47 protein-coding genes and 2 pseudogenes are annotated in these 56,852 nt (G+C 66.4%); 17 read left to right on the top strand and 32 right to left on the bottom strand.

What is annotated here, in order from left to right:
* Window positions 1-61 precede the first annotated feature (61 nt).
* A complete protein-coding gene (locus tag J0J10_RS24085; RefSeq protein ID WP_291649835.1) occupies window positions 62-1,018 on the top strand; it encodes an IS481 family transposase in 957 nt (318 codons plus the stop codon).
* A 192-nt stretch (window positions 1,019-1,210) separates the two neighbouring features.
* Here J0J10_RS24085 and J0J10_RS24080 read toward each other — a convergent pair whose 3' ends face one another.
* From J0J10_RS24080 to J0J10_RS24065, 4 genes are all read right to left on the bottom strand, one after another.
* Complete coding sequence (locus J0J10_RS24080; RefSeq protein ID WP_291649833.1) at window positions 1,211-3,031, bottom strand: TniQ family protein; 1,821 nt, start codon at window positions 3,029-3,031, stop codon at window positions 1,211-1,213.
* Between the two features lie 2 nt (window positions 3,032-3,033).
* The gene (locus J0J10_RS24075) at window positions 3,034-4,107 is read right to left on the bottom strand and encodes an AAA family ATPase (protein ID WP_291649832.1); all 1,074 of its coding nucleotides are present in this window, start codon (window positions 4,105-4,107) and stop codon (window positions 3,034-3,036) included.
* A 2-nt stretch (window positions 4,108-4,109) separates the two neighbouring features.
* Window positions 4,110-5,690: a Mu transposase C-terminal domain-containing protein gene (locus J0J10_RS24070; RefSeq protein ID WP_291649830.1), complete on the bottom strand. Its 1,581-nt coding sequence runs from the start codon at window positions 5,688-5,690 to the stop codon at window positions 4,110-4,112.
* Between the two features lie 441 nt (window positions 5,691-6,131).
* A complete protein-coding gene (locus J0J10_RS24065; RefSeq protein ID WP_291649828.1) occupies window positions 6,132-9,860 on the bottom strand; it encodes a vitamin B12-dependent ribonucleotide reductase in 3,729 nt (1,242 codons plus the stop codon).
* Between the two features lie 841 nt (window positions 9,861-10,701).
* Here J0J10_RS24065 and J0J10_RS24060 point away from each other — a divergent pair.
* The gene (locus J0J10_RS24060) at window positions 10,702-11,112 is read left to right on the top strand and encodes an NADH:ubiquinone oxidoreductase subunit NDUFA12 (RefSeq protein ID WP_291649827.1); all 411 of its coding nucleotides are present in this window, start codon (window positions 10,702-10,704) and stop codon (window positions 11,110-11,112) included.
* An 86-nt stretch (window positions 11,113-11,198) separates the two neighbouring features.
* Here the strand turns inward: J0J10_RS24060 and J0J10_RS24055 are convergent, their stop codons facing one another.
* On the bottom strand, window positions 11,199-12,545 hold the full coding sequence (locus J0J10_RS24055) for an Nramp family divalent metal transporter (protein ID WP_291649825.1): 1,347 nt from the start codon (window positions 12,543-12,545) through the stop codon (window positions 11,199-11,201).
* Between the two features lie 183 nt (window positions 12,546-12,728).
* Here J0J10_RS24055 and J0J10_RS24050 point away from each other — a divergent pair, with 183 nt between their 5' ends.
* The gene (locus J0J10_RS24050) at window positions 12,729-13,352 is read left to right on the top strand and encodes a DUF2155 domain-containing protein (protein WP_291649823.1); all 624 of its coding nucleotides are present in this window, start codon (window positions 12,729-12,731) and stop codon (window positions 13,350-13,352) included.
* 3 nt (window positions 13,353-13,355) lie between these two features.
* Entirely contained in the window at window positions 13,356-13,742 is a 387-nt protein-coding gene (locus J0J10_RS24045; protein WP_291637921.1) for a VOC family protein, read from the top strand.
* On the opposite strand, the gene J0J10_RS24040 is transcribed toward J0J10_RS24045, so the two are convergent.
* The 7 genes from J0J10_RS24040 to J0J10_RS24010 form a co-directional block, all read right to left on the bottom strand.
* Entirely contained in the window at window positions 13,733-14,416 is a 684-nt protein-coding gene (locus J0J10_RS24040; protein ID WP_291649821.1) for a class I SAM-dependent methyltransferase, read from the bottom strand. The genes J0J10_RS24045 and J0J10_RS24040 overlap by 10 nt on opposite strands.
* An 81-nt stretch (window positions 14,417-14,497) precedes the next feature.
* Entirely contained in the window at window positions 14,498-14,959 is a 462-nt protein-coding gene (locus J0J10_RS24035) for an Rrf2 family transcriptional regulator (protein WP_291649819.1), read from the bottom strand.
* Between the two features lie 85 nt (window positions 14,960-15,044).
* On the bottom strand, window positions 15,045-15,737 hold the full coding sequence (gene aat, locus J0J10_RS24030; protein ID WP_291649817.1) for a leucyl/phenylalanyl-tRNA--protein transferase: 693 nt from the start codon (window positions 15,735-15,737) through the stop codon (window positions 15,045-15,047).
* Between the two features lie 195 nt (window positions 15,738-15,932).
* Window positions 15,933-17,297: an acetyl-CoA carboxylase biotin carboxylase subunit gene (gene accC / locus J0J10_RS24025; RefSeq protein WP_291637913.1), complete on the bottom strand. Its 1,365-nt coding sequence runs from the start codon at window positions 17,295-17,297 to the stop codon at window positions 15,933-15,935.
* A gap of 29 nt (window positions 17,298-17,326) precedes the next feature.
* Window positions 17,327-17,788, bottom strand: coding sequence for an acetyl-CoA carboxylase biotin carboxyl carrier protein (gene accB / locus J0J10_RS24020; protein WP_291649814.1), 462 nt, complete (start codon window positions 17,786-17,788; stop codon window positions 17,327-17,329).
* Between the two features lie 249 nt (window positions 17,789-18,037).
* Window positions 18,038-18,826, bottom strand: coding sequence for a DsbA family protein (locus J0J10_RS24015; RefSeq protein ID WP_291637910.1), 789 nt, complete (start codon window positions 18,824-18,826; stop codon window positions 18,038-18,040).
* Window positions 18,827-18,862: 36 nt separating this feature from the next.
* Window positions 18,863-20,296 carry a M48 family metalloprotease gene (locus tag J0J10_RS24010; RefSeq protein WP_291649812.1) on the bottom strand — a complete coding sequence of 478 codons (1,434 nt, stop codon included), beginning with the start codon at window positions 20,294-20,296 and terminating at the stop codon, window positions 18,863-18,865.
* A 134-nt stretch (window positions 20,297-20,430) separates the two neighbouring features.
* Between J0J10_RS24010 and J0J10_RS24005 the strand changes: the two genes are divergently transcribed.
* Together J0J10_RS24005 and J0J10_RS24000 are read left to right on the top strand one after the other, a co-directional pair.
* Window positions 20,431-20,739: a YARHG domain-containing protein gene (locus tag J0J10_RS24005; protein WP_291649810.1), complete on the top strand. Its 309-nt coding sequence runs from the start codon at window positions 20,431-20,433 to the stop codon at window positions 20,737-20,739.
* Between the two features lie 127 nt (window positions 20,740-20,866).
* Window positions 20,867-22,375 (top strand): helicase HerA domain-containing protein, encoded by a 1,509-nt coding sequence (locus tag J0J10_RS24000; RefSeq protein WP_291649808.1) that lies wholly within the window; start codon window positions 20,867-20,869, stop codon window positions 22,373-22,375.
* Window positions 22,376-22,495: 120 nt separating this feature from the next.
* Here J0J10_RS24000 and J0J10_RS23995 read toward each other — a convergent pair whose 3' ends face one another.
* Complete coding sequence (locus J0J10_RS23995) at window positions 22,496-23,068, bottom strand: TIGR00645 family protein (RefSeq protein ID WP_291649806.1); 573 nt, start codon at window positions 23,066-23,068, stop codon at window positions 22,496-22,498.
* 232 nt (window positions 23,069-23,300) lie between these two features.
* Between J0J10_RS23995 and J0J10_RS23990 the strand changes: the two genes are divergently transcribed.
* The 3 genes from J0J10_RS23990 (at window position 23,301) to J0J10_RS23980 (ending at window position 25,646) form a co-directional block, all read left to right on the top strand.
* A complete protein-coding gene (locus tag J0J10_RS23990) occupies window positions 23,301-23,741 on the top strand; it encodes a BA14K family protein (RefSeq protein ID WP_291649805.1) in 441 nt (146 codons plus the stop codon).
* A 794-nt stretch (window positions 23,742-24,535) separates the two neighbouring features.
* Entirely contained in the window at window positions 24,536-25,315 is a 780-nt protein-coding gene (gene xth, locus J0J10_RS23985; RefSeq protein ID WP_291649803.1) for an exodeoxyribonuclease III, read from the top strand.
* 40 nt (window positions 25,316-25,355) lie between these two features.
* The gene (locus J0J10_RS23980) at window positions 25,356-25,646 is read left to right on the top strand and encodes a putative quinol monooxygenase (protein ID WP_291637893.1); all 291 of its coding nucleotides are present in this window, start codon (window positions 25,356-25,358) and stop codon (window positions 25,644-25,646) included.
* Between the two features lie 239 nt (window positions 25,647-25,885).
* Here J0J10_RS23980 and J0J10_RS23975 read toward each other — a convergent pair whose 3' ends face one another.
* The 3 genes from J0J10_RS23975 to J0J10_RS23965 all read right to left on the bottom strand — a co-directional run bounded on the left by J0J10_RS23975 (window position 25,886) and on the right by J0J10_RS23965 (window position 28,868).
* Window positions 25,886-26,842 (bottom strand): tetratricopeptide repeat protein, encoded by a 957-nt coding sequence (locus J0J10_RS23975; RefSeq protein ID WP_291637891.1) that lies wholly within the window; start codon window positions 26,840-26,842, stop codon window positions 25,886-25,888.
* Window positions 26,829-28,559 (bottom strand): dihydroxy-acid dehydratase, encoded by a 1,731-nt coding sequence (gene ilvD / locus J0J10_RS23970; RefSeq protein WP_291649801.1) that lies wholly within the window; start codon window positions 28,557-28,559, stop codon window positions 26,829-26,831. Before ilvD ends, J0J10_RS23975 begins: the two co-directional genes overlap by 14 nt.
* A gap of 168 nt (window positions 28,560-28,727) precedes the next feature.
* Complete coding sequence (locus J0J10_RS23965; protein ID WP_291649800.1) at window positions 28,728-28,868, bottom strand: hypothetical protein; 141 nt, start codon at window positions 28,866-28,868, stop codon at window positions 28,728-28,730.
* A 217-nt stretch (window positions 28,869-29,085) separates the two neighbouring features.
* Between J0J10_RS23965 and J0J10_RS23960 the strand changes: the two genes are divergently transcribed.
* The 3 genes from J0J10_RS23960 to J0J10_RS23950 all read left to right on the top strand — a co-directional run bounded on the left by J0J10_RS23960 (window position 29,086) and on the right by J0J10_RS23950 (window position 33,687).
* Window positions 29,086-30,099: an extracellular solute-binding protein gene (locus J0J10_RS23960; protein ID WP_291649799.1), complete on the top strand. Its 1,014-nt coding sequence runs from the start codon at window positions 29,086-29,088 to the stop codon at window positions 30,097-30,099.
* On the top strand, window positions 30,096-31,790 hold the full coding sequence (locus J0J10_RS23955; RefSeq protein WP_291649797.1) for an ABC transporter permease: 1,695 nt from the start codon (window positions 30,096-30,098) through the stop codon (window positions 31,788-31,790). The genes J0J10_RS23960 and J0J10_RS23955 overlap by 4 nt, the downstream gene beginning before the upstream one ends.
* A 148-nt stretch (window positions 31,791-31,938) precedes the next feature.
* Window positions 31,939-33,687 (top strand): AsmA family protein, encoded by a 1,749-nt coding sequence (locus tag J0J10_RS23950; RefSeq protein WP_291649795.1) that lies wholly within the window; start codon window positions 31,939-31,941, stop codon window positions 33,685-33,687.
* Window positions 33,688-33,897: 210 nt separating this feature from the next.
* Here the strand turns inward: J0J10_RS23950 and gyrA are convergent, their stop codons facing one another.
* Window positions 33,898-36,699 (bottom strand): DNA gyrase subunit A, encoded by a 2,802-nt coding sequence (gene gyrA / locus J0J10_RS23945; RefSeq protein ID WP_291649793.1) that lies wholly within the window; start codon window positions 36,697-36,699, stop codon window positions 33,898-33,900.
* 211 nt (window positions 36,700-36,910) lie between these two features.
* Between gyrA and J0J10_RS23940 the strand changes: the two genes are divergently transcribed.
* Window positions 36,911-37,543, top strand: coding sequence for a MarC family protein (locus J0J10_RS23940; RefSeq protein ID WP_291637878.1), 633 nt, complete (start codon window positions 36,911-36,913; stop codon window positions 37,541-37,543).
* A gap of 97 nt (window positions 37,544-37,640) precedes the next feature.
* Here J0J10_RS23940 and J0J10_RS23935 read toward each other — a convergent pair whose 3' ends face one another.
* From J0J10_RS23935 to ssb, 4 genes are all read right to left on the bottom strand, one after another.
* Window positions 37,641-38,855, bottom strand: coding sequence for an E22 family MetX-like putative esterase (locus tag J0J10_RS23935; RefSeq protein WP_291649791.1), 1,215 nt, complete (start codon window positions 38,853-38,855; stop codon window positions 37,641-37,643).
* A 149-nt stretch (window positions 38,856-39,004) separates the two neighbouring features.
* Window positions 39,005-40,120, bottom strand: a complete 1,116-nt coding sequence (locus J0J10_RS23930; RefSeq protein ID WP_291649790.1) for a M20 family metallopeptidase — start codon at window positions 40,118-40,120, stop codon at window positions 39,005-39,007.
* Between the two features lie 112 nt (window positions 40,121-40,232).
* On the bottom strand, window positions 40,233-40,871 hold the full coding sequence (locus tag J0J10_RS23925; protein WP_291649788.1) for a VOC family protein: 639 nt from the start codon (window positions 40,869-40,871) through the stop codon (window positions 40,233-40,235).
* A 115-nt stretch (window positions 40,872-40,986) separates the two neighbouring features.
* Entirely contained in the window at window positions 40,987-41,538 is a 552-nt protein-coding gene (gene ssb / locus J0J10_RS23920; RefSeq protein ID WP_291649786.1) for a single-stranded DNA-binding protein, read from the bottom strand.
* 386 nt (window positions 41,539-41,924) lie between these two features.
* Here ssb and J0J10_RS23915 point away from each other — a divergent pair, with 386 nt between their 5' ends.
* The gene (locus tag J0J10_RS23915) at window positions 41,925-42,227 is read left to right on the top strand and encodes a hypothetical protein (protein WP_291649784.1); all 303 of its coding nucleotides are present in this window, start codon (window positions 41,925-41,927) and stop codon (window positions 42,225-42,227) included.
* 25 nt (window positions 42,228-42,252) lie between these two features.
* On the opposite strand, the gene J0J10_RS23910 is transcribed toward J0J10_RS23915, so the two are convergent.
* The 8 genes from J0J10_RS23910 to J0J10_RS23875 all read right to left on the bottom strand — a co-directional run bounded on the left by J0J10_RS23910 (window position 42,253) and on the right by J0J10_RS23875 (window position 49,770).
* Complete coding sequence (locus J0J10_RS23910; protein ID WP_291649782.1) at window positions 42,253-42,462, bottom strand: hypothetical protein; 210 nt, start codon at window positions 42,460-42,462, stop codon at window positions 42,253-42,255.
* Window positions 42,463-42,477: 15 nt separating this feature from the next.
* A complete protein-coding gene (locus J0J10_RS23905) occupies window positions 42,478-43,623 on the bottom strand; it encodes a glycosyltransferase family 47 protein (protein ID WP_291649781.1) in 1,146 nt (381 codons plus the stop codon).
* A gap of 251 nt (window positions 43,624-43,874) precedes the next feature.
* Window positions 43,875-44,585 (bottom strand): L,D-transpeptidase, encoded by a 711-nt coding sequence (locus tag J0J10_RS23900; RefSeq protein ID WP_291649780.1) that lies wholly within the window; start codon window positions 44,583-44,585, stop codon window positions 43,875-43,877.
* Window positions 44,586-44,816: 231 nt separating this feature from the next.
* Window positions 44,817-46,100: a 3-phosphoshikimate 1-carboxyvinyltransferase gene (locus J0J10_RS23895; RefSeq protein WP_291649778.1), complete on the bottom strand. Its 1,284-nt coding sequence runs from the start codon at window positions 46,098-46,100 to the stop codon at window positions 44,817-44,819.
* 167 nt (window positions 46,101-46,267) lie between these two features.
* On the bottom strand, window positions 46,268-46,501 hold the full coding sequence (locus J0J10_RS23890) for a putative quinol monooxygenase (protein ID WP_465247250.1): 234 nt from the start codon (window positions 46,499-46,501) through the stop codon (window positions 46,268-46,270).
* Window positions 46,502-46,672: 171 nt separating this feature from the next.
* Entirely contained in the window at window positions 46,673-47,545 is an 873-nt protein-coding gene (locus J0J10_RS23885; protein ID WP_291649776.1) for an ABC transporter permease, read from the bottom strand.
* Entirely contained in the window at window positions 47,542-48,537 is a 996-nt protein-coding gene (locus J0J10_RS23880; protein WP_291649774.1) for an ABC transporter substrate-binding protein, read from the bottom strand. The genes J0J10_RS23885 and J0J10_RS23880 overlap by 4 nt, the downstream gene beginning before the upstream one ends.
* Window positions 48,538-48,885: 348 nt before the next feature.
* Window positions 48,886-49,770, bottom strand: coding sequence for a LysR family transcriptional regulator (locus J0J10_RS23875; RefSeq protein WP_291649772.1), 885 nt, complete (start codon window positions 49,768-49,770; stop codon window positions 48,886-48,888).
* A gap of 242 nt (window positions 49,771-50,012) precedes the next feature.
* Between J0J10_RS23875 and J0J10_RS23865 the strand changes: the two genes are divergently transcribed.
* The 3 genes from J0J10_RS23865 to uvrA all read left to right on the top strand — a co-directional run bounded on the left by J0J10_RS23865 (window position 50,013) and on the right by uvrA (window position 55,114).
* Window positions 50,013-50,807 carry a GNAT family N-acetyltransferase gene (locus tag J0J10_RS23865; RefSeq protein WP_465247249.1) on the top strand — a complete coding sequence of 265 codons (795 nt, stop codon included), beginning with the start codon at window positions 50,013-50,015 and terminating at the stop codon, window positions 50,805-50,807.
* Window positions 50,804-51,982, top strand: a complete 1,179-nt coding sequence (locus J0J10_RS23860; protein ID WP_291649770.1) for an MFS transporter — start codon at window positions 50,804-50,806, stop codon at window positions 51,980-51,982. The genes J0J10_RS23865 and J0J10_RS23860 overlap by 4 nt, the downstream gene beginning before the upstream one ends.
* Before the next feature lie 141 nt (window positions 51,983-52,123).
* Window positions 52,124-55,114 carry an excinuclease ABC subunit UvrA gene (uvrA, locus tag J0J10_RS23855; RefSeq protein WP_465247248.1) on the top strand — a complete coding sequence of 997 codons (2,991 nt, stop codon included), beginning with the start codon at window positions 52,124-52,126 and terminating at the stop codon, window positions 55,112-55,114.
* A gap of 153 nt (window positions 55,115-55,267) precedes the next feature.
* On the opposite strand, the gene J0J10_RS23850 is transcribed toward uvrA, so the two are convergent.
* From J0J10_RS23850 to J0J10_RS23840, 3 genes and pseudogenes are all read right to left on the bottom strand, one after another.
* Window positions 55,268-55,744: a toll/interleukin-1 receptor domain-containing protein gene (locus J0J10_RS23850; protein ID WP_291649768.1), complete on the bottom strand. Its 477-nt coding sequence runs from the start codon at window positions 55,742-55,744 to the stop codon at window positions 55,268-55,270.
* A gap of 17 nt (window positions 55,745-55,761) precedes the next feature.
* Window positions 55,762-56,694, bottom strand: a pseudogene (locus J0J10_RS23845) (caspase family protein); the annotation flags it as partial.
* A gap of 21 nt (window positions 56,695-56,715) precedes the next feature.
* Window positions 56,716-56,852 (bottom strand): annotated as a pseudogene (locus J0J10_RS23840) (IS5/IS1182 family transposase); the annotation flags it as partial.

Below are 56,852 nucleotides of genomic sequence, written 5' to 3'. Positions count from 1 at the left end.
CTAGTTGTTTGATCCCAGGCTTTGATGGTGCAGTCTTTTCGCGCGAGTGGAAGGAAGCGCTATGGGACAGGTTCTGCACGGGAGCGCCCGCACGACAGAGGCGGTCCGTCGAGCGATACAGCATAGTCAAGAGAGCCTGAGGCAACTCGCCAAGCGCCATGGCATCAATCAGAAGACCGTCGCGAAGTGGAAAAAGCGAAGTTCGACGGCCGACCGCAAGACAGGACCGGCCGAACCGAAATCGACGGTTCTGTCGGTCGCGGATGAGGCCGTCATCGTCGCCTTCCGACGCCACACGCTCCTACCGCTGGATGATTGCCTCTATGCGCTTCAGGCCACGGTCCCGCATCTGACGCGCTCGTCGCTGCATCGCTGCCTCCAGCGGCATGGCATCTCGCGACTGCCCGACGTCGAAGGCGACAAGCCGGTCAGGCGCAAGTTCAAGGCCTACCCCATCGGCTACTTCCACATCGACCTCGCCGAGGTGCAGACGGCCGAAGGTAAGCTCTACCTCTATGTCGCGATTGATCGCGCGAGCAAGTTCGCCTTCGTCCAGGTCGTTCGCAAGACCGGCCGAGCATCCGCCTCCGCCTTCCTCATGGCCCTGATCGAGGCGGTGCCTTACCGGATCCATACCGTCCTGACCGACAACGGTATCCAGTTCACGTTCCCGCCGCGCTACGCCGACGGTCCGACCGCTCAGTACGCCACGCATATGTTCGCCATGCGCTGCCGCGAGAACGGCATCGAGCACCGCCTGACAAAGGTGAGGCATCCCTGGACGAACGGCCAGGTCGAGCGGATGAACCGGACCATCAAGGACGCCACCGTCAAGCGCTTCCACTACGACGACCACCAGCAGTTCGAAACGCACCTCGCCGACTTCGTCTCAGCCTACAACTTCGGCCGCCGCCTCAAGACGCTGCGAGGCCTCACCCCCTACGAGTTCATCTGCAAATGTTGGACTTCGGAGCCAGAACGATTCAGGCTCAATCCAATCCACCAAATGCCGGTGTGAATGGAACCGAGGTTTGCCGCAAAATTTCTCTAAGCCATTGTATTTGCTTGGGTCGATTTCTGTTGGGACAGCTGGGATCGCCGCAAGTGACGCAACAGCTTGCCGCAGTTCTCCGGTCCGTCGTGAGGCTTCGGCCATGAAAAAAGCCCTTGGGCGAACCCAAGGGCTGATCGTTCGAACGTGTCGCCGTGACTAAAAGGGCAGATCGGCCCGGCGATAGAAATAGCCCTGCACGGTTTCGGGGTCGAAGGCCGGATGGATGCCGACCTCGTCGAGTGACCGCTTGAGGCGGCGGGAAGTGACGTCCCGATCGGACGACAATTCAGCGAGGCTCGCGTAGTCCGCCTGGAATGCTGCGAGATCCTCCGGCATGACGATGGTCTGCGGGCTGCGGTTTGTCGGGTTCCTGGCAATACGAGACGAAAGGACCTGGCGCCCGGTCAACGCCTCGACGGCTTTGGTGCTGGTCCGCAACCGACGCTCGACCTCCCTCAGCGACAGCCCGCCATGATCTTCGAGCCGCACGTGCTCTCGAATCTCGGCGACATCGACGGCGACGGAGAGATAGCCGCGCCGCCCATCAAGCCTTCCGACCCAGCCAAGGCGACCGTCGAGGACCAGCCTGACGATCTCCATCGCCGAGCAGCAGGCCTGTTTCGCGGCATCGGGGATGATCGCCTGGTCGTCGCCGAGTTTCGCGATGGGCATCGCCTGCCCGAGGAGGCGGTCCCTGAAGCTGTCCAGCTCGCCGCGGGCGAATGCGTGGCTGCCGACCTTTCCTTCGACGAGCGGCCTGATGAAGCCGTGCTCGAACAACATCCTGGCGTGCAGGCGCGGGGCATTCAGATAGGTGCCCGCCGCGTTCAGGGACATCGAGCCCGGCGCCTCTTCGAGCAAGGCGGCTGCGCGATCCGCCGAGAACAGGACGTGGTTGTCCGGCGACTTCATGTGGGCGTCGCGAATGATCCCGGCCTCGAGCAAAAGCTTGCGCAGCCGCTTCGGATGGCGGCCCGTCTGGAGATGCGCCGACCGGATGGAATGCACCCGCCGAACGCTCACGGGTTTCCCGAAGACCTCGTCGTCGGGGCCGAGCGGCATCGTCTCGATGGCGCAGGTCCTGATGGCGTCGCGAAGCGGATCATAGACCGGATCGCTGTTCTCGTAGGCGAGCCACTCGTATAGCCGGCCAAAGGTGGTGCGCAGGCCCCAGTCGCGAGGCGTCGACGAGGCCCGGAGGTTGGCCATCAGGTCCGCGATTGCTACCGGACCGCCCTGAGCGATGCGGAACCCCTCTGCGCCAGCTCGCGACCAATCGGCCTGAGACATCCGGGCCAGGCGAACCTGCGCGCCGAAGAGGGATACGGCGCCAGTCATCTCGCAGGAACGGGCCGCCGCATACCAGGGCAGCGTGTCAAGCAGCGCTACGTTGACCGCGGGGCCCCACAGGCGCCCCAGCAGATAACGTTCCAGCGTCGAATGCGGAGCGGGATCCACCTGCTCGACGAGGGTGCCGATAGTGTCGATCACCGGCTCGATGACCCTGACGAAGTCGTAGGCGTGGATGCCGGCACGATGTTCGTGCAGGGGGACCAGGGGAATGCCATGGCGGTGGCAGGACCGGATGGAGGCAAGCGACCACGACGCCCGTGCGAACGGGCGAGTTGCGACGGGGCCGGGCTGGACGGCCAAGTCATCGATGATGCAGGAGGGGCAGATGTGAACCCGCTTGCACCGCGAGGACTGCTGCCGCAGCACCTCGCCATTGAGCAGGATGCCGTCCTTCGAGTGCCGGAGACTATACGGACGCAGCGTGCCTTCGGGCACGCCTCCGACGTGCTGCAATCGCGCAAGAGCCGCGTCGTGGCCCCGAATGAGCTCGGAGGCTGAGAAGCCCATGTCGAGGCAGAACGTGTTGAAGGTCGGGCAGCCGTGCAGCGCACTGAGGCGAGAGGCAAAGCTGGTCGGCGTCTCTTCCGCGCCGGGCGGAAGGGACATGGCGAGCGAAGCATGCATGGTCAGCCCCTCCCCTTGCGGCGCTTGGGTTCGGTCGATCCGCCCTCCTCGCCATCAAGCGGCGCAGCGATGCCAGAGACGCCCGTAGGCACGAATTCCCAGTCGCGCACGGCAAAGACGTTGGCATCCGGCGAACAGCCGGTTGCGGCGGCGTAGACGTCGACGAAATGCCTGACGGTGAGTGTGTGAGCGCCTGCGAAAATGGCCTCCTCCGCCGCCGACCGGCAGATCTGGATGACACGCCCGAACTGGCCCTCCGCCGCGCGGCAGAGGCGGGCAAGAAACTCGTCGCTCTCCAGGCCCTCGGACGGGAGGGCAGCGCATTTGGTCGAGATCGCCTCGACGATGTAGCGCAGTCGCTTGATGTCCCTCGGAAACGAGATGCCGTCGAAGCTCAAGAAGCGGCAGCGGCGGCCGAACTGGACGTCCCGCTGTGCGAACTGGACGAGGGAAGGCAACCCCGAAAGCACGAGGCAGACGGGCCAGTCAGGCTGCTGCATCACGTTCTTGAAGGTGTCGGAGAGCTTCTGGATCTCATGGTCGTTCATGAGGCGCACGGCGTGCTGCGCCTCGTCGATGTGCACGATCTGGACCTTCCGGAGCCGAAGCTGCTCGCGGACCCGGTTCCAGGCGACGTTTTCGCGAACGTCGCGATCGATCGGGTACCCCAGCAAGCGCAACAGCTCGATGCCGAGCTGCTTGAGAGTACAAGGCGACGGCGCCGTGATCGATACGATTGGCAACGACATCCCGAGCGTAAGGTTCTCGGGAAGCAGTTCGCGGCGCCCCTCGATCAGCCGCCTGATCGCGTGGGTCTTGCCTGCGCCGCTCTGACCAACCACGACGAGGGCGCGCCCCTCAGCACGGCGACCGTTGAACACGAGCGATGAGGTGTCGATCAAGCGATCGAATTCTGCCTCGAGCACGCTATCACGGTCGGTCTTCAGGTAGCTGCGGTGAACTTTCTCTAGGGCGGCGACACGACGGGCACGGACCGCGTCGGACGCATGGCGTGTACGGAAATCGGTGGCGTCGTCCGCAGGCGCCTCGAGGATGTGCTGAAACTGCATGCTCATCATCAGTCCTCCAGGCTCATGTCGCCGTCTTCGGCGATGTCGTCGTGTTCCTCGTCGCCTTCCTCGAGAAGGTCGTTGCCGTCGGACGAGAGGTCATCTGCCTCCGCGAGGCCGAGGATGTCGTTGTCGGTTGCCGGGCTCGCGGCCTCTTCCCGAATCCGGAACGTCCGAAGCAGGTTCTGTTCGGCCGTCTTGAAATCGCCTTCCGTGATGACAGTCGGCTTCAGCCCGGCGGTACGATGAGCGTTACGGGCGATCTCGCGGATCGCCTCGATTGCCTCCATCAGCGCCGGGCGCGCGACGGCCGCCTGAGCGGCAAAACGCTGACGCAGCCGGGCGTTGGCCGCGATCCATTCTGCCGCGCTAACTCCCTTCGCGAAGTCCTCGACGCACTTGACCGAAACCCAGCCCTTCTCGGTCTGGATCGAGATTTCACCGAGATCGTACGGGTCGACGCGGATCTGAGCTTCACGCTGGTTGATCGTTCGGCGCAGTTCCTGGACGTCCTCGGACTGGTAGTGCAGGCCCAGGAAGCGGACGCCGCGGCCGCTGATGCGGCGGGCGGTGCGGATGCCGAAGATATTGCGCGCCTCGCTCGGGCTAGGAGCGGGGCGGACCGAGCATTCGCGCGCCAGGCGCTTCCAGGCGTCGAGAGGCGTTTCCCGGCCGAGACCTTCATTCGGCGTGTTGTGGTACCGGTTCACGATCATCGGGAGGACTTCGCGGAGCTGGTCGACGGTGAGGCTGGCCTGGTCTCCGGCCTCGTACTCGCCACGCTCCCCGACATTGCGGAACGTCCGGCCACTGAATTCGGCCGAGAGGTATTCCTCGAGCGTCTCGAAGAAGCGCTCGATCGTCCCGCGGTCCTGGGGATGCTTCGGCCGCGCGAACTGATGAGCGACCCTCAGATCTGCAACGACGCCGCGAAAGCGGTGATCCTTGAACTCAGGACCGCCGTCCGTCACCAACAGCTCGGGCCGCCCGCGCATGAACCAGACGGTCGACAGACCGGTCGACTCCGACAGGCGCGCCTTGTTCTCCGTGATCATCTGGAGTGCGGCGATCGAAGAGGCGCCGGACGGTGCATCGACGTGAAGGTAGAGCGCCAGCAGGCAGCGCGAAGCGCAATCGATGGCCGCCGTAATGTAGCAGCGAACCCGGGTGACCTGCTTGCGTTCGACGGGAGTCACCCGTTCCCAGGTCTCGGTATCGACCAAGAGGGCCGTGATCGTCACCTTCCAAACGTCCATCTCCACGCGCTCGAGCAGGCGCTGCGGGCGAATGCCCTCGTGGACGATCGCGAACTTCCGCTGCGCAACTTCCGACCCTTCACGGCCGGCCATGACGCGGAAGGGATCGAGCTTCTTGATGGCGCGGTAGATCGCCTTCTCGCTGGGAACCGGCAGAGCCGGCATGTTCATGCCCGCCCTGGCGACGTTGAGCTTCGCGATCTCCTCCTCGACCTTCTTCCAGATACTCCTGCCCGTGACCTTGCGATCGTCGCAGTAGCTGGGAGCGTGTTCCGCGATCAGGTGACGGACCTGCTCGGGGAGCTTGAACTCGCGGTTGACCAGCCTCGACAAAGCCGGCAACACGCACGCGAAGATCGTCCGAATAGCTGCGACCCATGATCCACCTCCCCAAACGGTGAATCACAAAGCCGCTCTCAGGGGAATCCCACAGATTCCGATTTCAGGTCCGACGCTCTAGGGGCGTGGAGATGCACGGCCGCTATCTCACTGGGCTGAACCGCCCCCGGACTGCGGGGCGCGCCGCAGGGCGACGTCGTCAACCGCGTACGCGCCATTCTCTGACGCCTGCGATGCAGTAGGAGGGCCCGAGAAAGCCTGCCGCGAGGTGCGGCAGGCTGATGTGTCAATTGCGGTGCGCTGATGCGTCAAAAAGGCAAATTATGGTTCCACTCACACTCACAGCCGGGACTGAACACCTAGCAGCCAGAGCTAGAACAAAACTTTGGCTGCTAGGTGCGGATCTTTGGGTCGGCCTTCAGCCGCTCGGACCAATCAGCTGCAGCCCGTCGTCGAGCCGCAGGTGTTGCACTTCAGGCAGGTGCCGTTGCGGACCAGGGTGAAGTTGCCGCATTCGCCGCAGCTGTCGCCGACATAGCCCTTCATGATCGCCTCGGCCCGGCGCTCTGAGGCGCTTGGCTGGGCGGCGGACGCGGCGAAGCCGAGCTTGGCCATCTCCGCCTCGCCATAGGCCTCCGGCTCCTCCTTCAGCGCGGTCGCGCCGGCAGTGGCGAGCGCCGTGACGCTACCGCCCGAGCGGGCGACCGCATCGTTCGCCGCGGAGCCGCCCTGGATGGCGAGCAGGTTGATCGGCTTGCCACGGCGGAAGCCCGAGGAGGCCAGCGGCGTCGTGGTGATCGGCGCGACGGCGTCCGGTGCCACCCTGCCCTGCTCGACGCCGCCGCCCATCACGTCATGGCCGATCTCGCTGGGATCGACATGAGCGAGGTCGTGCCGGCCGAGATAGGAGATCGCCAGTTCGCGGAAGACATAGTCGAGGATCGAGGTTGCGTTCTTGATCGACTGGTTGCCCTGGACGAAGCCCGAGGGCTCGAACCGGGTGAAGGTGAAGGCTTCGACATATTCCTCGAGCGGCACGCCGTATTGCAGGCCGAGCGAGACCGCGATGGCGAAATTGTTCATCATCGCCCGGAAGGCCGCGCCCTCCTTGTGCATATCGATGAAGATCTCGCCGAGGCGGCCATCGGCATATTCGCCGGTATGAACATAGACCTTGTGGCCGCCGACCACCGCCTTCTGGATGTAGCCGGTGCGGCGCGCCGGCATCTTCTCGCGGTCGCGCACCCGCTCGACCCGCTCGACGATGCGCTCGACGATCTTCTCGGCGACCTGCGTGGCGCGCGCCGCCATGGGCTGCTGGTGCAGCGCCTCGACCGCGTCCTCGGCATCATCGTCCTCATCGGCGATCAGGGCCGAGTTCAGCGGCTGCGACAGCTTCGAGCCGTCGCGATAGAGCGCGTTGGCCTTCAGCGCCAGCTTCCAGGAGAGCAGATAGGCGCTCTTGCAGTCCTCGACGGTCGCGTCGTTCGGCATGTTGATGGTCTTGGAGATCGCGCCCGAGATGAAGGGCTGCGCCGCCGCCATCATGCGGATATGGCTGTCGACCGAAAGATAGCGCTTGCCGATGCGCCCGCAGGGGTTGGCGCAGTCGAAGACGTTGTAGTGCTCCTTCTTCAGGTGCGGCGCGCCTTCCAGCGTCATCGCCCCGCAGACATGCACATTGGCGGCCTCGATCTCGGCCTTGGTGAAGCCGAGGAAGGGCAGCAGCTCGAAGGACATGTCGGCGAGCTTCTCGGCCGGGACCTTCAGCGTGCCGGTGAGGAAATCCTCGCCCAGCGTCCACTTGTTGAAGACGAACTTGATGTCGAAGGCGGCCTTAAGGTCCTTCTCGATCGCGTCGATCTTGTCCTGCGGGAAGCCCTTGGCCCTGAGCGAGCCATGGTTGACGCCCGGCGCCTGCGCCAGCGAACCGTGGCCGACGGCATAGGCCTCGATCTCAGCGATGTCCGCCTCGCGATAGCCGAGCGCCCGCAGCGCGTCCGGAACGGCGCGGTTGATGATCTTGAAATAGCCGCCACCGGCGAGCTTCTTGAACTTCACCAGGGCGAAGTCGGGCTCGATGCCGGTGGTGTCGCAGTCCATGACGAGGCCGATCGTGCCGGTCGGCGCGATCACGGTCGCCTGGGCATTGCGGTAGCCATACATCTTGCCGAGCGACAGCGCCTCGTCCCAGACGATGCGGGCGCGCTCGGAGAGCTTGATGCTGGAGCCGCCGAGGCGCGCCAGCGTGCCATGGTCGAGCGGCACCGGCGTGACCTGCAGCCCCTCATAGCCGTCGCCTTGGCCATGGGCGGCGGTACGGTGGTTGCGGATGACGCGCAGCATGTGGCTGGCGTTCTTCTTGTAGCCCGGGAACGGGCCGAGCTCGCCCGCCATCTCCGCCGAGGTGGCATAGGAGACGCCGGTCATCACAGCGGTCAGCGCGCCGGCGAGCGCCCTGCCCTCGTCGCTGTCATAGCCGAGGCCCATGGTCATCAGGAGGCCGCCGATATTGGCATAGCCGAGGCCGAGCGTGCGGTATTCATAGGAGAGCTCGGCGATCTCGCGGCTCGGGAACTGCGCCATCGCGACCGAGATCTCGAGCACGATCGTCCAGAGCCGGCAGAGATGCTCGTAGCCATCGACGTCGAAGGCCTTGGTCTGGCGGTCATAGAACTGCAGCAGGTTGGCCGAGGCCAGATTGCAGGCGGTATCGTCGAGGAACATGTACTCCGAGCACGGGTTCGAGGCGCGGATGCGTCCCGAGGCCGGGCAGGTGTGCCAGTCGTTCATCGTGGTGTTGAAGTGCAGGCCGGGATCGGCCGAGGCCCAGGCGGCGTAGCCGATCTTCTCCCAGAGATCGCGGGCCTTCAGCGTCTTCGTCACCTTGCCGGTGGTACGGGCGACGAGGCTCCAATCCTCGTCAGCCTCCACCGCGCGCAGAAAATCGTCGGTCAGCGAGACCGAATTGTTCGAGTTCTGGCCGGAGACGGTGAGATAGGCTTCCGAATCCCAGTCGGTGTCATAGGTGTCGAACTGGATGTCGGTATAGCCCTGGCGGGCGAACTGGATGACGCGCTTGATGTAGTTGTCCGGCACCATCGCCTTGCGGGCGAGCTTGATCTCGCGCTTCAGCGCCGGGTTCTTCTCGGGATCGAAGCAGGCATCGTCCGCGGCCTCGCAGTTGACGCAGGCCTTCATCACGGCCTTCATCGCCTTCTGGACGATCTTGGAGCCGGCGACGAGCGCCGCGACCTTCTGCTCCTCCTTCACCTTCCAGTCGATATAGGTCTCGATGTCCGGGTGATCGACGTCGACCACCACCATCTTGGCGGCGCGGCGGGTCGTACCGCCCGACTTGATCGCGCCGGCGGCACGGTCGCCGATCTTCAGGAAGGACATCAGGCCGGAGGAGCGCCCCCCGCCGGCGAGCTTCTCGCCCTCGCCGCGCAGCATCGAGAAGTTCGAGCCGGTGCCGGAGCCATATTTGAACAGGCGCGCCTCGCGCACCCACAGGTCCATGATGCCGCCCTCGTTGACGAGGTCGTCCTGCACGCCCTGGATGAAGCAGGCATGCGGCTGCGGATGCTCATAGCTCGACTTCGACTTGACCAGCTTGCCGGTCTTGAAGTCGACGTAGAAATGGCCCTGGCTCGGCCCGTCGATGCCATAGGCCCAGTGCAGGCCGGTGTTGAACCATTGCGGCGAGTTCGGCGCGACCATCTGCGTCGCCAGCATGAAGCGCAGCTCGTCATGGAAGGCGGCGGCGTCCTCCTCGGAGGAGAAATAGCCGCCCTTCCAGCCCCAATAGGTCCAGCAGCCGGCGAGCCGGTCGAAGACCTGCTTGGACGAGACCTCGGAGCCGTAGCGCTTGTCTTCGGGGAGAGCCGCGAGCGCCGCCTCGTCGGGAACCGAACGCCAGAGGAAGGACGGGACGTCGTTCTCCTCGACCTTCTTCAGCGCCGCCGGCACGCCGGCCTTGCGGAAATATTTCTGCGCGAGCACGTCGCTCGCCACCTGCGACCAAGCCTCGGGAACCTCGATGCCCTCGAGCCGGAACACGATCGAACCGTCGGGATTGCGAATCTCGCTGACGGCCGAGCGGAACGGGATCGCCTGATAGGGCGACTGGCCGGCGGCGGTGTGGCGGCGCTCGATGCGCATGTCTTCATCCCCAATGCGTGCCGCGGGCTCGGGAAAGCCACGCGCGGCCGGTTGCTCACCGGCTCCTGATGTCAGCCCAACTCGGTTTGATGCCCTGGGTCCCGCAGCGGTGTGACCCCGCCATCGAAACTCCGGATGCGACCAGCCGGGCCGCAGGTCGCCGTTCGCCGTCGCCGATATCGGCGCGCCGCGGTGATCGCTTCGACCCGTCTGGGAACTCGTTCGCGGGGATCGAAGGCGTCTCCGCCAGCCGTCTCGCGACCCTCAAAATTTAGTCCTGATCGGCGCCCCGCGTCAAGGATTAGTGCACCACAAAGCGAACGGACACGACATATGGTAGAGAAATGTGAGTTATGGGGATAAGTTTCAAGGCTCCGGCTAAGCCTTGGGAATCGCGCGCTGAATCGCGATCGGCGCCTGAAGATGCCTCCAGGCTGCCGCCGGAGGAACCCATAAAATCCGAAGCGTCATGGTTGCGGGCGGGTTAATGCCGCCTCGTGCCTGCAGGCCGCGAAAGCAGCGTCTGCGCGCGGTCTCGCAAGTGCTTGAAACCGCGAAAGCCTTGGCTGCGTCCATCCCTGCCCCAGCCTGTCCACAGCTTCCTGCGGTCAAAGCGAATCGCACCGGCCGGGACGAGGGCAGGACAGCACTCCGCTTATCTTCCCCGGAGATTCTCGCGCACTCATGGCGATAGGCCTCCGCACGAAATGGCGGCACGCGCCCGCACGGATGGGTTGACGCCTGGACCGCGCGAAATGCCGCGCCCTGCCGGGCCACACTGGACAGCCCGGCCCGGCACGGCCATAAGTCGCGCGAGCCCGAGCGCCTCCGGACAAGAGCGATGAACCAGACCCTGCTTCAGATCTTCACCTGGTGGAACGGCCAGACCCTCGGCACGCGCTTCCACACCTGGCGCTTCGGCGAGAAGGTCGGCGAGGACCAGTTCGGCAACATCTATTATCGCACCAAGGGTGGCGCCAAGGACAAGGCCCTCGGCATCCAGCGTCGCTGGGTCGTCTATAACGGCCCGATCGAGGCCTCGACGATCCCGTCCGGCTGGAACGGCTGGCTGCACCACACCGTCGACATCGCGCCCTCCGAAGAGAAATACGCTGCGCGCGACTGGGAGCAGCCGCATCAGCCGAACCATACCGGCACCGCCCTCGCCTATCGCCCCTCCGGCTCGACCCTGGCCGAGAATGAGCGCCCGCCGGCGACCGGCGATTACGAGGCCTGGACGCCCGGCCGCTGAGCACACCGCCCTTCGGCGCGGTCGATCCCTGATGCAGCGCGCGCCCTCGGGGTCGCGTGCTTTTGCTTGTCCGGACCAGACCCGCCTTATCCGGCCCCGCTGGCAAAATCGACCAGCAGCTTGACGTTCAGCGCCGCGATCACGAGCGCGATCAGCACCGCGAAGGCGACGAGCCAGAGCGGCGCGACGAGTTCGCCCATTTTGGTCCTGTCGGCGGTGAACATCACCAGCGGGAAGACAGCGAAGGAGAGCTGCAGCGAGAGCACGACCTGGGTCAGGATCAGCAGCTGCGCCGTGCCGCTGTCGCCATACCAGATCGTCACCGCCGCCGCCGGGATGATGGCGATGCCGCGCGTGATCAGCCGGCGCAGCCAGGGCGGAAGCCTGATCTTGAGGAAGCCCTCCATCACGATCTGGCCGGCCAGCGTCGCCGTCACCGTCGAGTTGATGCCGCAGCAGAGCAGCGCGATGCCGAACAGGGTCGGGGCGATCGCCAGTCCGAGCAGCGGGCCGAGCAGCTTGTGGGCATCGCCGAGCTCGGCGACGGCGGTCTGTCCGGTCCTGTGGAAGGTCGCAGCCGCCAGGATCAGGATCGAGGCGTTGATGGTCAGCGCGAACATCAGCGCCACCGTCGAATCGATAGTCGCGTATTTCAGCGCCTGGCGCCTTTCCAGCAGGCTCTTGCCATAGGCGCGGGTCTGCACGATGCCCGAATGCAGGTAGAGATTATGCGGCATCACCGTCGCGCCGAGGATGCCGAGCGCCAGATAGAGCATCTCCGGATTGCGGACGATCTCGGTCGTCGGCGCGAAACCGCGAACCACCTGCCCCCAATCGGGATCGGCGAGCGCGATCTGGATCGCGAAGCACAGTGCGATCACGCCGAGCAGCGTGATCACCAGAGCCTCGACCCAGCGGAATCCGAGCTTCTGCAGATAGAGGATCAGGAAGACGTCGAGCGCCGTGATGATGACGCCGAGCTCGAGCGGAATGCCGAAGATCAGGTTCAGGCCGATCGCCGTGCCGATCACCTCGGCGATGTCGGTGGCGATGATCGCGATCTCGGCCAGGAGCCACAGGACGAAGGAAACCGGCTTCGGATAGGCGTCGCGGCAGGCCTGGGCGAGGTCGCGGCCGGAGGCGATGGCGAGGCGGGCGCACAGCGATTGCAGCACGATCGCCATGATATTGGAAACCAGCGCGACGACGAGGAGCGTGTAGCCGAATTTCGAGCCGCCGGCGAGCGAGGTCGCCCAGTTGCCGGGGTCCATGTAGCCGACGGCGACGAGATAGCCCGGCCCGACGAAGGCGGCGGCGCGCCGCCAGCCGGGGCCGGTCTGGCGCACCGCGATCGAGCGGTGGACGTCTGAGAGGGAGGCTTCGCCCCGCTCGCTGCGCCAGCCGGGCTGCGGCCTGTCGACCCGTGCGTCCATTGCCGTCCAATCTGCAACTGCGATCTATTCGCAAGATAAACAGTTGCGAATGGATCGCAAGAGCATTGCAGCCACGCATCGGGCACTGGCCCTCTCCGTCCTCCGCCCTTTTTCCGCTGCGATTGCCGTGCTACGTCCGCGCCGACGCGGCTACGCCGCGCTGGAAGAGAATCGCAAGCCAGCATGCCCTCGCTCCGCAGAAGCCTAGCCTTAGTCGCCCTGTCCGGCGCCGCGCTCGCGCTGGCGGCCCCTGCCAAGGCCGACCGCATCCGCAATCCGGTCGCGGTCTTTGCCGGGCTCGACAAGATCACCGGCCGGATCATCTCCTTCGAGGTCGCGATCGACGAGACCGTGCAGTTCGGCGCCCTGCAGCTGACGCCGCGCGTCTGCTGGACGCGGCCGCCGACCGAGGCGCCGCAGACCACGAGCTTCACCGAGGTCGACGAGGTCACCTTCAACAACGAATACCGGCGGATCTTCACCGGCTGGATGTATGCGGCGAGCCCCGGCCTGCACGGCGTCGAGCACGCGATCTACGATGTCTGGCTGACCGACTGCAAAGGCGGCACTGAGCTGGTCGTCGATCCCAAGGAGCCGGAGGCCACCCCGCCGCCGACCGCGGGCCAGCGTCCGGAGCGCCCGGTGCGACCGGCCCGCGAGACGCCGCCCCCGGGCGCGCCGGGCAGCAATCAGCGCATCGACGTCGCTCCGCCGCAGGGCGTGCCGGTGCAGCCGCGTGCCCCGACGCAGCGCTTCTTCCCGACCAACCCGGCCGGCGGTGGCCGCGACCCGACCGGCGGAAACTGAACCATGGCGCGCGTCACCGGCATAGGCGGTCTTTTCTTCCGCGCCGGTGACCCGCAGGCCCTTGCCGCCTGGTATGAGCGTCATCTCGGTATCGACGACCTCGCCAAGGCGGTCTGGCGCCAGGATGCAGGCCCGACCATTTTCGGCCCCTTTGCCGCGACGAGCGACTATTTCGGCCGGCCCGAGCAGCAATGGATGGTGAATTTCCGCGTCGACGATCTCGACGCGATGATGGCAGCGTTGAAGGCCGCCGGCATCGCGGTGGAAACCCGCCCCGAATGGGATTCGGAGGTTGGCCGCTTCTGCCGCATCCATGATCCCGAGGGCAATCCGATCGAGCTCTGGCAGCCCGCGCCGGAAGCGTTCCCTACCCCTGAGGATCAGGCGTAGCCGACCCAGCCGCGGAAGCTGAAGCCCGTGTAGAACAGGCTGACCTGCGAGAACCCGGCATCCCGCAGGATTGCCTCGTCCTCCTCGGGGCTGAGCAGCTGGAGATGCGCTGCGACCGCCGCGCGGGCGTTCTCCGCCTTGGCCGGGTCCATCCCCGAAGCCGTGGCGAAGGCGGCGTAGCGCGAGAGCCAGCGTCCCCTCTCGCCCTCCTCCTGCGGGAAGCTGGCATGGGCGGCGACGAAGGGCGCCCCGGGCTTCAGCCTGCGATGGATCTCGCCCAGCGTGCGCCGCCTGTCTTCAGGCGCCAGGAAATGCAGGGTCAGCAGGCAGGTCGCCGCATCGAACGGCCCTTCCGGCGCATCCTCGATATAGCCCTCGTGAAGATCGACGCGCCTGCCGAGCGGCCCCAGCGTCTGGCCGGCTAGCTTCAGCATTTCGGCCGCCGGATCGACACCGTCGAAGACCCAGCCCGGCCGGGCCTGCGCCAAGGCTTTGAGCTCGAGCCCGCCCCCTGCCCCCAGGACCAGCACCCGGGCGTCTTCCGGAGCCCGTTCCGCCAGCAGGATGCCGGTCATCTTATGGAGATCGTGAAAGCCGGGCACGAAGCGCGGCGGGCCTTCCGCATAGCGGGCAACCGCCGCGGGGTCCGAGAATGGCGCCGTCGATGCGTTCATGAGATCGGCCTCGTCTTCGGCTGCTGAAAGCGGCAAGAACCAGCGCTCCACTGCCATGCGGCCAGACGACGGCAGACTGCTTCAACCATGGGAAGCTTCCAGATCGTGGCGGCCGCCACGGGCGACGAGCCGCGCATGGAAGCCGGCGCTCAGTCCAGCCAGCGTCACCTCGCCGAGGCGGGCGAGCAGCAGGGCCTCGGCATCGGCGAAGGCTTGGTCGAGCGCCGCGTTCACCACCTGCTCAACGAGGCAGCCGGGGGCCTCCGTCCGGTTGCCGATGGCCAGCAGCGAGGGGCTGCCGAGCGCGTCGTAGATGTCGCGCAATGTCACCTTCGAAAGATCGCAGGCAATGGTCCAGCCGCCGCCATGCCCCTTCTCGGAGCGGACATAGCCCTGGTCGCGCAGGCCCGCCATCACCCGCCGGATCACCACGGGATTGGTCGCCATCGCCCTGGCGAGGACTTCGGAGGTCACCGGGCCATCCTGTTCCGCCATGTGCAGCAGGACATGGAGCACCCCGGACAATCGGCTGTCGCGCTTCATGGAACTTCATATGTTGCGTGACACGGCCAAGATCAAGCCCCTCGCCTTGCCGCGAGTCCGTCCTTTTCCCGTGACTGCCGAATCTTCAGCGCGCGCCGGGCACGCTCTCCAGTTCCGCCAGCGCCTCGCTGCCGCTGACGCGCTTCTCCCGCGGCCAGCTCCACCATTGCGCCTCGCTGGCGATCGCCGGCTCGAGCAAGCTGCGATAGATCTCCCGCAGCAGCTCGCGTGTACCGAACTGGGCGAGATGGGCGGTCTGGAACTGGGCGTCGAGCAGCCGGTAGCCGCCCCGCCGCAGCCGCGCCACGAGATGCACCAGCGCTACCTTCGAGGCATCGGTCTCGCGATGGAACATGCTCTCGCCGAAAAAGGCCCCGCCGAGCGAAAGCCCGTAGAGGCCGCCGACCAGATGTCCCTCGCGCCAGCACTCGACGGTGTGGACGAAACCGAGAGCGAAAAGCTCGCCATAGAGCGCGCGGATGCGCCGGTTGATCCAGGTCTCCTCGCGATCCGGGCGGCTTTCGGCGCAGGCTGCGATCACCGGCTCGAAGTCGTGGTCGACGCGGATCTCGAAACGATCGGAGCGCACGGTGCGCCGCAGCCTGCCGGGGACGTGGAAGGCATCGAGCGGGATGATGCCGCGAATCTCGGGCTCGACCCAGAACAGGCCGGGATCCTCGGCGCTCTCGGCCATTGGGAAGACCCCGCCGGCATAGGCGCGCAGCAGGATTTCCGGCGTGATCGTGGGCGCGCGCACGGGTCTGGAACGGGCCTTCATGCAGTGATGGGAGCGCGGGCGCGCCAGCCTGTCAAACCAGGGTCGCGACCAGCCCCCTCTCCCCTTGCGGGAGAGGGTTGGGGTGAGGGGTTTCGCGACCTTGCAATCTCGCCATCATGCCGAAGCGGAAAGCCTGGCGCGACCCCTCATGCGGCGCTGCGCGCCACCTTCTCCCGCAAGGGGAGAAGGAAAGGCTCACCCCTCGATGGGCTGCCCCATGCCGCCATTGGCCAGGAACTTCTCCAGCCAGTGGATGTTGTAGTCGCCGTTCAGCATGTCCTGGTTGCGCACCAGGGTGCGGAACAACGGCAGGGTCGTGTCGACGCCGTCGACGACGAACTCGTCGAGCGAGCGACGCAGGCGCATCAGGCATTCGTCGCGGTTGCGGCCGTGCACGATCAGCTTGCCGACCAGCGAGTCGTAATGCGGCGGGATGACATAGCCCTGATAGGCCGCCGAATCGACGCGCACGCCCAGACCGCCCGGCGTGTGGAACGAGGCGATCTTCCCCGGAGACGGCCGGAAGGTCGACGGATGCTCGGCGTTGACGCGGCACTCGATGGCATGGCCTTCGATGATCACGTCTTCCTGGCGGATCGAGAGCGGCGCGCCGGCCGCGATCCTGATCTGCTCGTTGACCAGGTCGATCCCGGTGATCATCTCGGTGACCGGATGCTCGACCTGGATACGGGTGTTCATCTCGATGAAGTAGAATTCGCCGTCCTCGTAGAGGAACTCGATCGTGCCGGCGCCGAGATAGCCCATATCGGCCATCGCCTTGGCGCAGATATTACCGATCTTGTCGCGCTCACCGGCATTGAGGGCGGGCGACGGCCCCTCCTCCCAGACCTTCTGGTGACGCCGCTGCAGCGAGCAGTCGCGCTCGCCGAGATGGATCGCCCGGCCCTTGCCGTCGCCGAGCACCTGGATCTCGATATGGCGGGGCTTCTGGAGATATTTCTCGATATAGACGGCATCGTCGCCGAAATTGGCCTTGGCCTCGCTGCGAGCGGTGGCGAGCAGGACGGATATCTCGTCCTCGCTGCGCACGACCTTCATGCCCTTGCCGCCGCCGCCGGACGCCGCCTTGATGATGACCGGCAGGCCGATCTCTCTGATAATGCGCAGCGCCTCCTCGTCATCGGCGACCCCGCCTTCCGAACCCGGAACGCAGGGGATGCCGAGGCGCTTGGCGGTGCGCTTGGCCTCGATCTTGTCGCCCATGCTGCGGATATGCTCGGCCTTGGGGCCGATGAAGGTGATGTTGTGCCGCTCGAGGATCTCGGCGAAGCGGGCATTCTCGGAGAGGAAGCCGTAGCCGGGATGAACCGCATCTGCGCCGGTGATCTCGCAGGCGGCGATCAAGGCGGGAATGTTGAGATAGCTCTCGCGTGCCGGCGGCGGGCCGATGCAGACGCTCTCGTCGGCCAGGCGCACATGCATGGCGTTGGCATCGGCGGTCGAATGCACGGCGACCGTGGCGATGCCGAGTTCCTTGGCGGCGCGCAGCACGCGCAGGGCGATCTCGCCGCGGTTTGCGATCAGGATCTTGTCGAACATCTTCAGCCCGCTCCCGTCCGGCGCCGGCCTCACTCGATCACCAGCAGCGGCTCGCCGTATTCGACCGGCTGTCCGTCCTCGACCAGGATGGCGATGACCTTGCCGGCGCGCGGCGCGACGATGTCGTTGAAGGTCTTCATCGCTTCCACGAGCAGCACGCGCTCGCCGGCCTTAACCTCCTGGCCGATCTCGATGAAGGGCTTGGCATCGGGCGAGGGCCGGCGATAGGCGGTGCCGACCATCGGCGAGTTCACCGTGCCGGGATGCGCGGCTGCGGCCTTGGCCTCGAGCGGCGCGGCGGCGACAGGTGCCGGCGCGGCTGCCATGACCGGCGCTGAAGCGACCGGCGCCATCACGGTCGCGGTGATGGTGCGCGCCACGCGGATGCGCAGATCGCCCTTCTGCACCTCGATCTCGGTCAGGTCCGTCTCGTTGATCAGCTGCGCCATTTCGCGCACGAGTTCCGGATCGATGGGGCTCTTGGTCGCCATGGCGGACTTCACCGTCTTTGTAAGCTCGATGGATGGGACGGCACGTCCCGAAGGAAAAGCGGATATGCGAATGAATGGCGCCGGATCAAGCCGGCGGCCGCGCCGCGTCGGCGCGTCTTAGCCGGAACGGCGGTTCAGGGGAAGGGAGAAGGCGACCGCCTCCCCCCGTTTGCCGGCGAAAATCGCCTGCAGCGCCCCAGAAAAGCGTAGCGCCGCCTCCGATCCCGTCCGGTTGGTCCTCCCTGCCGTTCAGCCGCTGCAGGTCGCCTTGCCGCATTTGCGGACCGATTCGATCTTCTGCTTCAGGGCGGGCGCGCCGACCGCACCGAAGACGACCTCGTCGCCGATCACGAAGGCCGGCGTGCCGGTCAGGCCGAGCCTGTCGCCGAGTGCCACGGTGTGCTCGATCACGGCGCGGGTCGCCGGCGCCTCCATGTCCTTCTTCAGCCGTTCGATGTCCGCGCCGGCCTCCTTGGCGATCTCCATCGCCTTGGCACCGTTGATGCGACCCTTGGTGCCCATCAGCTTGAGATGGAAGTCCCAGTATTTCTGACCCTGAAGCTGCGCCTTGGCGGCGATCGCGACGCGGCTGGCCTCGACCGAATCCGGCCCGAGAATCGGGAAGTCCTTGATCACGACCTTCAGCTTCGGATCGGCCTTGACGAGCGTGTTGACGTCTTCCATCGCCCTTTTGCAGAAGCCGCAATTGTAATCCATGAACTCGACGATGGTGACGTCGCCCTGCGGATTGCCGGCGATGACCGAGGTCGCGGGGTCGACGAGGCTGGCCTTCTCGGCGGAGAGCGCATTGCGCTGCGCCTCGACCTGGGCGAGCTGGTTACGCCGCTCGAGCTCGACCATCGCCTCCTGGATCAGCTCCGGATTCTTCAGCAGCGTCTCGCGGACGAGATCGACCACGGCCTGGCGCTGCTCGGGCGTCAGCGCCGGGGCCTGGGCCTTGGCCGGCATGGCACCGAGGCCGAGCGCGGCCGCAGCGAGGCCGGCCATGGCGAGGCGGCGAAGCGGGGAAAGCAGCATTGGTGTAGGTCCTTTCAGGGCCACGGCCGGCGGCCGCTAGCGTTGCTTGTCGGGAGGAACATAGTCGACGATGTCGCGCGCGCGCAGCGCCGCGGGCGATCCCTGCGGCAATTTGCCGAGCGCCCGGCTGGCTTGCGTATGCGCGACCGTCCAGTCGCCCTTGGCGAAGGCATACTGCGCCGCCGAGAGTTCGGCCATGGCGATGTTGCCCTTGGCCGCATAGGCATTGGAGAGGTGCTGGTGCACCTCGGCGGAATCGGGCTCGCGCGAAGCGGCGTTCGAGAGTTCGCGGATCGCCTCGTCCAGCAGACCCGCCTGCCCGGTCGAGAGCAGCGCATGGCCGAGCATCTGCCGGATCAGCCCGGCCTGCGGCGCCAGCGCGACCGCCTGGCGCAGCACCGGCACGGCTTCGCGGGCGCGGCCCGCCTCGAGCAGCGCCTGGCCCTTGAGTTCGAGGAAATAGGCGTTGCGCGGCTGCTCGGCGCTGAGCTTGTCCATCGCCGCCAGGGCCTGCGCCATCCGGCCTGAGCGATAATCGCTGATCGCGCGGGCATAGCGTGCCGCCATCGACTGGTCGGCCATGCCATAGCGCCGGGCGACGCCCGATTCCCGCTCGACGAAGCCCATCAGCTTGGCCCGCATCAGGTCGTGCCGTGCCTGCAGCTCCGGCGGATCGGCCTTGTTGAAATGCGGGCTGGCCTTGGCCAGCGTCTCGAGCTGGGCGACGCGCTCGGTCGGCATCGGATGGCTGATCGTGTAGGGGTCGATGCTGCGCGTCAGGAAGGCGCTGTTCTCGGCGAAGCGCCCGAAGACGGTGAGCATGCCCTTCGCCGACATGCCGGCGGCGCCGAGATAGCGCACCGCGGCCCGGTCGGCCGCCTGCTCCTCCGAGCGCTGATAGGCGAGCAGCGAGCGGCGGACGAGTTCCTGCGGCCCGGTCAGGGCGCCCATCGCGCCGATGCCGGGATTGCCCATCGAGCCACCGCCGCCACGCGCGCCGGCGACGACGGCGCCGGCGCCGGCCAACAGACCGGCGATCGAGAGGATCTGCGCGCCCTGGATCTCCTGGCGCAGCCGGGCGAGATGGCCGCCGGCGAGATGGCCGCTCTCATGCGCCAGCACGCCGATCACCTCGTTCGGGGTCGCGGCATCCATCAGCACGCCGATATTGACGAAGATCGACTTGCCGTCGGCGACGAAGGCGTTGAAGGCGCGGTCGTTGATCAGGATGATTCGGGTCCCGCGCGCATTGATTCCGGCCGCCTTGAAGATCGGCGTCGCATAGTCGCGCAGCAATTGCTCGATCTCGGCATCGCGGATCAGCGCGATCGAGCGCTTCTGGGCCTGGGCATGGGCCGGAGCGAAGGCTGCCAGCGCGCCACCGAGCACCGCCAGCACGCGCCGAAGCGTCCGCGCCGGGCGGCGGCGGGCTTGCAGGCATGGGAAGGCGATAGCAGGTTCGGCATTCATGGCTTCGCGGTCTTGTCGTTCCTGGCGGACGGAGGCGTCAATTCACGGTTTTGCCAGCCCTTTGCCGCAGGATCATGATGCGGTCGTGGCGGCGAAGCGAAGACAATTCTCGCCCGAAGCAGGAGGCTTTCACAATGGTGACTGAAAACGCGCGCCGTCCCATGCCGAGATCGCTGCTCCTGGCAGTCGGCGCAGGCCTCGCCCTGTCGTCGTTCGCCATCATCCACCCGGCGGCGGCCCAGACCTGCGAGGATCTCTGGTACCAGCGCAACGAGATCTACAAGGCCCAGGGCTATTGCTTCCGCACCGAGCGCGCCATTCGCGCCTTCGGCAATGCCGGCTGTGCCTATGACAATGTCGAGGACGTCCCGCTCTCGACGAGTCAGCGCCGGCAGATCGCCGACATCCAGCGCGTCGAGCGCACCCATGGCTGCCCGCGCTGAGGCCATTTGCTGTGGATGCCGGGCGGGGTCGTCCTCCAGCGACCGCTTGCCATGCTAGACGGGCGCGCGGCCCGCGCCTTGCTGGCGGGGCTGGCCAGCGTGGATCGAAGGTAGCATATCTCCCGGCATGAAGACTGGCATCGACATGGGTTCGACGCGCAGCGGCGAGCCCGCTGAGCTCGATCTCGCCGAACTGCTGGCGACCCGGCTGCTGGTCCAGGGCAATTCCGGCTCGGGAAAATCGCATCTGCTGCGCCGCCTGCTCGAACAGAGCGCGCCGCTGGTGCAGCAGGCGGTGATCGACCCCGAAGGCGACTTCGTCTCGCTGGCCGACCAGTTCGGTCATGTCGTCGTCGACGGCACGGCGAGCCCGCCCGAGCTGCAGCGAATCGCGCTGCGCGTGCGCCAGCACCGCGTCTCGGTCGTGCTCAATCTCGAGGAGCTCGACGCCGACGAGCAATTGCGCGCCACCGCCGCCTTCCTCGGCGGCCTGTTCGATGTCGACCGCTCCAACTGGTATCCGATGCTGGTCGTCGTCGACGAGGCGCAGCTCTTCGCCCCGGTGATGGCCGGCGAAGCCTCCGACGAGGCGCGCCGCCTCTCGCTCGGCGCCATGACCAATCTGATGTGCCGTGGTCGCAAGCGCGGGCTGGCCGGCGTGATCGCGACCCAGCGCCTCGCCAAGCTCGCCAAGAACGTCGCGGCCGAGGCCTCGAACTTCCTGATGGGCCGCACCTTCCTCGACATCGACATGCAGCGCGCCGCCGACCTGCTCGGCATGGACCGGCGCCAGGCCGAGATGTTCCGCGATCTCGAACGCGGCCAGTTCGTCGCGCTCGGCCCGGCCCTGTCGCGCCGCCCCCTGCCGGTGCGGATCGGCTCCGTCGCCTCGGTCGACCGCGGTGGAGCGCCCAGCCTGCTGCCCTTGCCCGAGCAGGCGCCGGAGGATGCCAGCAAGCTGATCTTCACCGCCGGCGAGGACGAGGTCGCCCCTGCTCCCTGGCCGCGCCAGCCGCGCCCGCGCCCGGCCGTCGCCCCCGAGATCATCCGCCGGATCGAGACGCACCAGCCGCCCATGCCGCCCCCGGAGCCCGAGATCGAGATGGAACCGGAAGAGCGCGAGGCGGCGCTCGTCGAAATCCTCAACGAGCTGCTCGACGACACCGAGGCGCGCGACCGACCGGTCGCGGTGCTCTACCAGGATTTCACCGTGCGCTGCCGCATGCGCCGCGTCAGCGGCCCCGAAACCGGACTGGAGGCCTTCCGCAAGCGGCTCGCCGTCGCCCGCGCCGGGGCGAGCGAGGCAGTGCTGTCCTCCGAGGCCTGGGAGAAGGCGCTCACCGCCGCCGAGACGCTGCCGGAGGACCTGCACGGGCTCTTCCTGTTCATCGCCCGCAGCGCGATCGAGGGCGTCCCTAGCCCCTCCGACGCCGAGCTGGCCGAGGCCTATGGCAGCCATTCGCCGAGCCGGGCCCGCCGGCTGCTCGGCTATATCGAAGAGCGCGGGCTCCTCGTCTGCCATGTCGACTTCCGCGGCCAACGCACGCTGGCCCTGCCGACCCTCGGCGTCGAGACCGCTCCCGGCCTCGCCTCGCCGCAGATCAAGGGCCTGCCGCCGCGCCGGGCGCGGGGGTAGTTACGTCATTCTCGGCCGCAGCGTCGCGGGGGGCCGAGAATCTCATGACGAGAAGGCTCCAGTCAGCGCCCTTTACGGCCAGAGATGCTCGGGTCGAGCCCGAGCATGACGCGCGTCAGATCAATGTCCCTTGCCGTTGCCGATCGTCATCTTGTCGACCCAGGCGATGCCGATCGCCGAGAAGATGAAGACGACATGGATCAGCGTCTGCAGCAGCACGCCGGTCTCGGTGTAGTTCGCGGTGCGCCCGGCGATGCCGATATTGCCGGCCTCGATGAAGGTCCGCAGCAGGTGGATCGACGAGATGCCGATGATCGCCATGGCCAGCTTGATCTTGAGGATCGAGGCATTGACGTGGCTGAGCCATTCCGGCTGGTCGGGATGGCCCTGCAGCTTCAGCCGCGAGACGAAGGTCTCGTAGCCGCCGACGATCACCATGATCAGCAGGTTGGAGATCATCACCACATCGATCAGGCCGAGCACGACCAGCATGATCTGCTGCTCGCTGAAGTCGAAGGCATGGGTGACGAGGTGCCAGAGTTCCTTCAGGAACAGGAAGACATAGACGCACTGTGCCACGATCAGGCCGAGATAGAGCGGCACCTGCAGCCAGCGCGAGGCGAAGATGATCATCGGAAGCGGCTTCAGCGTGGCGGCCGGCAGCGCGCCGGTGGGTTCGACGGGGTGCGACATGTCGGGTTCGGGCCTCTGGGGAATCGGACGCCAAGCGCCTTGTGCAGCGCGAAATGGTGAGTTCCCGCGATTTTCGCAAGCAAAAATACCGAATACGCATCGAGAACGTTGAACTTTCGCCGCTTTTGACGATTAGTGCATTCGGCGATGCGCCGTCGACGCCGATAGCGGCGGCAGCCCCCGGGGGAACAGTCAGCGTTCCTCTCGCATTGGAGAGGAAAGGAGTTTTTCGATGTTCAGGACGACCATGATCGCAGCCGCTGCCGCAGGCGCGTTCGTTCTCGCCGCCCCGGCCAATGCAGCGCCGCTGGCGCCCGCGACTGCCGCCGTCACCGCGGCCGCCGATGCGGGCCTCGTCGAGACCGTGCAGTATCGCCGCTATTACGGTCCGCGCTACGGTTACCGCGGCGGCTATTATGGCGGCTATCGCTATAATCGCGGCGCCGCGGTCGGTGCCGGCATCGCGGCTGGCGCGATCGGCGCTCTGGCCGCCGGGGCCCTGCTCGCGCCCGGCCCGGTCTATGCCGAGCCGGTGCCCCCGCCCTATCGCGGCCCGGCCTACGCCACGCCGGACGCCGACGCGATCGCCTATTGCTCGCGCCGATTCCGCACCTACGACCCCGAGACCGGCACCTATATCGGCACCGGCGGCGTGGTCCGCGCCTGCCCGTAAGCGCCAGGCGCAGCTCCGGTTCGCATCGAGGCCTTCCCGCATGGGGAGGCCTTTTTCGTTATGGCCAAAGCGGAGCGCCTTGGGCTGCGCATGTCCGAGATGGGTCGGGAGCTGACGTCAGCAGTCACGGGCGCGCTGCACGAGCTCCATAGACAAGAACTCCGATCAAACCTGCCAAGGAGACTGCAACGTAGAAGTACGGAGTTTGTAGCGCCGTGCCGACAATAGGAGGCGAGCAGGGACGGTCTCGGAGGACAATCGGCACATTTTGGCCAAGACGGAAACCGTCCGAAGAGCTGCCAAGCCGGACGCTAGTTTCGCAGTCGCCGCCGTCAATGTTGCGTTCCGCTGAAAATCGGATGCGGCCGAATGCTCCGCCCTTTGAGGTCTCGACCGAGATGATTGTCGCGTCAGCGTGCGGAGAACGAGCAAAGACGCGCGCGTCGGTGTGGGCCTCATAGGCTAGGCTCCCAAAAAACACCGTGATCCCGGCCGATAAAACAGATGAGACGATATTAACTGTCCTATTGCGCGACACCCGTAGCTCCATTGCCTCACCGAAGGAACATCGTGACCGTCACCGGTTGAGTTCCGCAAGGGGTCGGGAGCCGACCACCCGGCCTCCGGCTCCTCTTCTAGGTCGCGCCGGGCGCGTCGTGAGCCGGGCCGGCGAAGATGGTCCGGCGTCTTCCCGGAGAAACGCGCCGCCCTCGCTGCCTGACACGCCTGCTGACTTGCCTTGGCGCGCGCCGGGGTCCTTATGGTGGCGAGCCCTGAGAATCCGGAGTCAGCCCGTGCGTATCGCCACCTGGAACGTCAACTCGGTCCGCCAGCGGCTTCAGCACCTGCTCGCCTTCCTGAAGGAGGCCGAGCCCGATGCGCTCTGCCTGCAGGAGCTGAAATGCGTCGATGGCGACTTTCCGCGGACCGAGATCGAGGAGGCCGGCTGGCAGGTCACGACCCATGGCCAGAAGGCCTTCAACGGCGTCGCCATCCTCTCGCGCAGCACGCTCGAGGATGTCAGGCGCGGCCTGCCGGGCGATGATGGCGACGAACAGGCGCGCTATCTTGAAGGCGTCCTGCCTCATGGCGACGGCGTCGTCCGGCTCGCCTCGATCTACCTGCCGAACGGCAACCCGCCCAACACCGAGAAATATCCCTACAAGCTCGCCTGGATGGAGCGCCTGACCGTGCATGCACGCGGCCTGCTCGCCCATGAGGAACCGCTGGTGCTCGCCGGCGACTACAATGTCATCCCCGAGCCGCGCGATGCGCGCGATCCCGCCGCCTGGGCTGGCGATGCACTGTTCCTGCCGCCGACCCGCACCGCCTTCCGCAAGCTCGTCAATCTCGGCTTCACCGAGGCCCTGCGTGCCTCGACCGACGCGCCCGGCCTCTACACCTTCTGGGACTATCAGGCCGGCGCCTGGCAGCGGAACAATGGCATCCGCATCGACCATCTGCTGCTCTCGCCGCAGGCGGCCGACCGGCTCGCCGGCGTCTCCATCGCCAAGCATGTCCGCGGCTGGGAAAAGGCCTCCGACCATGTCCCGGTGCTGATCGAGCTCAACTGACCGGCACTGCCGTTCTCGCCATGACCATCGGGGCAAGCGCGTGCTGAAGGTGATCGCCCAGGACTTCATCCGGCTGGACGCGCTGGAACTGGTCGCGCCGCTTTATCGCGAACTCGTCGAGAAGACGCGGGCCGAGCCGCTATGCCTCGGCTATGAGCTTTTCGTCGACCGGAAGGACCCGGGCCATTTCATCTTCGTCGAGGAATGGCCGGACCGCGCCGCGCTCGACGCCCATTGCCGGACGGAGCACTTCACCCGGCTGGTGCCCCTGATCAACCGCCATCAAAGACAGGACGGCACCTTCATCCTGATGGATGCCTTCGGCGCCTAGATCGCCGCGCGTCCGTTCGGACGCGGTCACGGCGATCTATCTCATTGTGATCGCATCAGAATTTTCCGGAAAACGGATTCCATTCTCCGGTCCGATGCGAAGTGCAGCGCGCTCGACGCACGGACATCGTCATCTGGGCGAGCCGCCGCATGCCGGGAAAAACACATCCCTCCCCGTCCGAAGAGGCCGATGCCGATCGGGATTCGCGCTGAGGCGACCAGCGCGCCTGGATACAGGCCTCAGCGCCGCGCGCCGCGCCCAGCCACCTGCTGGCGTTCGACCAGGGCGAGCGCCGCCGTCCGGTCGGCGGGGCTCGCTGCTCCGAAGGCGGCGTCGCAACGCTCGACGATCCAGCCCTCGCGGGTCGCGTCAGCGCCCTCGCGAGCCAGTGCCAGCCACATCAGGCCGAGGATCGGATGGCGCGGGACGCCATCGCCGCCGCGCAGCAGCATGTCGCCGAAAACCGCGCGCGCCGGGGCATGGCCCTTCTCGGCGGCGAGCTTCATCCAGCGCGCCGCCTGGCGCGGATCGCGCTGTGCGCCGGTGCCGTTCAGATAGAGCCGCGCGAGATTGTACTGGCCATCCGAGTCGCCGAAATAGGAGGCGGCATAGTGGAACATGTCGAAGGCGCGGTCGGCATTGGGCTTCACATAGGTGCCCTTGATGCCGTCGAGGAAATAACCGCCGAGCGCGACGAAGGCGCTGGCAACGATGCGCGCATCCGAGGTGCCGGGGATCTGGTCGGCATTCTCATCCGCGATCTTCGAGAAATACTCGAAAGCCTTGAGATCATTGACCGGAACGCCGTCGCCACTGGCATAGACGCGGCCAAGCTTGAACTGCGCGGCGAGATGCCCGCGCGAGGCGGCGAATTCGAGCGCGCGCACTGCGCCGGCCTGGTCGCCGGCCGAGGAATCGCGCATCCAGGCCTTCAGCGCGTCGCGTGCACTGCTGAAGGGTGCGAGCGGCAGGGCGGTGTGGGCGACCGGCCCGCTCGGCGCTGGCGCGATGGCCCGCCCGCCGGCGAGCGGAGACGGCTCGCCGACCGCGCCATCCTCCGGCTCAGGCAGGGCGATGCCGGGGATCGGACGCGGCGGGACCAGCCCGCGCTGCCCGTTCAGCTCCTGCGCCCAGGCTACCGGCTGGCAGCCCAGGACGAACAGGGCTCCGGCTAGGATGGTTTCAGATATCCGCATAGCAATGGGTCTCGGCCGCCCCTCCGGGGTGGGTGACGGCCCCTCCCTTGGCGGAGCCGACGGTCTGCGCGTATTTCCAGAGCGCGCCGGAGTTGTAGTCGGTCCCGCGCGGCTTCCAGGCCTTACGACGCTCCTCAAGTTCGGCATCAGAAAGGCGGACTGCGAGCTTTCCTGTGATGGCGTCGAGCTCGATGATGTCGCCGTCGCGGATCAGGCCGATCGGCCCGCCGACAGCCGCCTCCGGGCCGACATGGCCGACGCAGAAACCGCGCGTCGCGCCCGAGAATCGCCCGTCGGTGATCAGCGCGACCTTGTCGCCCATGCCCTGGCCGTAGAGCGCCGCGGTCGTCGCCAGCATTTCGCGCATGCCGGGGCCGCCCTTGGGGCCCTCATAGCGGATCACCAGCACGTCACCGACCTTGTATTCGCGGTTGGCGACGCATTTGAACGCGTCCTCCTCGCAGTCAAAGCAGCGCGCCGGGCCGTTGAAGACCAGGCTCTCGGCCGGCATGCCGGCGATCTTCACGATCGCACCTTCGGGCGCGAGATTGCCGACCAGGCCGACGACTCCGCCATTGTCGGAAAGCGGCTTGTTGGCCGGACGGATCACGTCCTGCTCGTCATTCCATTTCACCGAGGCGAGGTTTTCGGCGATGGTGCGGCCGGTGACCGTCATGCAGTCGCCATGCAGATAGCCGTGGTCGAGCAGGGTCTTCATCAGCAGCGGAATGCCGCCGACCTCGAACATGTCCTTGGCGACATATTTCCCGCCCGGCTTCAGATCGGCGATGTAGGGCGTCTTCTTGAAGATCTCGGCCACGGCGAAGAGATCGAAATCGATGCCGCATTCATGCGCGATCGCCGGCAGATGGAGCGCGCCATTGGTCGAGCCGCCGGAGGCCGCGACGACCATGGCGGCATTTTCGAGCGCCTTGCGGGTGACGATGTCGCGCGGCCGGATGTTCCGGACGATCAGCTCCATCACCATCTCGCCGGCGGTGTAGCAGAAGGTGTCGCGGACGTCGTAGGGCGCCGGCGCGCCGCAGCTATAGGGCAGCGCCAAGCCGATCGCCTCGGCGACCGTCGCCATGGTGTTGGCGGTGAACTGGGCGCCGCAGGAGCCGGAGGACGGGCAGGCCACCTCCTCCAACTCCTTGAGATCCTCGTCCGACATGGCGCCGACCGAATGCTTGCCGACGGCCTCGAACACGTCCTGGATCGTCACCGGCTTGCCCTTGAAGCTGCCGGGCAGGATCGAGCCGCCATAGATGAAGATCGAGGGCACGTTGAGGCGCACCATCGCCATCATCATGCCCGGCAGCGACTTGTCGCAGCCGGCGAGCCCGACGAGCGCGTCATAGCAATGGCCGCGCATGGTGAGCTCGACCGAGTCGGCGATGACCTCGCGCGAGGCCAGCGAGGACTTCATGCCCTGATGGCCCATGGCGATGCCGTCGGTGACCGTGATGGTGCAGAATTCGCGAGGCGTGCCGCTGGCCGAGGCGACGCCCTTCTTGACAGCCTGGGCCTGGCGCATCAGCGCGATGTTGCAGGGCGCGGCCTCGTTCCAGCAGGAGGCGACGCCGACAAAGGGCTGCGCGATCTGCCGCGCGGTCATGCCCATGGCGTAATAATAGGAACGGTGCGGAGCGCGGGCCGGGCCGACGCTGACATGCCGGCTGGGGAGCTTAGACTTATCGAAAACGCGTCCGTCCATCGTACTCTGTCTTCCTGACCGCAAGCCGCGCCTTCTGCGCGACCCGATGTGCCACGCGGCCATCGCGGGACGCAACGCCACCCCCTCCGCCTGCAGGAAGCCTGAAATCCTTTCCGGAAACCCGGAAAATCAATCTCAAATCTTCCATACCGCGACGAATTGGCAGGTTCATTTGCTGGGAGCGCTTTGTGGCGGCATCGCGGCAATTGCCGCGCTCAGCTTTGCCGCCGCTGCAATCCGATCAATTGTTGTAGAAATGTCACGAATTTTAACGACTGGCGCAATGTTTACAGCGCCGTCTTCTTGCATGCACCGAAGCATCCCAAGGGTGGCGGCATTTCACCGCCGCGGCAGTCCGGCCACGCCGGCTCCTCAGCCTAATTATTAGAATTAATCCAAAATGAAGCCAGTTTAGAATCGATATAACCCATTGATAAAGCTACATATTTCCTTGACCGTCAACGGATGGCGCTCTACCTGCATAGCCGACGCCCGAGGCCATTCGGGCCCGCACTAGGAGTGAAGCATGTCCGTAAAGTCCCGCCTCTATGCCGCAGCGCTGACTTCCTGCCTGCTCGCCGGCCCGGCTTTCGCACAGAGCGTCAACCTCTACACCACGCGCGAGCCGGCCCTGCTCAACCCGGTGATCGAGGCCTTCACCAAGGATACCGGCATCAAGGTCAACGCCGTCTTCCTGAAGGACGGTCTGCAGGAGCGCATCAAGGCCGAGGGCGCCAACAGCCCGGCCGACGTGATGCTGCTGGTCGATGTCGGCCAGATCAACGAAGCCGCTGATGCCGGCATCACCCAGCCGATCCAGTCGGCGCTCGTCGACAAGACCGCGCCGGCCGCGCTGCGCGGCCCCGGCAACAACTGGGTCACGCTGACCCAGCGCGCCCGCATCGTCGTCGCCTCGAAGGACCGGGTGAAGCAGGATGCGATCACCTATGAGGAGCTCGCCGATCCCAAGTGGAAGGGCAAGTTCTGCATCCGTGCCGGCCAGCACCCCTACAACAACGCCTTCTTCGCGGCCTATCTCGCCCGCAACGGCGCCGAGAAGACCGAGGCCTATCTCAAGGCCCTGAAGGCCAATGTCGCCCGCAAGCCCGGCGGCGGCGACCGCGACGTCGCGCGTGACATTCTCTCCGGCCAGTGCGACATCGCCATCATCAACACCTACTATATCGGACTGATGAGCCAGGCGAAGAACGAGCAGAAGGGCTGGTACGAGGCGATCAAGCCGCTGAAGAGCAGCTTCGCCGGCGGCGGCACCCATGTGAACGTCTCGGCCGCGGCGATCGCCAAGAATGCGCCGAACAAGGAGAACGCGGTCAAGCTGGTCGAGTACATGCTCGGCGAGAAGGCCCAGCATCTCTATGCCGACGGCAATTTCGAGTACCCGGTCAATGCCGACGTCAAGGAAGCCGCCTCGGTCAAGCTGCTCGGCGCCCTGACGCCCGACACGACTCCGCTCGGCGACATCGCCAAGAACCGCAAGGCTGCTTCCGAACTGGTCGACAAGGTCGGCTTCGACAATTGAGTCAGGCTGTCATCAGCCCCGCCAATGGACGGCCGTCACATCTGTGGCGGCCGTCGACGCGTCTTGCCCTGCTCGCCGCGCTCGCTGCGGCGCTGGTCGCTCTGCCGGTTCTCTCGCTCGGCCTCACCGCCCTGTCGCGCGAGGCCCTGGCGGTCTGGCCGCATCTGACCGCCAATGTCCTGCCGGCGGCTCTCGGCGACACCTTGCTGCTGCTCGCCGGCGTCGCCGTCTTTTGCGGCATTGTCGGCGTCGGCACCGCTTGGCTCGTGACCCAGCATGAATTCCCCGGACGGAAGAACCTGGAATGGCTGCTGGTGCTGCCGCTGGCGATGCCGACCTACATCACCGCCTATGTCTACGTCGAAATTCTCGGCTTCCAGGGCCCGCTGCAGAGCCTCTTCCGGGCGCTGACAGGCTACCGCTCGCTGCGCGACTACTGGTTCCCGGACCCGCGCAACCTCACCGGCGCGATCCTGATCCTCGGCCTCGTGCTCTACCCTTACGTCTATCTCAGCGTCCGGGCGCTGTTCGGCATGCAGAGTGCCGCCATCGTCGAATCGGCACGTACCCTCGGCGCCTCGCGCTGGACGCTGTTCCGGCGCGTCGCCCTGCCCATGGCCCGCCCGGCCCTGGCCGCGGGGCTTACCCTCGCTCTGCTCGAAACCCTCAACGATATCGGTGCCAGCGAATATCTCGGCGTCCGCTCGCTGACGCTCTCGGTCTACACGACCTGGCTCAACCGCTCGTCGCTGCCCGGCGCCGCGCAGATCGCCTGCGTCATGCTGCTCGTCGTCGTCGGGCTGATCCTGGTCGAGATGCAAAGCCGCGGCGCCAGGCGCTTCTCCCTGCCGGTGAAGCGCCTGCGACCGGTCGGCCGCAGCCCGTTGCCGCGCGGCGCCGCCTGGGCGGCGAGCGCGGCCTGCGCGCTGCCGGTTCTGCTCGGCGCGATCCTGCCCCTCGCCTTTCTCTTCGGCGAATTCCTGCGGCGCGACCTGATCGCCCAGGCTGATGCGGCGATGTTGCGCTCGCTCGCCAACACGCTCGCGATCTCGGCCGCCGCGACGGCCATCGTCGTCGCCGTCGGGGTCGGCGTCGCGGCCGCGGTCAGGCTCGGGCGCGAGCCCTGGCTTCCGGCTGTCGCCAGGCTGGCCTCGCTCGGCTACGCCCTGCCCGGAACCGTGCTGGCGCTCGGCCTGCTCGTCCCCCTCGCCGCCTTCGACAATCTCGTCGCCGATGCCAGCCGGGCCGTTTTCGGCGCCAGCCCCGGCCTGCTCCTGCTCGGCTCCGGCGCGGCGCTGGTGATCGCCTATCTCGTCCGCTTCCTGTCGATCGCGCTGGCGGGCACGCAAAGCGGGCTCGCCCGCATCTCGCCGCGTATCGACGATGCCGCCCGCTCTCTCGGCGCCGGACGGCGCGAATTGCTGCGCCGACTGCACTGGCCTCTGACCCGTCCGGCGATCGCCGCAGCAGCGCTCCTGGTCTTCGTCGACTGCATGAAGGAGCTGCCGATGACGCTGCTCCTGCGGCCGCTCAACTTCGAAACGCTGGCGACCCAGGTCTACGGTCACGCCTCGCGCGGCGTCTTCGAGGATGGCGCGTTGGCGGCGCTCCTGATCGTGCTGATCGGCATCTACCCCGCGATCATGCTGGCGCGCGCCGGCAATGGCGAGAAGCTGGCCGCGGGAAGCTGATTCCGGGCCGGCAACTCGACATTCCCGAGCGGTCGGAATAAACCCGTTGCCGCGCGAGCGCCGTTACGGCCCGTTCGACGCCGATTCGCTTGCGATTATCCCCGCGCACCGTGGCCCGAAACGGCAGCCGCAGTGCAGATCGAGGCCCATGTCACGACGCAACTCCATTCTCGGCCTGGCGGCCGTCGCGATCCTGGTCGCGCTCGGGTTGAAATCCTGGGGACTGGCACAGGCGCTGGTCGAGCGGCATGTCGTCGCGGGTATCGAGAAGCGCGTCGGCCTGAAGGTGACCTCGCTGAAGCGCGCCGAGATCGCCTTTCTGCCGATGCCGCGCGTCAGCCTCTCGGAAGTCAGCTTCGGCGCGGCCGACGGAACCCTGTCCGGGACGGCGCTCAGGCTGCGCGCCCGCGCCCGCCTGCTCTCGCTGGTCGGCGGCCAGCTCGACTTCGACCGCGTCGACCTGATCGGGCCCGAGATCGACATCGCCGTCCCCGGTGAGCCTGAGAATTACGGTAACTGGGTCGCGCCGCCGCTCGCCTATCTCGCCGCCCTCACGGGCGAAACCCGGCTCGTGATCAGCTCCGGCAGCCTGATGGCGCGCTCCGGGAACACGATCCTGACCACCTTGCGCGACGTCAACCTCGTCATCGAGGAACGCGAGGAAGCCGAGCCCGTCGCCTTCGCCGGCAGCTTCACCTGGCGCGGCGAGCCCACCAAGGTCAATCTGCTCTGGCCGGTGACGGGCGAGCGCTCGCGGATCGCCCTGGCGGTCTCTTCCAATCTGTTGAGCTTCCGCCTCAACGGCGCGCGTACCGCCGCGCAGGGCGTGACGACCGGTCAGGTCGAGTTCACCAGCCGCTCGCTGCCCGATGCGCTCGCCTGGATCGGCCCGCGCCCCCGGATCGCCACCCTGGTCCGGCAGGTGGAGCTCACCGCCGAGGCGCAGCTCGCCGGCGACAACATCTCGCTCAGCAACGTCATCGCCAAGCTCGACGGCGACCAGCTCGAGGGCGCGCTGAAGATTGACGGCGGCGGCGCGCGGCGGGTGCTGTCGGGCACGCTGGCCGGTGCCGATTTCGATCTCGCGCGCCTGTTCCGGCAGGGTGGCTATCAGAAGCCGCCCGGAACCGGCGAGCCGGGCGAGACCCCGCTCGAATTCGACAGCTGGACGGCCCATGACGTCGATCTGCGCGTCTCGCTCGATGCTGCCCGGCTCGGCTCGGCCCGGCTCGGCGAGCTCGCCGCGCAGCTCATGGTCCGCAAGGGGCGCTTCGAGGCGGCGATCCTGCGCGCCTCCGCCTATGGCGGCGTCGCGCGTGCCAAGCTGCTGGCTACCGCGGTTCCGTCAGGCGCCGAGGTCAAGCTCCAGGCCGGGCTCGACCGCGTCAACCTCGGCCAGGCTGGTGCCGACCTGCCCGAGCTGCTCGGCGGCCTGACCGGCTTCGCCACCGGCCAGATCGCGCTCGACGGTACCGGCGACAGCCTCGAGCAGGTCGTCGGCTCCCTGACCGGCCGTGCCAATGCGAGCCTGCGCCAGGGCGAGTTCAAGGGGGTCGCCTTCGCCGAGCTGTTGCGCCGCACCGAAAAGCCTCCGGCCGCACGCGAATGGCGCCATGGCAAGACCAGCTTCGAGATCGCCCAGTTCGCCGCCCTGGCGAACCGCGGCGTCCTCACCCTGACCGAGGCACAGATGACCGGCCCGGGCTTCACGCTGTCGCTCAGCGGCAGCGCCGATCTCGGGCGCCGCTGGCTGGAACTCACCGGCCTGCTGAGTGCGGCCAATGGCTCGGCCCGCACGCCGCTCGAGATTCGCGGCCCGTTCAACGATGCGGTGTTCACGCCGACTTTCGAGGCCACGTTCCACCCGACGGGCTCGATCTCCCCTCTGGGGCGCTGACGCCGCCCGAAAGCGCCACCGCCACCCGCCACCGAGGAGGGGGATCGCAGCAGCGAGTGCGTCCTCCCGTTTTCTGAATTTCGCCCTTTCCGCACCGCTGCGCGGCAACCGCCGAACTGCCCGCAGGCAACTCAAAAAGAAACCGCCCCGCATCGAAGGATGCGGGGCGGTCCCAGACTTGTCGCGATTTTGGCCCGGTCCTGTCCCGGTTCAGGCTTCGGCGCCGGGCTCCCCGCCCTCAGCCACGCCGGTATCACCGGCTTCGGCGCCGCCCTCGCCTTCGCTCTCGCCGCTGTCACCGATGCGCTCGACCGAGACCACCTTCTCGCCTTCGGCGGTGTTGAAGATGGTGACGCCCTGCGTCGAGCGCCCGGCGATGCGAATCGGCTTGTCGCCTTCCACCGGCATGCGGATGGTCTGGCCGCCATCGGAGATCAGCATGATCTCGTCGCGATCCTCGACCGGGAAGGAGCCGACCAACCGGCCATTGCGCTCGTTCACCACCATGGCGACGATGCCCTTTCCGCCGCGTCCGGTGACCCGATACTCGAAGGACGAGGAGCGCTTGCCGTAGCCGTTTTCCGAAACGGTCAGGATGAACTGTTCGGAAGCGCCCATCTCGGCATATTTCTCCTGGCCGAGCTCGATATCGCCGGCAGCTTCCTCCGCCTCGGCCGCGGGCACCGCCGCCTCCTCGCCATCGCCGGTCACGGCGCGGCGCGCCGCCGAAGCGAGCTTGAGATAGGCGGCACGCTCATCGGCGGTCGCATCGAGATGGTGCAGGATCGCGAGCGAGATCACCTCGTCGCCCTTGGCGAGGTTGATGCCACGCACGCCGGTCGAGTCACGGCCCTTGAAGACCCGCACCTCCGGCACCGCGAAGCGGATGCACTGGCCTTCCGCCGTCGTCAGCAGCACGTCGTCATGCTCGGAGCAGATCTGCACGTCGACGATGGCGTCGCCCTCGTCGAGCTTCATCGCGATCTTGCCGTTGCGGTTGACCTGGACGAAGTCGGAGAGCTTGTTGCGGCGGACATTGCCGGTCTTCGTCGCGAACATCACGTCGAGACGGCTCCAGCTCTCCTCGTCCTCCGGCAGCGGCATCACCGTGGTGATGCGCTCGTCCTTGTCCAGCGGCAGCATGTTGTTGAGGAACTTGCCGCGCGCATTCGGCGCCGAGAGCGGCAGGCGCCAGACCTTCTCCTTATAGGCCTGGCCCAGCGAGGAGAAGAAGATGATCGGCGTATGCGTGTCGGCAACGAACAGGCGGGTGACGAAATCCTCCTCGCGCGTCGCCATGCCCGAGCGGCCCTTGCCGCCGCGCTTCTGCGCCCGATAGGTCGAGAGCGGCACGCGCTTGATGTAGCCGGCATGGCTGACCGTGACGACCATGTCCTCGCGGGCGATCAGGTCCTCGTCGTCGAGATCCGAGCCCCAGTCCATGATCTCGGTCCGGCGCGGCGTGGCGAAGGCGGCCTTCACCTCGGAGAGCTCGGTCTTGATGATCTCCTGGATGCGCTGGCGCGAGCGCAGGATGTCGAGATAGTCGGCGATCTCCTTGGCGAGCTTTTCGAGCTCGTCGCCGATCTCGTCGCGGCCGAGGGCGGTCAGGCGGGCGAGGCGCAGCTCGAGGATCGCCTTGGCCTGCGCGTCGGAGAGCCGGTAGGTGCCATCCGGATTCATCGGATGGCGCGGATCGTCGACCAGCGCGATCAGCGGCGCGATGTCGTCGGCCGGCCAGTCGCGCGCCATCAACGCCTCATGCGCCGCCGACGGCGTCGGCGCCGTGCGGATCAGGCGGATGACCTCGTCGATATTGGCGACGGCGGTGGCAAGGCCGCAGAGCACATGGGCGCGCTCGCGCGCCTTGTTGAGCAGATAGCGCGTGCGCCGCGAGACGACCTCTTCGCGGAACTCGACGAAGGCGGAGATGAAGTCGCGGAGGTTCAGCACCTCCGGCCGCCCGCCATTCAGCGCCACCATGTTGGCGCCGAACGAGGTCTGCAGCGGCGTGAAACGGTAGAGCTGGTTCAGCACCACGTCGGCGACGGCGTCGCGCTTGATCTCGATGACGACGCGCACGCCCTCGCGGCTCGACTCGTCGCGCAGGTCCGAGATGCCCTCGATCCGCTTCTCACGGACGAGATCGGCGATCTTCTCGACCATCGAGGCCTTGTTCACCTGATAGGGAACCTCGGTGACGACGATCGCCTCGCGCTCCTTGCGCAGTTCCTCGATATGCGTCTTCGAGCGCATCACGATCGAGCCGCGGCCGGTGTGATAGGCCGAATGGATGCCGCTGCGGCCCATGATCGAGGCGCCGGTCGGGAAATCCGGGCCGGGCACGATCTCGATCAGCTCGTCGATCGTGATTTCGGGATTGTCGATCAGCGCGATACAGGCGTCGATGACCTCGCCGAGATTATGCGGCGGGATGTTCGTCGCCATGCCGACCGCGATGCCGCCGGCGCCATTGACCAGCAGGTTCGGATAGCGCGCCGGCAGGACCGTCGGCTCATGCTCCTTACCGTCATAGTTCGGCTGGAAGTTGACCGTGTCGAGGTCGAGATCCTCGAGCAGCGGCATCGCCGCCTTGTCGAGCCTCGCCTCGGTGTAGCGATCGGCCGCCGGGCTGTCGCCGTCCATCGAGCCGAAATTGCCCTGGCCGTCGATCAGCGGCAGGCGCAGCGAGAAGTCCTGCGCCATGCGCACCAGCGCGTCATAGACCGCGAGATTGCCGTGCGGATGGTATTTACCCATCGTGTCGCCGACGATGCGGGCGCATTTGGTGTAGGGCCGCTCGGGCAGGTTCTTGTTCTCGTGCATCGAGAACAGGATGCGCCGGTGCACCGGCTTCAGGCCGTCGCGGACATCGGGCAGAGCGCGGCTCACGATCACGCTCATCGCGTAATCGAGATAGCTCTTCTTCATCTCGTCGGTGATCGCGATCGGCTTGATCTCGCCGCCGAACTGCGGGCCGTCGTCGCGCTTGTCGTCGTTGTCTTCGCTCAAGGGAAAAGCCCCGATTCAACCCAGTTTTTCAGCTTTCTGGCTACCCGATTCCACGCTTCGAGGCCAGCGAAACACGATTCGATCGGGTGAAAATAAGCCTCTGATCTTTCAGTGCCTTACGCGCCATTCTTGAATCGGTTCGGCAACCGGACCGCAATCTCGCCATGTTTCGCGCGTGACGCCGGCATTGCGCCATGCGTAAGCTCCCCGCATGTTCCTCGAATATCTCACTTCCGCCCTGGTCACGCTGCTGGTCACGCTCGATCCGCCGGGGCTCGCGCCGATCTTCCTGTCGCTGACGCGCGGCATGACCAATGACGAGCGCCGCCAGGTCGCGGTGCGCGCCTGCCTGATCGCCTTCGGCATCCTGGCCTTCTTCGGGCTGGTCGGCGACATCGTGTTGAAGGCCCTCGGCGTCTCGCTGCCGGCCTTCCGCATCGCTGGCGGGCTGCTGCTGTTCTGGATCTCCTTCGAGATGGTGTTCGAGCGCCGCAACGAGCGCAAGCAGGCGACGGCCGAGACCGCGATCACCCAGGACCATATCCGCAATGTCGCCGCCTTCCCGCTGGCGATCCCGCTGATGGCAGGCCCTGGCGCCCTCACCGCGGTCATGCTGCTGGCCGGCCGCGCCGGCGGCGACATCGCGATGCTCACCTCCCTCGCCGTGATCTGCGGGCTCGTCATCCTCTCCTGCCTTGCCACCTTCCTGCTGGCCGTACCGATCGCGCGCCTGCTCGGGGTCACCGGCAATGTCGTGCTGACGCGCCTGCTCGGCGTCATCCTCGCAGCACTCGCGGTGCAGTTCGTCATCGACGGCATGCGCGCGGTGATCAGGGCCGGCTGAGGCAGGATCGGCCGGCCCCAAGACGCTGTGACCGGCTCAGCCGGCTCAGCTGCGGGACTGGCCGGCTCGCAACGGGGCGACGCGGGCGCGCGCCGGCCTATTTCTCCAGAAAGGCCTTCACCGCCCCTTCGGCCTGCTTCATTGAGATCACCCCGTCGAGATGGCCGCGGCTGCCGTTGATCGTGACGTGGGTTACGTCGCGCCCGGCCTTTTTCGCTTCCGCGACGCTGCGTTGGATCATCTCGTCTGGAAAGACCAGGTCCTTCGGCTGGCTGACGATCAGCAGCGGCGCCCTGATCCGGCTCATCCCGTCCGCGAGCGACTTGCCGCCGGCGGCATAGAGCTGGTTCGCCTTGACCAGATAGAGGAAATGGTTGGCGTCGGAGACTTTCGCGCGCGCCTCGCCGGCATTGTCGAGCACGCTCTGGACCTGGAACTTGTTGCCGAGCGCCTTGGCCGGATCCTCGCCCTCCTTGGCCGGGCGGCGGCCGAAGGTGCCATTGGTCCAGTCGCCGTGATTGGCTTGCAGCGTGACGACGGTCAGTGCCTTGGCGAGGCCGGCATTGGGCGGCGTCCTGCCGTAATAATCGCCCTTGTTCCAGTTGGGATCGACCAGGATCGGCGCGGCCCAGACATCGAGCCAGGCAATCAGCTGCGCGTCGGCTTCGGCCGCACCGATCACCGCCATAGCCTTGCCGACCATGTCGGGATGGCTCGCCGCCCATTCATAGGTCTGCAGCGCGCCCATCGACGGGCCGGCGACCATCGCCAGCTTCCTGATCCCGAAACTCTCGACCAGGGCCTTCTGGACATTGACGAAATCGCCGATGGTCACGACCGGGAAGTCGAGCGCGTAGGGTTTTCCGGTGTCGGGATCGATCGAGGCCGGGCCTGTGGTCGTGGTCTTCGGATCGCCGGTGTTGAGGTTGACCAGTGTGTCGGAGGCGATGACGAAATATTTGTCGGTGTCGATCGCCTTACCGGGGCCGATGATGGCGTCCCAATAGCCGGGCGCCGCATCCGAGGCCGCATATTTGCCGGCTGCGTGCGAATTGCCCGAGAAGAAATGGCAGATCAGGATCGCGTTCGATTTGTCGGCGTTGAGCGTGCCATAGCTCTCCCAGCCGACCTTGACGTTCTTCAGCGTGCGCCCGCCCTGCGTGGTGAAGCTCGGGAGATCGAAGACCTTCTTCTCGACCAGCAATTCCTGAGCGTCCGCCATTCCCGTGACCATCATCCCGACGACACCCAACACGCCCGCGATCCAGCCCTTCATGCCGCGCTCCCTTGCTCCGGCCGGCTTCTCGGCCATGAAGCGGATCAGAGCGGATTTGGCCGGCTAACGGAAGAGGGCTTGCCCCCGTCATGCTCGCCCCTGTGGCGAGCATCCACGTCTTGAACAGCACATTGTAGGAAGGAAGACGTAGATGGTCGGGACAAGCCCGACCATGACACGGAGCGCTATAGCGTCTCGAGCAGCCCCTTGATCAGCGCCCGGCGCGGAGCGATCGACGGGATCAGCCCATATTCCTGCAGGGTGTGGGCACCATCGCCATCGATGCCGAGCCCGTCCAGCGTCGGGACGCCGAGCGCCGCGGTGAAATTGCCGTCGGAGCCGCCGCCGGTCATCGGGCAGTCCTGCAGGTCGAAGCCGTTTGCGGCAGCGATCGCCCGTGCCTTCTCGAAGAGCGCGCTGACCTCGGCGCTCTTCTCATAGGGCGGGCGGTTCATGCCGCCGCTGACCGTGACCTTCACATCTGGGTCATGCGGCTTGAGGCCGAGGATGCGCTGTTCCATCAGCGCACCGTCGGCGACGGTGGTGACGCGGCAATCGACGCTGAACCAGGCATGCTGCGGCACGACATTCGCCGCGGTGCCGCCGCCGACTAGCGCGACCGTGGTGGTGATGCCGCGCGAATAGTCGGTCATGCCTTCGACGGCGAGGATCTGATGTGCCGCCTCGCGGATGGCGTTGCGGCCATCGGCATGGCGCGAGCCCGAATGGGCCGGGCGCCCCTCGATCTTCACCTCGAAACGGCCGACGCCCTTGCGCGCCGTGACGATCTTGCCGCCCTCGCGTGCCGGCTCGGTGACCAGAACCGCCATCGACCGGCGTCCGATATCCTCGATCAGCCCGCGCGTCGTCGGCGAGCCGATCTCCTCGTCCGGCGTGAACAGGAAGACCATTGGCCGGCGAGCCGAGCCGCCCTTGGCGGCGTCCTTGAAGGCCTGCAGCGCCAGCCATGCACCGCCCTTCATGTCGTAGACGCCGGGGCCATAAAGCCGGTCGCCCTCGACCCGGACCGGCAGATCCTTGGCGCTGGTGCCGACAGGGTGGACCGTGTCGAGATGCGACATCAGCGCGACCGCCTTCTCGCCATTGTCGACGCCGGCGCGCAGCACCAGGCTGTCGCCGAGCCCGTCACGGCCGGGGATGCGCTCGACGGCGATCGGCAGGCCTTCGACCTCCCTGGCGACGAGGTCCATCATGCCGTTGACGCCGGGCACGTGATGGGTGGGGCTCTCCAGCGCGACCCAGACGGAGAGCGCGGGAACGGCGGGATCGTGAATGGTCATGATGGCTTGGTTTCGCAGGACAGCGTGGCGATACCGGGGAGATTGGCCATTTCGCCGGCTTTGTCCATCGCCGCTGGCGGGCAGCGGCCCTGCGGTCCGCGGGCAGGCGCGCTCAGCTCAGCTGCCGCAGCCCGGCCGGCGTCTCGATCTGCGCATGATAGCGCAGCCTTGGCCACTGGATCAGCGCGGGAGCGCCTTCGATCGCCAGCTCGCGATAGAGCGCGGCGATCGGGCCCGGCTCCGGATGCGCTAGCGAGAAGCCGCGCAGGCGTGCCCCGAGATCGGCGATCGCCGCCATCGAGCGCGGCTTGCCGCGCCTGTCGATCACGGAGGGCACCGCCCCGTCGAGCGGCAGCGCACCGTCGTCGGGAATGGCGAAATCGAAGGCCGGGCCGTTCGCCGGAAGCGCGACCTTGCGGCCGAAGACACCGCCGCGGCCTGCGAGCACGGTATCGATCGCATCGGTTCGCGCCACCCAGCCGCGCAGGCGCCGCCCCTCCTCCCAATCGGCCCTCACCTGGCTTTGATCGTCGAGGCCGAACCAGCGCGCCCGGCCGGGCGCCTCACCCTCGGGATCCAGCGCCACGATCTCCAGATAAACGCCGTCGCCGAGCTGAAGCAGGTGATTATGCGTGCCCATGTAGCGATGGTGCTGGCCGAAGGGGACATCGAGATCGAGACAGGCGCGGACATGCGCGACGCCCTCGGCGAGCGTCGGCGCGATCACGGTGAGATGGTCCAGTCTCAGCATGCCCCGCTTCTCGCCCCGGCTCGCGTCTCATCTCGCAGCATACGAAAAGAGGCGCCTCCTGCGAGACGCCTCCCTGAACCACAGAGCGACAACGCCGCCCCCAAACAGCGAGAAACTAGAACGGGATATCGTCGTCGAGATGGCTCGACGAGCGCGAGGAGCCGCCGCCCGAACCGCCGCCGGACATCGCCGGCTGGCGCGAGCCGCCGCCGCTGCCGCCCATCGGGCTCTGGCGGCCGAAAGAGCCGCCGCCGGAGGAGCGATCCTCGAAGGAACCGCCGCCGCCTTCGCCATATTCATCCGAGCCGCCCTGGCCGCGGCTGTCGAGAATGGTGAGTTCGCCGCGGAAGCGCTGCAGCACGATCTCGGTCGTGTACTTCTCGACGCCCTGCTGGTCCTGCCATTTGCGGGTCTGCAGCTGGCCCTCGATGTAAACCTTCGAGCCCTTCTTCAGATATTGCTCGGCGACCTTGGCGAGGTTCTCGTTGAAGATCACCACCGAATGCCACTCGGTGCGCTCCTTGCGCTCACCCGACTGCTTGTCGCGCCAGGTTTCCGAGGTGGCGATGCGCAGATTGACGACCGGCTCGCCACTTCCGAGGCGCCGCACCTCGGGGTCGCGCCCGAGATTGCCGACCAGAATGACCTTGTTGACGCTACCAGCCATGACAGGCTCCGTTTTCCTGCGCACTTCATCACGAACCGGCCGATCGACCGGAAGCGGACCCTAGCGATCCATCATCGCTTTATCAATGATGTTCCCGTTTTGTTCAAGCATAAAATCCCGAGTTGTCCCCGGAGATTCGCAACCGGTCCGTCCGTTCCCCAGGCCTGAAATCCGCCGCGGCATCGGCGCCCGCATCGGCTTGGGCACGGCAGGGTCCTGTGGCATCGGACCAAAAAGTGGAAGCCACTTTTCGGAAAACTCCGATGCGATAACAATGAGATAGATCGCCGCGCGTCCATTCGGACGCGCGACGATCTGGCGCGCTTCAGCCCGGAGATTTAGAGTTCATCGGCAATCCTCGGTCCGGCGATCATTCGGAGTTCAGGATGAACACTGCAAATCTCCAACTCGAAGGTCTTTTGCTCGCGGCCGCTGCCCTCTTCGGAGAGTTGAAGCGAAAAGGCCAGCTGGACAGCAGCCAGATCGAGGCGGCGCTCGATCGTGCCGACCAGGGCGCCTCCGCCCGGGCGACGGAGCTCTCCGATGCCAATCAGGAGGCAATCCGCTTTCCGATACGCTTCCTGCGCCAGGCGCTGCGCGACGATGCCGGCCCGCTCGACTACAGCACCATTGCCGCCGAGATCGGCCGTTCGCTGGACCTGAGAGCAAATCGAAGCCCGGGCAAATAGGGCTTCCGAGCCGCCGCCGAAGACTTCAACCGCGCCCTCTCTGCCGATCCAGCGCGCCCTGCAACTGCTCGACGCGGATCGCCAGGGCTTCCCTGGTCAGGTTGACGCCCTCCGGCGCGCCGTCGATCGACAGAAGGACGCCGCGCTCGGCCATGTCGAGCTGTTCCTGCGCGAGCTCCAGATGCTTCCTGAGCATCTGCGTGACGCGGTCCTTGGCCACCGGGTCCGTATCCATAGCGCCCTCGCCTGTTCACCCCCCAGCACGCGACGATCGCACGGCCGGAGCCACTCGCCAACTCTCGGCACCTTCCGCCGTCCGGACCTGCGGCTCCGGCCCTGCAGCGGCGAGCTTCGCTCCGCCCTCGGCCCGCGCCAATCGTGAAAGCCGCTCCGCCATGACGCCAGCGAGCGCCTCGGACGAGCAGCGCCGCCGCCACCAGTCGAGTGCGCTCCTGTGCAGTTCGGCGAGGCGCTCCGGGTCGGCGAGCAGGCCGTTCACGCAAGGGCCGAGCTCGGACCAGTCGTCGAGCTGGATGAAGGGGCAGTCCGCGAAGAACCAGTGCCGGGGCACCCGGTCGCAGATCACGACGCAGCCCTGTCGCATGCCCTCGAACAGCCGGAAAGTCTCCGTCGAGGAACCGCGCGGCGCGAGGCAGATCTTGGAATCGGCCATCAGCTCGGAATAGCGGACCCCATCGGAGAGGATCCCATTCATGTAGGAGCCGGTGTCGGCCCAGAACACCTCGCCCGGCATTGCCGCGGCGAGCCGCTGCAACTCCTCGAGCATGCACGAGCGCGCAATATCCTTCGGCGTTCCCAGCAGCGCCCGGATCGAGAGCGGATGATAGGCGCGCTGCTTGACGCTGCCGATGAAGGAGACGGCGTAACGGCGCTCGGCGAAGGGCTTGCCGGGCAGGTCGGTCTGTCTGGCATAGCCGAGGGGAACGGTCATGCCGCCCTCCTCTCGGGCGATCGCATCCTTGTGCCGGAGTGCCAGCAGCCCGCTGCTCCAGGCCCAGCGCAGCGCGTCCCGGACCGTCTTCGCCAGCAGCGCCAGGCCGGCGCCGATCTGAAGCGTGTTCACATAGGGGAAGAAGCCATGCGTCTTGAAGACGTAGCGCACCTTGTCGAAATAGGGCGGGATCTCGCAGAACTCCTCCATCAGGAGCAGGACGACGACGTTCCTCCCATAGCTCGGCAGCTCCCGCACCGTCTCCGTGCCCCAGACGATGTAGAAGATCAGGCCATCGGCCTCGAGGAGAGGCTCGAGCATCTTCAGGACGCCGACCCAGTAGGCCAGGAAGACATCGGCGAACGGGTCGACATAATCCGACAGATTGATCTCGACGGGATCATGCGCGTGGCGGCACAGGAAATATCTGAACTTGCCGTCCATGCTCATTCCGGCGAAAGCCCCAACCTCGGCGCGGCAGGCGCCCGGCACATACGCAGCTTGCGGCTGCCATGTTGGCGACGCGGCTCGCCCAAGGCCATGGCTCTTCGGAGGTAGCCCTGCGGAACAGGCCGGCCGGGACCGCTTCTCGTTGCGCTCCACCCGTCGAGCGCGGCCAGAACGACAACGCCGCCGCTTCCGGGAAGCGGCGGCGCATTGCCTCACATCGTCGCAGCTGTTTCGTCAGCTCTCGCCTATGCCGGGAGCACGACCACCTTCGTCTTGACCGGGGTCTGAGCGTAGAGGTGCATCATGTCCTGCGTTAGCAGGCCGACGCAGCCGCTGGTGATGCCGTTGCCGATCGATTCGGCGTCGAGCGACGCATAGATCGTGTAGAGCGTGTAGGCGCCGTTCTGGTAGAGATGGAGCGTGCGCGCGCCGAGCGGGTTCTCGAGCCCCCCCGGCATGCCGCGGGCATATTTCGCCACCTCGGGCTGGCGCTTGATCATCTCCCTGGGCGGCGTCCAGGTCGGCCATTCGGATTTGCGCCCGACATAGGCGTTGCCGTTCCAGCGGAAGCCGTCGCGCCCGACATTGGCGCCATAGCGGGTCGCGGTGCCGTCGCCCGCGACGCGATAGACATAGTAATTGGCGGGATCGACGATGATCGTGCCGGCCGGCTCCTTGCTGTCATAGGCGACCGTGCGCCGGAAATATTTCGGATCGACCTTGCTGACGTCGATCGCCGGAACCGGGAACTTCTCTTCCGGCACCGGCCCGTAGAGCTTCTGCGCCTCGGCGAGGCTCATGCCGTCGGATGTCGCGCAGCCGCCCAGCGCCAGCGCGCCGAGACCGGCGGCCGAGCCGGCCAGAAACGACCGGCGGTCGAGCCTCCCGATCCGAGGCTCGCGCAAGGCGGCCACGCCCCATTTGCCGGCGCCGGCATTGCTATCGTCCATGCTCATGTTTCCGGACTTCCCATGTCCTGTTGCGCGAAGAGGAACTGCTTCGGCATAGGCCCGCTGAAGGTATCGTCGCGCTGAGATTGCCGTCATAGCGCCCGGCTGGCAAGCGCGCGCCTTCGCTTCGGCGACACTTCACGCCTCAGGACGGGCCTCGAGCCGGCCCGCCAACCGCCTTCATTTCGCTCCGCCTCGACCAGATTTCAGATCGCAGCCCACATGGGAATTGCCCGCTCAGGGCGCCTCGCCCTCGAAGCGCACGCCGAGCGCGGCGAGTGCCCGCCAATAGTCCGGATAGGTCTTCGCCACGCAGGCCGGATCGAGGATGGTGATGCCGCCGATCTTCAGCCCGGCCAGCGCGAAGCTCATCGCGATGCGATGGTCGGCGAAGGTGTCGATCTCGGCCGGCAGGGTCTGCCCGGCGAGCGACGGATCGGAGGCGACGAGGAGATCGTCGCCCTCTTCCACCCCGAGCCCCGGCCGGATCCGCGACAGGCCCTGCGACAGCGCCGAGACTCGGTCGCATTCCTTGACGCGCAGATTGGCGATGCCGGTGAAGCGCACCGGCGTTTTGTTGAAGGCGGCGAGCACGGCGAGCGTCGGCACCGCATCCTGCATCTGCGCGCCGTCGATCTCGGCCGGCAGGTTCGGGAAGGCGGCGATCAGCGCATGCGCCTTGGCATCGGGCTGGGTGAAGGCGGCCGCCGGCACGCCGAGGTCGATCTTGCCGCCGGTGAGCACTTCCGCCGCCCAGAGATAGGTCGCGGCCGAGGCGTCGGGCTCGATCAGATAATCGGCGGCGCGGTAGCCGGTCGGCTCGATCCGCCAGGTCGCGGGATCCGGCTGCGAAACCTTGGCGCCGAAGGCCGCCATCGTCGCGAGCGTCAGGTCGACATAGCCGCGGGCGCCGATCTCCTGGCTGTCTCCCAAGCCGCTGAGCGCAACCTCGACCGGCCCGCGTGCGCAGGCGCCGGCCATCAGCAGCGCCGAGACATATTGGCTGGAGAGCCCGGCATCGACCTCGACGCGGCCGCCGGCGAAGCCGCCCTGCCCCGCAACGGTCACCGGCGGGCAGCCGCTCGGCGCCTCGACCGCGACGCCGAGCGTGCGCAAAGCCGTGACTAGCGGCGCGATCGGCCGCTTGCGCATATGCTCGTCGCCATCGACCGCGACCTGCCCCTCGACCAGCGCCGCCGCGGCGGTGAGGAAGCGCGTCGCCGTGCCGGCATTGCCGAGGAAGAGCGGCGCCGCAGGAGCCCGCAAACGGCCATCGCCGGTGACGACGAAGCTGGTCGCGTCCGGCTCCTCGACGGTGACGCCCATCGCCCGCAGCGCCTGCGCCATATAGCGTGTGTCGTCGCTCTTCAGCGCACCCGAAAGCCGGCTGGTGCCCTTGGCCAGCGCCGCGACGAGCAGCGCCCGGTTGGTGATCGACTTCGAGCCCGGCGGCGTCACCTTGCCGCGCAGTGCCCCGGCGAAGGGCACGATGGTGAGTTTGCGGACTTCGGAATCGGTCATGACAGGCTCGCCCTCGCCGTTCGGCTGCGTTGCGAGGCTCTTAGCCCGTGCAATCCGCCAGCGGAAGCCGCACTGGTCATGCCCGGCCCGCTACTGCCGTCACATCGAAACGGAGCCGCTCCGGAATGACGTCTGGAGAGAGCGGAAAGACAAGTCCAAGCCGACACTCAGCCCGGCGCCAAGCCATGCCCACCCACCGGCTCGGTCACGGTGTGATTGTCGAAGCCTGCGATCAGCGGGCGGGCCTTGGCAATCGCCGCCTGCACGGCCGGCAGGTGCAGCGAGGCGGCATGGCTTTCCTGCCGATCCCAGACCTCGGTCACCCAGATCGCGTCGGGATTGGCGGGATCGCGGGCGACGACATAGCTCAGGCAGCATCGCCGCGCTGCTGCCGAGGACATGGCCGATCAGCGCCTCGCGTTCGCCGGGCTTGGCCAGCATCCGTCCAATCAAACCATACATGGCGCCTCTCCCCGCTCTCCTTGCGGGCGGCACGCTGCCGAAGCGCCGGGGCATGCGCAATCGGCTCCCTGACGGCAAGTGTCAGCAGCCTTTCGGGAGCGAACTACTCCCTAGGGCACGCCGGGCCGGCGCGGCGAACGCTGTGCGCGAAAGATCGCCTGGGCGAGCCTGTCGAGCAGCACCGCCAGCAGCACGATGCCGAGCCCGCCGACGAAGCCGAGCCCAGGATCGGCGCGCTGCAGACCGAGGAGAACGGTCTCGCCCAACCCCTTGGCGCCGATCATCGAAGCGACGACGACCATGGCGAGCGCCATCATGATCGCCTGGTTGAGCCCTTGCAGGATCGCCGGGCGGGCGAGCGGCAGCTCGATCAGCCAGAGGCTCTGCCTTGCGCTCAGACCCAGCGCCCGTGCCGCCTCGACGGCGCGCCCGTCCACCTCGCGCAGGCCGAGCTCGGTCAGGCGGGCGAAGGGCGGCAGGGCATAGATCAGGGTCGCGACCAGTGCCGGCGCGCGACCGAGCCCGAGGAGCATCGCGACGGGGATGAGGTAGACGAAGCTCGGCACGGTCTGCATCAAATCGTAGAGCGGCGTCAGCGCCCGCGAGATCCGTGGCGTCCTCGCCGCTACGACACCGAGCGGCAGCCCAAGCAGCACGACCAGCACGACGGCGACGACGATCAGCGCCAGCGACTGCATCGCGGCCGGCCAGACCCCGAGCAGAGCTAGCATCAGCACGAGCGCGGCCATGCCGGTGGCGAAGGCGATCCGTCGCGTGGCGAGCCAGGCCGCAAGCCCGACCATGGCGATACCCGCCTCCGGCGGCACCTGCGCCAGCGCGCTTTCGAGCAGCCTGACCGGCGCTGTCAGCCCGTCCGAAACGGCATCGAGCTTGTCGCCGGAACCGGTGACCAGCGCATCGACCAGCCGGTTGACGACGCCCTGGAGCGGCTTGCCGAGATCGGGCAGCAGGCCAGCGCTCACAAGCCGGCCTGAACCTTCGCAGCGACCTCGGCGGTGAGCCAATGGCGCCAGTCATCCGGCCGGTCCTTGAGGAAGCGCAGCGCCTGCTCCTCCGGTGTGATCCCGGCCTTGCGAGCCTCGCCCAGCATCTGCGAGGTCAGCGCGCTGCTGATGCCGTAATTCTTGAAGAAGCTCGTCATCTGCGGCGCCGACTGGGTGAAGGCGAGATTGGCGCCGATCACCACCTTGCTGACCGGATAGGCGGTCGCCCTGGTCGGCTTGTCGCTCGCCTTCAGCTCGGCCCAGATCGCCGGGTCGAAGGCCGGCTCGCCGAGCTTGACCAGATCATAGGCGCCGATCAGCCAGCTCGGGCTCCAATAGTAGAACAGCACCGGCTGCTTGCGCTTCAGGTTCGCCTCGATCGCCGCGACCAGCGCCTCGCCCGAGCCGCCACGGACATTGTTATAGTCGTCCGCCAGCCCATAGGCGGTAAGCTTCTTGGTGTTGATGCCCTCGCAGACCCAGCCGGCGACGCAATTGTAGAAGCGCCCCTTGCCCGGCTCCTCCCGGTCGGGGAACAGCGCCTTGTGGCGCTTGAGATCGGCGACGGTCTTCAGGTCCTTCGCCTTGGCATCCGCGCCCTCGACGAGATAGCGCGGCACGTACCAGCCCTCATTGGCGTCGGGAAAGGTCGTGCCGAGCGGGATCACCTTGCCGGAGGCCTCCGCCCTGGTCCAGGCCTCGACCGGGTTCGCCAGCCAGATCTCCATGATCACGTCGACATCGCCGCGCGCCAGCCCGTTGACCAGCGGCGCGACCACGCCCGGCACGCGCTCGACCTTGCAGCCAAACCCCTTCTCGACCACCGCCCGCGCCACGGCTGTGTGGAAGGCGGCCGAATCGTAGTCGAGCCCGGCGATCTTCAGCGGCCTGTCGAGCTCGCAGGAGAGAACGGGCGCGGCCAGCCCGAGACCAAGCAGCAGAGTTGCAGTGCGCAGAACGGCTTTCATCATGACGATCCCCCGCTGGCTGCTGTGCCCCGGTCCGGGCACTTGACGTTTGGGCAGGTCCACGAAGCGCGAAAGCGAGCGAAATGTTCCGCCCGACAGGCGACGACATTAGCGCCACTTCCCGCCCAGGGCACTGCGCAAACGGGTGATGACATGGACCGCTCCGCCGACCGCGCCTGTCAGCAGCATTGGGCGATAGTTTCCATGCTCCGAGCCCTCATCCTGAGGAGCCATTCTGTCAGGAATGGCGTCTCGAAGGATGCTCCAAGAGGCTCCAGAACCAGCTGGAGTATCCTTCGAGACGCAGCCTATCGGCTGCTCTTCAGGATGAGGGCTTGTTGCTGTTTGCGCTCAGCCGGGCGTGCCCAGCGCCCGCAGCGCCTTCAGCGTTTCGCGCAGGCCGCGATGCAGCGGCTTGTCCTTGCGCAGGACGAGGCCGAGCGTGCGATGCACCCGCGGCGACAGGGAACGCACCACGAGCCCGTCGTTCTCGCCGCGCACCGCCATGCCGGGCAGCACGGCGCAGCCGAGGCCGGCACCGACCAGCCGCTTGATCGCCTCGACGCTGCCGAGCGACATCACCGGCTTCAGCGTCACGCCGGCACGGGCGAACCATTCATCGGCGATGCGCCTGGTGATGCCGCCGGGCTCGAACAGCAGGACAGGCAGGCGGGCCAGCGCTTCCGGCGTCAGGCGCGCTGGCAGCTCCATGCCCGGCGGAGCGATCACGGCGAACTCATCCTCCAGCAGAGGGGTGACGTCGAGGCTCCGACCGGCGGCCGGCAGCGAGACCAGGCCGATGTCGATCTGGTTGTCCTCGATCGCCTTGACGATATCCGAGGTGTTACCGGTGCTGACCGTGATCTCCAGCGTCGGGTGGCGCTGGCGCAGGTCTCGCAATAGCGGCGGCAGCAGGAAGATGCAGGCGGTGGCGCCCGTGCCGATCCGCACCCGGCCCATCGCCCCGGTCGCATGCCGTGCCATCGCTTCTTGCGCCGCCGCAACTGCCGCCTCGATCCGCCCGGCATGGTCGAGCAATTCGGTGCCCGCCGCGGTCGGCTGCGCCCGGCGCCCGACGCGCTCGATCAGGGTCACGCCCAGCCGCCGCTCGAGCTCGCGGATCTGCAGGCTGACGGCCGGCTGGCTCAGGCCGAGCCTCTCGGCCGCCGCCGAGAAGCTGCCGAGCGCGATCACCTGGCGGAAGCTGTCGAGCTGGTCGAGGCGGAGGTCGCGCATCTCAAAGAGTTTCTTATGCTCTGCATAATTTCGAGAAGCTTCATTTATGGCTGGGCAAAGCGCAAGCTGACACCCGGTTGAGAAGTTGGAGGCTGTCGCAAGGTCATGCGCTGCTGCGATCTGGTGTCACGTCATTCCGGACAAGCGCCACAGGCGCGCAGCTCCGGAATCGATCGCAGGACGCCGAGCCCAAAGATGGCTTCCGGCGCTCCGCTTCGCAGCGGCCGGAATGACGGCGTCTCATGAAAACGAGGCTGTGCGATGCAGGGCGAAGCGTGCTGCGCGAGGCCGCCGCCTATCTCGGCGCCTCCCGGCATTCGCGCTATCAGCAATTGCGGGCCCTGCGCGACCTCGACGACCACCAGCTCGCCGATATCGGCGTGACGCGACAAGAGGCGCTGACCGGGCGCCCCGACCAGACGGAAAGGCGGCCCTGCGGGGCCGGAACAACTGCGATGACGACGACCGAGTTCGCCGGCCATACCACGCCGCCCATCTTCGTCCGTGATGCCCAGGAGGACGACATGGCCGCGATCCAGGCGATCTACCGCCACCATGTCCTGCACGGCCTTGCCAGCTTCGAGGAGACGCCGCCGAGCATCGAGGAGATGCTGGCGCGCCGGCAGGCGGTGCTCGGGCTCGGCCTGCCTTATCTCGCAGCCGAGCTCGATGGCCGCGTCGTCGGCTACAGCTATGCCAGCCTCTACCGCCCCCGCCCGGCCTATCGCCACACGATCGAGGACTCGGTCTACGTCGCAGAAGGACAGGCCGGCCGCGGCATCGGCGGTTCGCTGCTCGGCGCGCTGATCGCCCGTTGCGAGGCCGGCCCCTGGCGCCAGATGCTCGCGGTGATCGGCGACAGCGGCAATGCCGGCTCGATCGGCCTGCACCGCCGTTTCGGTTTCGAGCCGGTCGGCACCTTGCGCTCGGCCGGCTTCAAGCTCGGCCGCTGGGTCGACACCGTGCTGATGCAACGCAGCCTCGGCCCGGGAGACCAGACGCTGCCACAGCCATGGGCGGCCGGATCGGCCAGGTGATCTCCCACCGCACCGTCTTCTGCCTCGGGCTGGCGCAGCTCATCTCATGGGGCGTCTCCTATTATCTGGTCGGCGCCTTCGGCGAGCTCATCGGCAACGAGCTCGGCTGGTCGCAGGCGATCATCCATGGCGGGCTCTCGGCCGGCCTCCTGGTGATGGGACTGACCTCCGGCACTGTCGGCCGCCTGATCGACCGCCATGGCGGCCGCGCCGTGATGTGCCTGGGCTCGCTGCTGACGGCGGCCGGCATCGCCGGCCTCGCCTTCGCCCAGACGATCCCCGCCTATTACGCCGCCTGGATCTGTCTCGGCCTCGCCATGCGGCTCAGCCTCTACGATGCCGCCTTCGCGGCGCTGGCCCGGATCGGCGGCAGCGCCGCGCGCCGGCCGATCGCCCAGATCACCTTGCTCGGCGGCCTCGCCTCGACCGTGTTCTGGCCGCTCGGCCATGCGCTCGCCGAGCATTTCGGCTGGCGCGGCGCGCTGCTCGTCTATGCCAGCTTTGCGCTCCTCACCTTGCCACTGCACCTGACGCTGCCGACTGCCTCGGCACGGCCTTTGTCCGACGCGGCCGCGGCGAAGCCCTTCGTCTCTCTCAGCCCGGCCGACACCCGCTTCGCCGGCCTGCTCTATGCGCTGATCGTCACCTTCGCCGGCATCCTCAATGCCGGCATGTCCGCCCATATGATCGGCATCCTCGCCGGGCTCGGCCTGCCCGCCGCGATCGCAGTCTGGATCGGCGCGACGCGCGGCATCGGCCAGTCGCTGGCGCGGCTCGGCGAAGTGCTGTTCGGCGCGCGGACCAGTCCGTTCGACCTCAACCTTATCGCCTGCCTCGTCCTGCCGCTCTGCTTCGTCCTCGGCCTCGCCGGCGGCGCGAGCGCCCTTGCCGCGCTCGCCTTCGCCTTCTGCTATGGCGCCGGCAATGGCGTGCTGACGATCACGCGCGGCACCTTGCCGCTGATGCTGTTCGATCCGAAGAGCTATGGCGCCTATGTCGGGCGTCTGTTGGCGCCGGGCTTCGTCCTCTCGGCCGCCTCCCCGCTCGGTTTTGCCCTGCTAATCGAACGCCATGGCGCGCCGGCGGCGCTGATCCTGTCCGGGACGCTGGCGCTCGCCATGCTCGCCTCCGCGATCCTGCTCCGCAGGCGCTTCCGCAGCCTGCCACGCTCCTGACAGCGCCTGTCAGCAAGCGCGACAAGAACAATGCGGCAACATCCGCGGCTGCGTGCTACTCATGCCAGCCTTTCGTCGGGCCGCACTGGCAGGACCCGGCATTTGCCCTATCTCTACGGCTTACCCGAACCGGACACCGAAATGGCCCGCAAGATCTCGGCCCAGAAGGCCACGCTCGCCGAACAGGCCGCGACGCTGGAAGACATGTTCGACCGCAAGGCCGAGCAGGATTCGGCGGCCGACCGCAACGCCCGCATCATCTCCGTGCGCGGCGCTCGCGAGCACAATCTCAAGAATGTCGACCTCGCCATTCCCCGCGACAAGCTCGTGGTGTTCACCGGGCTTTCCGGCTCGGGCAAGTCCTCGCTCGCCTTCGACACGATCTATGCCGAGGGTCAGCGCCGCTATGTCGAGTCGCTCTCGGCCTATGCCCGCCAGTTCCTCGAGATGATGCAGAAGCCCGATGTCGACCAGATCGACGGGCTCTCGCCGGCGATCTCGATCGAGCAGAAGACGACCTCGAAGAACCCGCGCTCGACGGTCGGCACCGTCACCGAGATCCACGATTATATGCGCCTGCTCTGGGCGCGCGCCGGCATCCCCTATTCGCCGGCGACCGGCCTGCCGATCGAGAGCCAGACCGTGCAGCAGATGGTCGACCGCCTGGTCGAGCTGCCGGAGAAGACGCGCGGCTACCTGCTCGCGCCGGTGGTGCGCGGCCGCAAGGGTGAGTTCCGCAAGGAGATGGCCGACTGGCTGAAGCGCGGTTTCCAGCGCGTCAAGGTCAATGGCGAATTCTACGAGATCGCCGACGCCCCCAGCCTCGACAAGAAGTTCAAGCACGACATCGACGTGGTGGTCGACCGCATCGTGATCCGCCCCGATCTCGGCGCGCGGCTCGCCGACTCGCTGGAGCAGGCGCTCGACCTCGCCGAGGGCATCGCCGTCTTCGAATATGCCGACGAGAAGGAGGAGAACGGCGAGGCCCGCCGCGTCACCTTCTCCTCCAAGTTCGCCTGCCCGGTCTCCGGCTTCACCATCCCCGAGATCGAGCCCCGGCTGTTCTCCTTCAACAACCCGTTCGGCGCCTGCCCGGCCTGCGACGGGCTCGGCCACGAGATGCGGATCGATCCGGAGATGATCGTCCCGGACCATTCGCTCTCGCTTAAGAAGGGCGCGATCGCGCCCTGGGCCAAGTCGACCTCGCCCTATTACGGCCAGACGCTCGATGCGCTCGCCCGGCATTTCGGCTTCTCGACCACAAAACCCTGGTCGGAGCTGCCGCAGCAGGCCAAGGACTCGATCCTGTTCGGCACCGGCACCGAGGCCGTGCGCATGGCCTACAACGACGGCCTGCGCGCCTATGAGGTGAAGAAGCCCTTCGAGGGCGTGATCACCAATATGGAGCGGCGCTGGAAGGAGACCGAGAGCGACTGGGCCCGCGAGGAGATCGGCCGCTTCATGTCGGAGACGCCCTGCGCGGCGTGCAACGGCTTCCGGCTCAAGCCCGAGGCGCTGGCGGTCAAGCTCGACATGCGCCATATCGGCGAGATCTCGCGGCTCTCGGTCAAGGACGCGCTCGCCTGGGTCAGCGCCCTGCCCGGCAAGCTCTCGAAGAAGCAGAACGAGATCGCCCCGCGCATCCTGAAGGAGATCCGCGACCGGCTGACCTTCCTGCTCGATGTCGGCCTCGAATACCTCACCCTCGCCCGCGCCTCCGGCACGCTGTCCGGCGGCGAGAGCCAGCGCATCCGCCTCGCCAGCCAGATCGGCTCCGGCCTCACCGGCGTGCTCTATGTGCTGGACGAGCCCTCGATCGGCCTGCACCAGCGCGACAATGAGCGCCTGCTCGGCACGCTGCGCCGCCTGCGCGACCTCGGCAACACCGTGATCGTCGTCGAGCATGACGAGGACGCGATCCTCACCGCCGATTATGTCGTCGATGTCGGCCCCGGCGCCGGCATCCATGGCGGCGAGATCGTCGCCAAGGGCACGCCGCAGGACATTCTCAGCGACCCGAACTCGCTCACCGGCAAATACCTCACCGGCGAGATGAGCGTCGCGGTGCCCGGCAAGCGCCGCAAGCCGCAGAAGGGCCGGAGCCTGAAGATCGTCGGCGCCCGCGGCAACAACCTCAAGGACGTCACGGTCGACATCCCGCTCGGCCTGTTCACCTGCATCACCGGCGTCTCCGGCGGCGGCAAGTCGACGCTGGTCGTCGACACGCTCTACAAGGCGGTGGCGCGCAAGCTCAACGGCTCGATCGAGCACCCTGCCCCGCATGAGCGCATCGAGGGCATGGAGCATCTCGACAAGGTCATCGACATCGACCAGTCGCCGATCGGCCGCACCCCGCGCTCGAACCCGGCGACCTATACCGGCGCCTTCACGCCGATCCGCGAATGGTTCGCCGGCCTGCCCGAGGCCAAGGCGCGCGGCTATCAAGCAGGCAGGTTCAGCTTCAACGTAAAAGGCGGCCGCTGCGAGGCCTGCCAGGGCGACGGCGTCATCAAGATCGAGATGCACTTCCTGCCCGACGTCTACGTCACCTGCGATGTCTGCAAGGGCAAGCGCTATGACCGCGAGACGCTGGAGGTGAAGTATCGCGACCGCTCGATCGCCGATGTGCTCGACATGTCGGTCGAGGAGGCCAAGGACCTGTTCAAGGCCGTGCCCTCGATCCGCGACAAGATGGTGACGCTCGCCCGCGTCGGGCTCGACTATGTCAAGGTCGGCCAGCAGGCCACCACCCTGTCGGGCGGCGAGGCGCAGCGCGTCAAGCTCTCCAAGGAGCTCTCGAAGCGCGCCACCGGCCGCACCCTCTACATCCTGGACGAGCCGACCACCGGCCTGCACTTCCACGACGTCGCCAAGCTGATGGAGGTGCTGCACGAGCTGGTCGAGCAGGGCAATTCCGTGGTGGTGATCGAGCACAATCTCGAAGTGATCAAGACCGCCGACTGGATCATCGACATGGGCCCCGAAGGCGGCGACGGCGGCGGCGAGGTCGTGGCGCAAGGCACGCCGGAGGATGTGGTGCGGATCGGCAAGGGCCACACCGCGCGGTTCTTGAAAGAAGTGCTGGAGCGGCGGCCGTTGAAGGGCAAGGGGGCGAGGGAGGCGGCGGAGTAGCGCCGCTATGCGGCGATACCGGCCGCAACACTGTGCCCGGGTTTATTGAACTGGCGGCCGAAGTGTCGCTCTCCGGTTCGAGCAGTGCAGTTATTGCATTGCAGCTATCGCCGTGGCTGGTTCAGAGCATTGGCCGGTGAAAGTCCGGATGCGCTATTGGCGCAAGGCCGCTCTCAAATTGGTATGGAAGGACCTAAAGCCCGTAGCCTGGGCAGTCGTTCGATAGCCACTCCGCGTGCGTTCTTCGACCACCATTTGGGCCTTCTTTGATTCGCGGATGTAGACATCAAGATCTGAGCGGCTCCTGAGATATGGCCATTTCGCCAGATACTCTGGAACTGCGGCGTTGTTGGCTACGAAGGATGCCAAAAACCGCTCTTTTTCGGTAGCGACACCAATCTCCCAAGGAACCCACCAAGAAGCCTGCGTTACTGGACTTATAACTGCCAGTAGCTGAGTAGATTTTTCAAGCTGTTCGCGGATATAATCCGCCAAATCTGGACCAGAAAGTGCTAACTGACTATCAATTGTATCAAGATAAACATCCATTCCATTTAATTTTAGATAAGCTGCGATCTCTGTCGCAGTTCCACTGTCTTCTTTTTTGTGAGATATAAAAACTCTAAGCAATTCATCCTCCGGCTAATCTAGATCCGCTTTAGTACAGCCAAATTTCTATAGTGGGCACCTAATGCGGTCAATTTGCAAGATTTTTCCTCAATAGCAGCAAAAAACATGTGATCTGCATGGACTGGAGCCACGAGCCCGTGCCTGTTGCACATCTGAAGCTCTTTGAAGAGCCTCTGCTTATCCTCGTCCTCTGGGAAGCTAATTTTCTGCTCGGGAGAGAGGGAATTTCTATCGGGCTCATGCGACGGATCGAGTGGGAACTCGTAGCCCGGATCCGGAAAATAGTCCGGCAGCCGCCGCAAAACCTCCAGAGGAACCTTCGGCGCGACGCTCCGGAGAACAACAAAATGCTGCACATTGGCCTTGTAAACCGGCCGCTGCTCCCACTCACCGAGGGTTTGGTCGATCAGTGAGTACAGACCAGCCGGCGTAATACGCCCGCATACATCTGCGGCACTACCACTCAAGCCATCAAGTAGCAAGCCTGTAAAGAGACCATGTCCTCCAGACTCGCTAGCGAAGCCGTCGCGATGGCAAGCTGTGAGAATTGTCACTCCGTTACCGATCAAAGCAGATGCAGATCCCGAGATTCCTTGTATTTCTCCAGCATATCCAGATTGGCAGCTATCCAATATGATTACTGTAGATTTTATTCTTGGGTATGCCTTATTTGCCAAATCAATAACATCACTAAGCGAAATTCCCCAAGAAGGCTTTTGACCATCTTGACTTACAAGGTATCCAGCGTTCGTCTCGGTATTTATAACACCATGACCGGCAAAGAATAAAAGCGCAATCTCAGCATCAGCCTTGAACAGATCGACTATTGCCTCATGCAAGACACCGGTCGATACGTGAACGCCATTACTTGTTAGAAGTTTGACACCGAAATTGGGAGATCCGTCCCCATTTCTTGCAAGCGTATTAGCGATTGAGGCGGCGTCATTAACGCACCCACTTAGGGCCCAGACTCATAACCAGTAGCTGACGATCGCTGCGATGCAGACGGCGGCGAGGAAGTTGACGGCGTTTCGGTCGTATCGGGTTGCGACACGGCGGAAGTCCTTGAGGCGGCAGAACATACGCTCGATAGCGTTGCGGTCGCGAT

Source organism: Allobosea sp., assembly GCF_017308075.1.
Lineage (GTDB): Bacteria > Pseudomonadota > Alphaproteobacteria > Rhizobiales > Beijerinckiaceae > Allobosea.
The sequence above is the reverse complement of the archived record's forward strand: the minus strand, read 5'-3'. Positions and strand labels throughout refer to the sequence as shown.

Coding starts and splice junctions, on each gene's coding strand:
- aat (WP_291649817.1), bottom strand. CDS start 15,737: ATGAAGGCCCGTTCCAGACCCGTGCGCGCGCCCACGATCACGCCGGAA.
- J0J10_RS24015 (WP_291637910.1), bottom strand. CDS start 18,826: ATGCTGCTTTCCCCGCTTCGCCGCCTCGCCATGGCCGGCCTCGCTGCG.
- J0J10_RS23880 (WP_291649774.1), bottom strand. CDS start 48,537: ATGATGAAAGCCGTTCTGCGCACTGCAACTCTGCTGCTTGGTCTCGGG.
- J0J10_RS24000 (WP_291649808.1), top strand. CDS start 20,867: ATGAAGACTGGCATCGACATGGGTTCGACGCGCAGCGGCGAGCCCGCT.
- J0J10_RS24065 (WP_291649828.1), bottom strand. CDS start 9,860: ATGCGCATCGAGCGCCGCCACACCGCCGCCGGCCAGTCGCCCTATCAG.
- J0J10_RS23990 (WP_291649805.1), top strand. CDS start 23,301: ATGTTCAGGACGACCATGATCGCAGCCGCTGCCGCAGGCGCGTTCGTT.
- J0J10_RS23965 (WP_291649800.1), bottom strand. CDS start 28,868: ATGCAAGAAGACGGCGCTGTAAACATTGCGCCAGTCGTTAAAATTCGT.
- J0J10_RS23995 (WP_291649806.1), bottom strand. CDS start 23,068: ATGTCGCACCCCGTCGAACCCACCGGCGCGCTGCCGGCCGCCACGCTG.
- J0J10_RS23900 (WP_291649780.1), bottom strand. CDS start 44,585: ATGAGCATGGACGATAGCAATGCCGGCGCCGGCAAATGGGGCGTGGCC.
- J0J10_RS23935 (WP_291649791.1), bottom strand. CDS start 38,855: ATGGCCGAGAAGCCGGCCGGAGCAAGGGAGCGCGGCATGAAGGGCTGG.
- J0J10_RS23940 (WP_291637878.1), top strand. CDS start 36,911: ATGTTCCTCGAATATCTCACTTCCGCCCTGGTCACGCTGCTGGTCACG.
- J0J10_RS24080 (WP_291649833.1), bottom strand. CDS start 3,031: ATGCATGCTTCGCTCGCCATGTCCCTTCCGCCCGGCGCGGAAGAGACG.
- J0J10_RS24075 (WP_291649832.1), bottom strand. CDS start 4,107: ATGAGCATGCAGTTTCAGCACATCCTCGAGGCGCCTGCGGACGACGCC.
- J0J10_RS23950 (WP_291649795.1), top strand. CDS start 31,939: ATGTCACGACGCAACTCCATTCTCGGCCTGGCGGCCGTCGCGATCCTG.
- ilvD (WP_291649801.1), bottom strand. CDS start 28,559: ATGGACGGACGCGTTTTCGATAAGTCTAAGCTCCCCAGCCGGCATGTC.
- J0J10_RS24010 (WP_291649812.1), bottom strand. CDS start 20,296: ATGAATGCCGAACCTGCTATCGCCTTCCCATGCCTGCAAGCCCGCCGC.
- J0J10_RS23865 (WP_465247249.1), top strand. CDS start 50,013: ATGAAAACGAGGCTGTGCGATGCAGGGCGAAGCGTGCTGCGCGAGGCC.
- J0J10_RS24035 (WP_291649819.1), bottom strand. CDS start 14,959: ATGAAGCGCGACAGCCGATTGTCCGGGGTGCTCCATGTCCTGCTGCAC.
- J0J10_RS23975 (WP_291637891.1), bottom strand. CDS start 26,842: ATGCGGATATCTGAAACCATCCTAGCCGGAGCCCTGTTCGTCCTGGGC.
- J0J10_RS23915 (WP_291649784.1), top strand. CDS start 41,925: ATGAACACTGCAAATCTCCAACTCGAAGGTCTTTTGCTCGCGGCCGCT.
- J0J10_RS24055 (WP_291649825.1), bottom strand. CDS start 12,545: ATGGACGCACGGGTCGACAGGCCGCAGCCCGGCTGGCGCAGCGAGCGG.
- J0J10_RS23905 (WP_291649781.1), bottom strand. CDS start 43,623: ATGGACGGCAAGTTCAGATATTTCCTGTGCCGCCACGCGCATGATCCC.
- J0J10_RS24085 (WP_291649835.1), top strand. CDS start 62: ATGGGACAGGTTCTGCACGGGAGCGCCCGCACGACAGAGGCGGTCCGT.
- accB (WP_291649814.1), bottom strand. CDS start 17,788: ATGGCGACCAAGAGCCCCATCGATCCGGAACTCGTGCGCGAAATGGCG.
- ssb (WP_291649786.1), bottom strand. CDS start 41,538: ATGGCTGGTAGCGTCAACAAGGTCATTCTGGTCGGCAATCTCGGGCGC.
- accC (WP_291637913.1), bottom strand. CDS start 17,297: ATGTTCGACAAGATCCTGATCGCAAACCGCGGCGAGATCGCCCTGCGC.
- J0J10_RS24045 (WP_291637921.1), top strand. CDS start 13,356: ATGGCGCGCGTCACCGGCATAGGCGGTCTTTTCTTCCGCGCCGGTGAC.
- J0J10_RS23895 (WP_291649778.1), bottom strand. CDS start 46,100: ATGACCGATTCCGAAGTCCGCAAACTCACCATCGTGCCCTTCGCCGGG.
- J0J10_RS24050 (WP_291649823.1), top strand. CDS start 12,729: ATGCCCTCGCTCCGCAGAAGCCTAGCCTTAGTCGCCCTGTCCGGCGCC.
- uvrA (WP_465247248.1), top strand. CDS start 52,124: ATGGCCCGCAAGATCTCGGCCCAGAAGGCCACGCTCGCCGAACAGGCC.
- J0J10_RS23930 (WP_291649790.1), bottom strand. CDS start 40,120: ATGACCATTCACGATCCCGCCGTTCCCGCGCTCTCCGTCTGGGTCGCG.
- J0J10_RS23925 (WP_291649788.1), bottom strand. CDS start 40,871: ATGCTGAGACTGGACCATCTCACCGTGATCGCGCCGACGCTCGCCGAG.
- J0J10_RS23890 (WP_465247250.1), bottom strand. CDS start 46,501: ATGTCCTCGGCAGCAGCGCGGCGATGCTGCCTGAGCTATGTCGTCGCC.
- J0J10_RS24040 (WP_291649821.1), bottom strand. CDS start 14,416: ATGAACGCATCGACGGCGCCATTCTCGGACCCCGCGGCGGTTGCCCGC.
- J0J10_RS23875 (WP_291649772.1), bottom strand. CDS start 49,770: ATGCGCGACCTCCGCCTCGACCAGCTCGACAGCTTCCGCCAGGTGATC.
- J0J10_RS23960 (WP_291649799.1), top strand. CDS start 29,086: ATGTCCGTAAAGTCCCGCCTCTATGCCGCAGCGCTGACTTCCTGCCTG.
- J0J10_RS24005 (WP_291649810.1), top strand. CDS start 20,431: ATGGTGACTGAAAACGCGCGCCGTCCCATGCCGAGATCGCTGCTCCTG.
- J0J10_RS24060 (WP_291649827.1), top strand. CDS start 10,702: ATGAACCAGACCCTGCTTCAGATCTTCACCTGGTGGAACGGCCAGACC.
- J0J10_RS23910 (WP_291649782.1), bottom strand. CDS start 42,462: ATGGATACGGACCCGGTGGCCAAGGACCGCGTCACGCAGATGCTCAGG.